Source organism: Magnetospirillum sp. XM-1 (genome assembly GCF_001511835.1).
GTDB lineage: Bacteria > Pseudomonadota > Alphaproteobacteria > Rhodospirillales > Magnetospirillaceae > Phaeospirillum.
The window spans coordinates 503949-559569 of the sequence record NZ_LN997848.1 but is presented as its reverse complement, the minus strand read 5'-3'; the positions used below and the strand labels follow the sequence as shown (position 1 = coordinate 559569).

Annotated in this window: 56 protein-coding genes (2 of these 56 only partly in view); 37 read left to right on the top strand and 19 right to left on the bottom strand. The window is 67.4% G+C overall.

Annotated features, from left to right (window positions below; genetic code table 11):
* Together XM1_RS02705 and XM1_RS02700 are read right to left on the bottom strand one after the other, a co-directional pair.
* Window positions 1–1001, bottom strand: the beginning of a protein-coding gene (locus XM1_RS02705) for an ABC transporter permease (protein ID WP_068429315.1). 1522 nt of this gene lie to the left of the window's left edge; only the first 1001 of its 2523 coding nucleotides appear in the window; the start codon lies at window positions 999–1001; its stop codon lies off the left edge, out of view.
* 124 nt (window positions 1002–1125) lie between these two features.
* The gene (locus tag XM1_RS02700; protein WP_068429312.1) at window positions 1126–1815 is read right to left on the bottom strand and encodes an ABC transporter ATP-binding protein; all 690 of its coding nucleotides are present in this window, start codon (window positions 1813–1815) and stop codon (window positions 1126–1128) included.
* Window positions 1816–1932: 117 nt separating this feature from the next.
* On the opposite strand from XM1_RS02700, the gene XM1_RS02695 reads away from it, so the two are divergent.
* From XM1_RS02695 to XM1_RS02680, 4 genes are all read left to right on the top strand, one after another.
* Window positions 1933–2508: an arylesterase gene (locus XM1_RS02695; protein ID WP_068429309.1), complete on the top strand. Its 576-nt coding sequence runs from the start codon at window positions 1933–1935 to the stop codon at window positions 2506–2508.
* The gene (locus XM1_RS02690; RefSeq protein WP_068429306.1) at window positions 2505–3626 is read left to right on the top strand and encodes an FIST C-terminal domain-containing protein; all 1122 of its coding nucleotides are present in this window, start codon (window positions 2505–2507) and stop codon (window positions 3624–3626) included. Before XM1_RS02695 ends, XM1_RS02690 begins: the two co-directional genes overlap by 4 nt.
* A complete protein-coding gene (gene thpR, locus XM1_RS02685) occupies window positions 3623–4159 on the top strand; it encodes an RNA 2',3'-cyclic phosphodiesterase (protein ID WP_068429303.1) in 537 nt (178 codons plus the stop codon). The genes XM1_RS02690 and thpR overlap by 4 nt, the downstream gene beginning before the upstream one ends.
* 78 nt (window positions 4160–4237) lie before the next feature.
* Window positions 4238–4786 carry a hypothetical protein gene (locus XM1_RS02680; protein ID WP_068429300.1) on the top strand — a complete coding sequence of 183 codons (549 nt, stop codon included), beginning with the start codon at window positions 4238–4240 and terminating at the stop codon, window positions 4784–4786.
* Window positions 4787–4845: 59 nt separating this feature from the next.
* On the opposite strand, the gene XM1_RS02675 is transcribed toward XM1_RS02680, so the two are convergent.
* On the bottom strand, window positions 4846–5085 hold the full coding sequence (locus XM1_RS02675) for a hypothetical protein (RefSeq protein ID WP_068429296.1): 240 nt from the start codon (window positions 5083–5085) through the stop codon (window positions 4846–4848).
* Between the two features lie 259 nt (window positions 5086–5344).
* On the opposite strand from XM1_RS02675, the gene XM1_RS02670 reads away from it, so the two are divergent.
* Complete coding sequence (locus XM1_RS02670) at window positions 5345–6217, top strand: DMT family transporter (RefSeq protein WP_231920672.1); 873 nt, start codon at window positions 5345–5347, stop codon at window positions 6215–6217.
* A gap of 90 nt (window positions 6218–6307) precedes the next feature.
* Here XM1_RS02670 and XM1_RS02665 read toward each other — a convergent pair whose 3' ends face one another.
* Window positions 6308–7972 carry a cation acetate symporter gene (locus XM1_RS02665; RefSeq protein ID WP_068429290.1) on the bottom strand — a complete coding sequence of 555 codons (1665 nt, stop codon included), beginning with the start codon at window positions 7970–7972 and terminating at the stop codon, window positions 6308–6310.
* A 218-nt stretch (window positions 7973–8190) separates the two neighbouring features.
* Here XM1_RS02665 and XM1_RS02660 point away from each other — a divergent pair, with 218 nt between their 5' ends.
* The 5 genes from XM1_RS02660 to XM1_RS02640 all read left to right on the top strand — a co-directional run bounded on the left by XM1_RS02660 (window position 8191) and on the right by XM1_RS02640 (window position 11569).
* Window positions 8191–8961, top strand: a complete 771-nt coding sequence (locus XM1_RS02660; protein WP_068429287.1) for a DUF4198 domain-containing protein — start codon at window positions 8191–8193, stop codon at window positions 8959–8961.
* Between the two features lie 115 nt (window positions 8962–9076).
* Window positions 9077–9676: a cobalt transporter CbiM gene (cbiM, locus tag XM1_RS02655; protein ID WP_068429285.1), complete on the top strand. Its 600-nt coding sequence runs from the start codon at window positions 9077–9079 to the stop codon at window positions 9674–9676.
* Window positions 9673–10197 (top strand): hypothetical protein, encoded by a 525-nt coding sequence (locus XM1_RS02650; RefSeq protein WP_068429282.1) that lies wholly within the window; start codon window positions 9673–9675, stop codon window positions 10195–10197. Before cbiM ends, XM1_RS02650 begins: the two co-directional genes overlap by 4 nt.
* Window positions 10194–10925 carry a cobalt ECF transporter T component CbiQ gene (gene cbiQ, locus XM1_RS02645; RefSeq protein ID WP_068429279.1) on the top strand — a complete coding sequence of 244 codons (732 nt, stop codon included), beginning with the start codon at window positions 10194–10196 and terminating at the stop codon, window positions 10923–10925. Before XM1_RS02650 ends, cbiQ begins: the two co-directional genes overlap by 4 nt.
* Window positions 10922–11569, top strand: a complete 648-nt coding sequence (locus XM1_RS02640; RefSeq protein ID WP_068429276.1) for an energy-coupling factor ABC transporter ATP-binding protein — start codon at window positions 10922–10924, stop codon at window positions 11567–11569. The genes cbiQ and XM1_RS02640 overlap by 4 nt, the downstream gene beginning before the upstream one ends.
* On the opposite strand, the gene XM1_RS02635 is transcribed toward XM1_RS02640, so the two are convergent.
* Complete coding sequence (locus XM1_RS02635) at window positions 11561–12745, bottom strand: hypothetical protein (protein ID WP_068429272.1); 1185 nt, start codon at window positions 12743–12745, stop codon at window positions 11561–11563. The genes XM1_RS02640 and XM1_RS02635 overlap by 9 nt on opposite strands.
* A 260-nt stretch (window positions 12746–13005) precedes the next feature.
* On the opposite strand from XM1_RS02635, the gene XM1_RS23835 reads away from it, so the two are divergent.
* Window positions 13006–13296, top strand: a complete 291-nt coding sequence (locus XM1_RS23835; protein ID WP_156428620.1) for a hypothetical protein — start codon at window positions 13006–13008, stop codon at window positions 13294–13296.
* A 401-nt stretch (window positions 13297–13697) separates the two neighbouring features.
* On the opposite strand, the gene XM1_RS02625 is transcribed toward XM1_RS23835, so the two are convergent.
* Together XM1_RS02625 and XM1_RS02620 are read right to left on the bottom strand one after the other, a co-directional pair.
* Window positions 13698–14555, bottom strand: a complete 858-nt coding sequence (locus XM1_RS02625) for a LysR family transcriptional regulator (protein ID WP_068429269.1) — start codon at window positions 14553–14555, stop codon at window positions 13698–13700.
* 151 nt (window positions 14556–14706) lie between these two features.
* Window positions 14707–15069 carry an HPF/RaiA family ribosome-associated protein gene (locus tag XM1_RS02620; RefSeq protein WP_040477235.1) on the bottom strand — a complete coding sequence of 121 codons (363 nt, stop codon included), beginning with the start codon at window positions 15067–15069 and terminating at the stop codon, window positions 14707–14709.
* Between the two features lie 259 nt (window positions 15070–15328).
* Between XM1_RS02620 and htpG the strand changes: the two genes are divergently transcribed.
* A complete protein-coding gene (htpG, locus tag XM1_RS02615) occupies window positions 15329–17200 on the top strand; it encodes a molecular chaperone HtpG (RefSeq protein WP_068429266.1) in 1872 nt (623 codons plus the stop codon).
* A 61-nt stretch (window positions 17201–17261) separates the two neighbouring features.
* Here the strand turns inward: htpG and XM1_RS02610 are convergent, their stop codons facing one another.
* The 7 genes from XM1_RS02610 to XM1_RS02580 form a co-directional block, all read right to left on the bottom strand.
* On the bottom strand, window positions 17262–17681 hold the full coding sequence (locus XM1_RS02610) for a hemerythrin domain-containing protein (RefSeq protein WP_068429263.1): 420 nt from the start codon (window positions 17679–17681) through the stop codon (window positions 17262–17264).
* A 552-nt stretch (window positions 17682–18233) separates the two neighbouring features.
* Window positions 18234–20042 carry a DNA mismatch repair endonuclease MutL gene (gene mutL, locus XM1_RS02605; RefSeq protein ID WP_068429261.1) on the bottom strand — a complete coding sequence of 603 codons (1809 nt, stop codon included), beginning with the start codon at window positions 20040–20042 and terminating at the stop codon, window positions 18234–18236.
* Window positions 20043–20064: 22 nt separating this feature from the next.
* Window positions 20065–21801 (bottom strand): diguanylate cyclase, encoded by a 1737-nt coding sequence (locus tag XM1_RS02600; protein ID WP_068429258.1) that lies wholly within the window; start codon window positions 21799–21801, stop codon window positions 20065–20067.
* 132 nt (window positions 21802–21933) lie between these two features.
* Window positions 21934–23571, bottom strand: a complete 1638-nt coding sequence (gene pgi / locus XM1_RS02595) for a glucose-6-phosphate isomerase (RefSeq protein WP_068429255.1) — start codon at window positions 23569–23571, stop codon at window positions 21934–21936.
* Between the two features lie 34 nt (window positions 23572–23605).
* The gene (locus XM1_RS02590) at window positions 23606–24973 is read right to left on the bottom strand and encodes a 4Fe-4S binding protein (RefSeq protein ID WP_068437433.1); all 1368 of its coding nucleotides are present in this window, start codon (window positions 24971–24973) and stop codon (window positions 23606–23608) included.
* A gap of 85 nt (window positions 24974–25058) precedes the next feature.
* Window positions 25059–26519 carry a carbohydrate porin gene (locus XM1_RS02585; protein WP_068429252.1) on the bottom strand — a complete coding sequence of 487 codons (1461 nt, stop codon included), beginning with the start codon at window positions 26517–26519 and terminating at the stop codon, window positions 25059–25061.
* Window positions 26519–27043: an iron transporter gene (locus tag XM1_RS02580; RefSeq protein WP_369816045.1), complete on the bottom strand. Its 525-nt coding sequence runs from the start codon at window positions 27041–27043 to the stop codon at window positions 26519–26521. Before XM1_RS02580 ends, XM1_RS02585 begins: the two co-directional genes overlap by 1 nt.
* 300 nt (window positions 27044–27343) lie before the next feature.
* Between XM1_RS02580 and XM1_RS02575 the strand changes: the two genes are divergently transcribed.
* The 9 genes from XM1_RS02575 (at window position 27344) to XM1_RS02540 (ending at window position 34485) form a co-directional block, all read left to right on the top strand.
* Window positions 27344–27682, top strand: coding sequence for a cupredoxin domain-containing protein (locus tag XM1_RS02575; RefSeq protein ID WP_068429247.1), 339 nt, complete (start codon window positions 27344–27346; stop codon window positions 27680–27682).
* A 14-nt stretch (window positions 27683–27696) separates the two neighbouring features.
* On the top strand, window positions 27697–27864 hold the full coding sequence (locus XM1_RS23830; protein WP_156428619.1) for a hypothetical protein: 168 nt from the start codon (window positions 27697–27699) through the stop codon (window positions 27862–27864).
* A gap of 61 nt (window positions 27865–27925) precedes the next feature.
* Entirely contained in the window at window positions 27926–28429 is a 504-nt protein-coding gene (locus XM1_RS02570) for a GNAT family N-acetyltransferase (RefSeq protein WP_068429243.1), read from the top strand.
* A 188-nt stretch (window positions 28430–28617) separates the two neighbouring features.
* A complete protein-coding gene (gene murJ, locus XM1_RS02565) occupies window positions 28618–30165 on the top strand; it encodes a murein biosynthesis integral membrane protein MurJ (protein ID WP_068429240.1) in 1548 nt (515 codons plus the stop codon).
* 64 nt (window positions 30166–30229) lie between these two features.
* Window positions 30230–31228: a tryptophan--tRNA ligase gene (trpS, locus tag XM1_RS02560; protein WP_068429237.1), complete on the top strand. Its 999-nt coding sequence runs from the start codon at window positions 30230–30232 to the stop codon at window positions 31226–31228.
* Window positions 31225–32205, top strand: a complete 981-nt coding sequence (locus tag XM1_RS02555) for a DUF2333 family protein (RefSeq protein ID WP_068429234.1) — start codon at window positions 31225–31227, stop codon at window positions 32203–32205. The genes trpS and XM1_RS02555 overlap by 4 nt, the downstream gene beginning before the upstream one ends.
* A gap of 113 nt (window positions 32206–32318) precedes the next feature.
* Window positions 32319–33245: a sulfite exporter TauE/SafE family protein gene (locus XM1_RS02550; protein WP_068429231.1), complete on the top strand. Its 927-nt coding sequence runs from the start codon at window positions 32319–32321 to the stop codon at window positions 33243–33245.
* A complete protein-coding gene (locus tag XM1_RS02545) occupies window positions 33245–33994 on the top strand; it encodes a TIGR02186 family protein (RefSeq protein ID WP_068429228.1) in 750 nt (249 codons plus the stop codon). Before XM1_RS02550 ends, XM1_RS02545 begins: the two co-directional genes overlap by 1 nt.
* A gap of 23 nt (window positions 33995–34017) precedes the next feature.
* A complete protein-coding gene (locus tag XM1_RS02540; protein ID WP_068429224.1) occupies window positions 34018–34485 on the top strand; it encodes a universal stress protein in 468 nt (155 codons plus the stop codon).
* On the opposite strand, the gene XM1_RS02535 is transcribed toward XM1_RS02540, so the two are convergent.
* Together XM1_RS02535 and XM1_RS02530 are read right to left on the bottom strand one after the other, a co-directional pair.
* A complete protein-coding gene (locus XM1_RS02535) occupies window positions 34478–34906 on the bottom strand; it encodes a DUF1398 domain-containing protein (RefSeq protein ID WP_068429221.1) in 429 nt (142 codons plus the stop codon). The genes XM1_RS02540 and XM1_RS02535 overlap by 8 nt on opposite strands.
* Window positions 34907–34925: 19 nt before the next feature.
* Complete coding sequence (locus XM1_RS02530; protein WP_068429218.1) at window positions 34926–35378, bottom strand: MarR family winged helix-turn-helix transcriptional regulator; 453 nt, start codon at window positions 35376–35378, stop codon at window positions 34926–34928.
* 199 nt (window positions 35379–35577) lie between these two features.
* Between XM1_RS02530 and XM1_RS02525 the strand changes: the two genes are divergently transcribed.
* Window positions 35578–36126: a NifU family protein gene (locus tag XM1_RS02525; protein WP_068429216.1), complete on the top strand. Its 549-nt coding sequence runs from the start codon at window positions 35578–35580 to the stop codon at window positions 36124–36126.
* Window positions 36127–36372: 246 nt separating this feature from the next.
* Complete coding sequence (locus XM1_RS02520) at window positions 36373–37218, top strand: glucosaminidase domain-containing protein (protein ID WP_068429214.1); 846 nt, start codon at window positions 36373–36375, stop codon at window positions 37216–37218.
* 32 nt (window positions 37219–37250) lie between these two features.
* On the opposite strand, the gene XM1_RS02515 is transcribed toward XM1_RS02520, so the two are convergent.
* The 3 genes from XM1_RS02515 to XM1_RS02505 all read right to left on the bottom strand — a co-directional run bounded on the left by XM1_RS02515 (window position 37251) and on the right by XM1_RS02505 (window position 42304).
* Window positions 37251–38021: a bacteriohemerythrin gene (locus tag XM1_RS02515; RefSeq protein WP_068429211.1), complete on the bottom strand. Its 771-nt coding sequence runs from the start codon at window positions 38019–38021 to the stop codon at window positions 37251–37253.
* A 132-nt stretch (window positions 38022–38153) separates the two neighbouring features.
* Window positions 38154–40739 (bottom strand): bifunctional aconitate hydratase 2/2-methylisocitrate dehydratase, encoded by a 2586-nt coding sequence (acnB, locus tag XM1_RS02510; protein WP_068429208.1) that lies wholly within the window; start codon window positions 40737–40739, stop codon window positions 38154–38156.
* Between the two features lie 635 nt (window positions 40740–41374).
* The gene (locus tag XM1_RS02505; RefSeq protein WP_068429202.1) at window positions 41375–42304 is read right to left on the bottom strand and encodes a DUF1848 domain-containing protein; all 930 of its coding nucleotides are present in this window, start codon (window positions 42302–42304) and stop codon (window positions 41375–41377) included.
* Window positions 42305–42556: 252 nt separating this feature from the next.
* On the opposite strand from XM1_RS02505, the gene XM1_RS02500 reads away from it, so the two are divergent.
* From XM1_RS02500 to XM1_RS02435, 14 genes are all read left to right on the top strand, one after another.
* Entirely contained in the window at window positions 42557–44386 is a 1830-nt protein-coding gene (locus tag XM1_RS02500) for a lytic transglycosylase domain-containing protein (protein ID WP_231920671.1), read from the top strand.
* A 175-nt stretch (window positions 44387–44561) separates the two neighbouring features.
* Window positions 44562–44993 (top strand): HPr kinase/phosphorylase, encoded by a 432-nt coding sequence (locus XM1_RS02495; RefSeq protein ID WP_068429196.1) that lies wholly within the window; start codon window positions 44562–44564, stop codon window positions 44991–44993.
* Window positions 44993–45910, top strand: coding sequence for an RNase adapter RapZ (rapZ, locus tag XM1_RS02490; RefSeq protein ID WP_068429193.1), 918 nt, complete (start codon window positions 44993–44995; stop codon window positions 45908–45910). Before XM1_RS02495 ends, rapZ begins: the two co-directional genes overlap by 1 nt.
* Window positions 45911–45980: 70 nt before the next feature.
* Complete coding sequence (locus XM1_RS02485; protein ID WP_068429190.1) at window positions 45981–46388, top strand: PTS sugar transporter subunit IIA; 408 nt, start codon at window positions 45981–45983, stop codon at window positions 46386–46388.
* Window positions 46388–46681, top strand: a complete 294-nt coding sequence (locus XM1_RS02480; RefSeq protein WP_068429187.1) for an HPr family phosphocarrier protein — start codon at window positions 46388–46390, stop codon at window positions 46679–46681. The genes XM1_RS02485 and XM1_RS02480 overlap by 1 nt, the downstream gene beginning before the upstream one ends.
* A gap of 10 nt (window positions 46682–46691) precedes the next feature.
* A complete protein-coding gene (gene ptsP / locus XM1_RS02475; RefSeq protein ID WP_068429184.1) occupies window positions 46692–48500 on the top strand; it encodes a phosphoenolpyruvate--protein phosphotransferase in 1809 nt (602 codons plus the stop codon).
* Between the two features lie 20 nt (window positions 48501–48520).
* A complete protein-coding gene (locus tag XM1_RS02470) occupies window positions 48521–48937 on the top strand; it encodes a cupin domain-containing protein (protein WP_068429182.1) in 417 nt (138 codons plus the stop codon).
* A gap of 3 nt (window positions 48938–48940) precedes the next feature.
* Complete coding sequence (locus XM1_RS02465; protein WP_082700342.1) at window positions 48941–49534, top strand: zeta toxin family protein; 594 nt, start codon at window positions 48941–48943, stop codon at window positions 49532–49534.
* The gene (locus XM1_RS02460) at window positions 49527–49823 is read left to right on the top strand and encodes a hypothetical protein (RefSeq protein ID WP_068429177.1); all 297 of its coding nucleotides are present in this window, start codon (window positions 49527–49529) and stop codon (window positions 49821–49823) included. Before XM1_RS02465 ends, XM1_RS02460 begins: the two co-directional genes overlap by 8 nt.
* An 83-nt stretch (window positions 49824–49906) precedes the next feature.
* Window positions 49907–51307, top strand: a complete 1401-nt coding sequence (gene ahcY / locus XM1_RS02455; protein ID WP_068429170.1) for an adenosylhomocysteinase — start codon at window positions 49907–49909, stop codon at window positions 51305–51307.
* A 75-nt stretch (window positions 51308–51382) separates the two neighbouring features.
* Entirely contained in the window at window positions 51383–52030 is a 648-nt protein-coding gene (locus XM1_RS02450; protein WP_068429167.1) for a FecR domain-containing protein, read from the top strand.
* A 45-nt stretch (window positions 52031–52075) separates the two neighbouring features.
* The gene (locus XM1_RS02445) at window positions 52076–53851 is read left to right on the top strand and encodes an extracellular solute-binding protein (protein ID WP_068429165.1); all 1776 of its coding nucleotides are present in this window, start codon (window positions 52076–52078) and stop codon (window positions 53849–53851) included.
* Entirely contained in the window at window positions 53848–54951 is a 1104-nt protein-coding gene (locus XM1_RS02440; RefSeq protein WP_068429162.1) for a microcin C ABC transporter permease YejB, read from the top strand. Before XM1_RS02445 ends, XM1_RS02440 begins: the two co-directional genes overlap by 4 nt.
* A protein-coding gene (locus XM1_RS02435) for an ABC transporter permease (RefSeq protein WP_068429156.1) crosses the window boundary here: on the top strand, window positions 54948–55621 show its 5' portion. The gene runs 355 nt beyond the window's last position; only the first 674 of its 1029 coding nucleotides appear in the window; its start codon is at window positions 54948–54950; its stop codon lies off the right edge, out of view. Before XM1_RS02440 ends, XM1_RS02435 begins: the two co-directional genes overlap by 4 nt.

The following is a 55621-nucleotide window of genomic DNA, read 5'->3' as shown; positions in this document are numbered from 1 at the left end:
AGCCCGGCCACCAGCGGCACCAAAGCGGCCCCCGCCGCCAGCCCGAGAAGGATGCCGAACCCGGCCAGCAGGCCCACCAGCAGGAAATAGGTGGTGAAGATCAGCCCCGAAGGCGCGCCCAGGCATTTCAGGGTGGCGATGGTGCCGATGCGGCCGTCGAGATAGGCCTTCACCGCGTTGGCCACGCCGATGCCGCCCACCAGCAGGGCGGTCAGTCCCACCAGGGACAGGAACGAGGCCATGGTGTCGAGGAAGCGCCCAACCCCGGGCGAGGCCTCGGCCACGTCACGCACCTGCCAGGGGGACTCGGGGAAGCGCCGGGCCAGATCGGCCTTGGCCGCCGCCGGGTCGTTTCCCGGGGGCAACAGAAGACGCAGGGTATGGCGCACCAGCGAACCGGGGCGGATCAACCCGGTGGCCTCGACCGCGCCGTTGGCCACCATCAGCCGGGGACCGAAGGATAGCGCCGTGGCCACCCGGTCGGGCTCCTTGGCGATCACCGCCCGGATGCGTAAGACGGCGTCGCCGACCTTCACCGCGTCGCCCACCTTGAGCCCCAGGCGGTCCAGCAGATTGCCTTCGGCGGCCGCGCCCCATTCGCCGTCATGGAAGGCGAAGGGTGATGAGACGGAGGGGGCCAATTCCAGCGCCCCCACCAGGGGATAGGCCTCGTCGACGCCCTTCATCTCCACCAGCGAGCGCCGGGCGTTGTCGTCCACCTGGACCATGGCCCGCATCTCGACGCCCCGGGTGATCCGGCCCAGGCCGGACAGCGCCGCCAGCATGTCCGCCTCGAAGGGCTGGTGGGTCTGGCGGATGTCGAGATCGCCGCCCAGCAGGGCGCGGGCATCCTCGGCCAGCGCCGCGTCGAAGGCGGCGCGCAGCGACCCGGCTCCGGCGATGGCCGCCACGCCCAGGGCGAGGCAGGCCACCAGCACCCGGAAGCCCTTCAGCCCGCCGCGCAGCTCGCGCCGGGCGAATGTGGCGGCCAGTTTGATCATTTCATATTGCCCCTCAAACGCCGGGTGCGTGCCTCCGCACGCTTGGCTCCTCCGCTTCCCTCCTCCGCTGCGCTCCGTCGTCGCTCCGGGGCGCTCAACGCGCCCGCGCTCGGCTTTGCCTCGCTCATGACCGGATCTTCCCGTCCTCGACCCGCACCACCCTTCCGCACCGCGCCGCCAGATGGTCGTCGTGGGTGACCAGCACCAAGGCGGTGCCGAAGCGGGCGTTCAGGTCGAACAGCAAATCCATCACGGCGCGCCCCGTGGCCCCGTCCAGGTTGCCGGTGGGCTCGTCGGCCAGCAGCAGGGTGGGGCGCATCACGAAGGCGCGGGCCAGGGCGACACGCTGCTGCTCGCCGCCCGACAGCTGGCCGGGATAATGGGACAGGCGCTTGCCCAGCCCGACCCGGCCCAGCTCCTCCTGGGCCGCCCCGAAGGGATCGGCATGGCCGGCCAGTTCGAGTGGCACCGCCACGTTCTCCAGCGCCGTCATGGTGGGAATCAGGTGAAAGCTCTGAAAGACGATGCCGATGCGGTCGCGGCGAAAGCGCGCCAGCCCGTCCTCGTCCAGGCCCGAGAAATCGGTGCCGCCCACGCTCACCCGGCCCGAGGTGGGGCGTTCCAGCCCGGCCATGATCATCAGCAGGGTGGACTTGCCCGAGCCCGACGGTCCGACCACGCCCACCGTCTCGCCGGCGACCACCTCCAGGTCGATGCCATCGAGAACATTGACCTCGCCCGCCAGGCTCGCCAAGTTGAGGTGGACGGCTTCCAGCGAAACCAAGGGAAGGCCGGCGATGGGACGCTGATGCATGCGAGGGTGACTTTCTTGGATGACCGGAACGCCTTGGACAGGATAGACGGCGAACGGCGCTCGGTCTTGCGATATGGGGCCGCCCTGGTGCTTGTCAATGTACTGGGAGGATCAGGCATGGCCCAGGCAGCCCCCGCCATCCGCATCCTGGCCTTGGGCGATTCGCTCACCGCCGGCTTCGGCCTGGCGCCGGAAGAGGCGTTTCCCGCCCGGCTGGAGCGCGCGCTGAAAGCCGAGGGCCGCGACGTCAGCCTGATCAATGCCGGCGTGTCGGGCGACACCACCGCCGGGGGGAAGGCGCGCCTCGACTGGGCGCTGGCCGCCAAACCCCAGCTCGCCATCCTCGAACTGGGGGCCAATGACGGGCTGCGCGGCCTCGACCCCAAACTGACCCACGCCAATCTGGACTCCATCCTGAAGCGGTTCAAGGCGGCGGGCGTCCCCGTGCTGCTGGCCGGCATGCTGGCGCCGCCCAATTACGGCAAGGATTTCGAGGCCGAGTTCAAGGCGGTGTTCGCCCGCCTGGCCGTCGAGCACGACGTGGTGTTCTATCCCTTCTTCCTGGACGGCGTGGCCGGCGATGCCCGCCTTTGCCTGCCCGACGGCCTGCACCCCAACGCCAAGGGGGTGGACGTGATCGTCGAGCGCATCCTGCCCTCCGTCCGCAAGCTGCTGGAAAGGGGAAAGCCATGAAAGCCGACCCTGCCCCTTCGCTCGCCCCCTTCAGCGTCGCCCATGCCAAGGGCAACCATTGGGGAACCACCGCCAAGGCCTGTCTCGACGGCCTCGGGCCGCTGCCGCCCGGCGCCAATTTCGGCTTTCTCTACGCCACCGAGCCCTTCGCCCCCAATCTGTCCTCGCTCTTGACCTTCCTGCGCGAGACCACCCGCATCGAGCATTGGGTGGGCGGCGTGGCCCCCGGCCTGTGCGTCGGCGGCGAGGAAATCCGCGACGAAGGCGCGGTGGCCGCCATGATCGGCCGCCTGCCCCCCGACCAGTTCCGGGTGTTCATCGGCGACGCCGGCGACTGGAGCAAGCGGCACTTCCCCTGCGTCGGGCTGGTCCACGGCGATCCCCGCGACCCCGATGTGCCCCAGGCCATCGTCGACCTGGCCGCCGAGGCCGGGTACCTGGCCGGCGGCCTGATGAGCGCGGCGGGACCGGCGGCGCAATTGGCCGGCATCGCCACCGATGGCGGGCTGGCCGGAGTGCTGCTCGGCTCCGGCATCGAGGTGCTGACCGGCATGACCCAGGGCTGCTCGCCCTTGGGCGGCATCCACACCGTCACCGAATCCTGGCAGGGCGTGGTGATGGCCCTGGACGGCCGCCCGGCGCTCGACGTGCTGAAGGAGGAAGTGGGCGAATTGCTGGCCCGCGACCTGCGCCGCATCGCCGGCTACATCCATGTGGGCCTGCCGGTGGAAGGCGACGACAGCCACGACTATCAGGTCCGCACCCTGATCGGCATCGACCCCAACCAGGGCTGGATCGCCATCGGCGACCATGTGGAGGAAGGGGGCCGGCTGATGTTCGTGCGCCGTGACGCCAACGCGGCGCGCATGGACATGAAGCGCATGCTGGACGGAATGAAGGAGCGCCTGGACGGCCGCTCCATCCGGGCGGGAATCTACGTCTCGTGCACGGGGCGCGGCGAACACATGTTCGGCCATCAGGGCGCCGAGCCGGAATTGCTGCACGCGGTGCTGGGCGATTTCCCGCTGATCGGCTTCTTCGCCAACGGCGAGATCAGCCGCGACCACCTTTACGGCTTCACCGGCGTGCTGGCCCTGCTGCCGGAGCCCAAGCCGTGATCCGCCTGTTCGTCGGCATCGGCTTCGACGCGGATCTGACGGCGCGCATCTGCCGGCTGCAGCGGGGCCTGCCCGGCGCCCGCTGGACCGAGCCCGCCAACCTGCACCTGACGCTGCGCTTCATCGGCGAGGTGGAAGAAGATTTGGCCGAGGAGATCCACCACAATCTCGCCGCCCTGGCCGAGGCGCCCTTCGCCCTGACGCTGACCGGGCTGGGCCTGTTCGGCGACCGTCATCAGGCCCATACGATGTGGCTGGGCGTCGAGCGCTCCGACGCCCTGTCGCGCCTTGCCGCCCGCGTCGATTCCGCCGTCGTGCAGGCGGGCGCCAAGCCCGAGCCGCGCAAGTTCAATCCCCACGTCACCCTGGCCCGGCTCAAGGACACCCCGCCGGGGCGGCTGCAGGATTTCATCGACGCCACCGGCCATTTCCGCGAGGAGCATGTGGCGGTGGAGCGCTTCACCCTGTTTCGCAGCACGCTGGGCCGCCAGGGCGCCCAATACGACGCGCTGGAGCATTACCCGCTGGGGTGATTTCCACATCTTGGGCCGGCATGGCACGGCGCAAACATTCCCTTGTTAGCCCCCCGCCTTCACAGTATTTTCAAGGCCATGAACGCTTCGCCGCTCCGCCTTGCCCTGTGTCTCGCCGCCGCCCTCGGCCTGGCGGCGTGTTCGCGCGGGACCGACCTGCCGCCCGCCTCCAGCGCGGCGAGCGGCGACCAGCCGGCCAATTTCCAGCTGGTCACCGACATCCCCATCCCATCGGGCGCCACCATGGACAACGACCGCTCGCTGATCCTGTCGGACCGCGACCGTTGGACCGGCCGGGTGGTGATGCGGCTGTTCAACTCGGCCAACGAGGTGACCTCGTTCTACCAGCAGCTGATGCCCAATTTCGGCTGGCAGCCCATGATGAGCGTCATCGCCGAGACCAGCGTGCTGACCTATGTGCGCGGCGACCGTGCCGCCACCGTGCAGGTGGAGCGGCGCACCGTCATGGGCTCGGTGGTCTCGGTCACCGTGGCGCCCAAGCAGTCGGACGGCGGAAGCGCTTCGTCCTATGGCGGCGGGGGCTATGATTCCACGCCCATGCCGCGCTCGGCGCCGTCAGGCGGCGTCCGCTCCGAGCAACTGCCGCCTCCGTCGTCGCGACGCTAGAGCCCCCAACGCAAAAAGCCCCCTTTCGGGGGCCTGCCGCGTCATCGGAAAGCCTTCTCCTAGAGCAGGCGGTCCCGCACCTCGGCAATCAGGGAATTGAGCGAATCCACGGCGACGCCGTCGCGGGCCATCAGACGATGTACGATGGGGTCGGCCATCACCTCGTCCAGGGTCGGCTCGATGCCGCCGCCGCAATAGGCGAAGGCTCGGGCGGAGCGGCCACCGATCGCGGCGCCAAGGCGGCGCACGACGCGGATTTCGGCCGGTTGCGGGGTGGATCTGTATGCGCTTGACAGCATGGGCAGCCCCCTTTTCCGGTTGTAGCTCTAAGACGGACTATACAGGAGCAACCAAGGAATTGACAGAGTCGCTTTAGTATCAATTATTCTAGTTTTTTACATTTTCTTGCGCTGCAGCAAGTATTGTGCGATGCGGTAACTGTCTGCGATAGGCCGTCTTTTTCGTGGTTGCATATGGGTTTCAAGCGCCCGAGAGTCAAGGGGCACCATACCGTTGTCATCCGATCTTCATCCTCGTCCCTCCCACTTGGGCAGTCCCATGAGGGGGATCGTCGCCATGCTGGCCGCCACTTCGGTGTTCGCCGGCATGGACGCGCTGGTCAAGCTGCTGATGGCCGATTACTCGGTGATTCAGGTGCTGTTCTTCCGGGCCGGATTCGGGCTGGTGCCGCTGGCCCCTCTGCTGTGGCGGAGCGGAATGCGCGCCGTGGCCACCAGGCGGCCCTGGGCGCATGCGCTGCGGTCGGCCGTCGGCCTGCTGGCGGTGGGCTGCTTCTTCATGGCCTTCCACCGCCTGCCCCTGGTCCAGGTCACCGCCATCGGCTTCGCCGCGCCGCTGCTGATCACCGCGCTGTCGGTGCCGCTATTGAAGGAGACGGTGTCGCCCGGCCGCTGGGCGGCGGTGGCGGCCGGATTCGGCGGCATCCTGATCGTGGCCGGACCCGACGCCTGGGCGGGCGACCTGCTGGGGGCGGGCGCGGCCTTCGCGGTGGCCGGCACCGTCCTCTATGCCCTGGTGATGGTGATGATGCGCGACATGGGGCGCACCGAGGCGGCGGTGACCACCGTGTTCTGGTTCTCGGTGCTGACCCTGGTCCTGACCGGGGCGGCGCTGCCCCTGGTCTGGCAGAGTCCCGACCCGCGAGCCTGGGGATTGTTCGCATGCGCCGGCATCCTGGGCGGCACCGGCCAGTTGCTGATCAGTCAGGCGGTGCGCCTCGCCCCGGCCTCGACGGTGGCGCCCTTCGACTATTTCCACATCGTGGTGTCGTCCAGCCTGGGCTGGCTGGTCTTCGCCGAGATTCCCACCCTCAACACCCTGGCCGGCGCCATGGTGGTGATGGCGTCCGGCCTTTACGTGATGCGGAGCGAGCGAAAATCAGCGGCTCCGCGACACCCGGCCCCGCCATGACGGGGCCGGGTTAGGCCCAAGGGGCCGCGCCGCTTATGCGGCGACGCCCAAGCGCGCTTTCGAGCGCGCGTCCGGCGACTGAGGGACGGATCAGTGAGCGGAGGCCCCTTCCGCACCCAAGCCGGTCTGCGAGCGGACGAACTGGGCGTCGAAATCGGCCCGCTCCCGCGCCGCCCGCTCGCTGCCGTCGGTCACCGAGAAGAACCAGGTGGCGGCGAAGCCGGCGGCCACCGAGAACAGGGCGGGATTGCCCCAGGGGAAGATGGGCTGGGGATGGCCCAGCACCGACTTCCACACCGCCGGGCCCAGCACGGTCAGCACCACCGCCGAGACCAGGCCGACCGAGCCGCCCAGGATGGCGCCCCTGGACGTCAGCCCCGGCCACAGCATGGACAGAAGCAGCAGCGGGAAATTGGCCGAGGCGGCGATGGCCAACGTCAAACCGGCCAGATAGGCGATGTTCTGCTTTTCGAACAGCACGCCCAGGATGATGGCGACCACGCCGAGCCCCAGGCTGGACAGGCGCGAGATGCGAAGCTCGGTCTCCTCCTTGGCGCGGCCGCGGGCGAAGACGTTGGCGTAGAGATCGTGGGAGATGGCCGAGGCCCCGGCCAGGGTCAGCCCGGCCACCACGGCTAAGATGGTGGCGAAGGCCACCGCCGAGATGAAGCCCAGGAACAGATCGCCGCCCACCGCGTGGGCCAGCCACACGGCGGCCATGTTGCCGCCGCCCTTTAAGGCCTTGCCGTCGGCCAGATAGGCCGGATCGGTGGCCACCAGGGCGATGGCGCCGATGCCGATCACCACCGCCAGGACGTAGAAGAAGCCGATGAAGGCGGTGGCGTAGAACACCGACTTCCTGGCCTCCTTGGCGTCGGGAACGGTGAAGAAGCGCATCAGGATGTGGGGCAGGCCGGCGGTGCCGAAGGCCAGCGCCACCGCCAGCGAGATGGTGTCGATGGGATCCTTGAACAGCAGGCCGGGCGACATGATGGCGGCCGAGCCCTTGACCTGGACCGCCTTGGCGAACATGGCCTCGGGCGAGAAGCCGAAGCGGGCCAGCACCGCGCCGGCCATGAAGGTGGCGCCCGACAGCAGCAGCACCGCCTTGATGATCTGCACCCAGGTGGTGGCGGCCATCCCGCCGAACACCACGTAGACCATCATCAGCCCGCCCACCAGGAACAGGGCGTAAAGGTAGTCCATGCCGAACAGCAGCTTGATCAGCTGGCCCGCCCCGACCATCTGGGCGATCAGGTAGAACACCACCACGGTGAGCGAGCTGAAGGCGGCGTAGGTGCGCACCGGCACCTTGGCCAGACGGTAGGCGACCACGTCGGCGAAGGTGTACTTGCCCAGGTTGCGCAGCGGCTCGGCGATCAGGAACAGCATCAGCGGCCAGCCCACCACCACGCCGACGGCATAGACCATGCCGTCCATGCCGGTGCCGTAAAGCAGCGCCGTCACCCCCAGGAACGAAGCCGCCGACATGAAGTCGCCGGCGATGGCCAAACCGTTCTGGAAGCCCGAGATACCGCCTCCCGCCGTGTAGAAATCGGCCGCCGACTTGGTGCGCTTGGACGCCCACCAGGTGATGCCCAACGTCAGCGCCACGAAGGCCACGAACATCAGGATGGCGTGCCAGTTGGTGGCCTGCTTGGCGGCCTGGCCGAGATCGGCGCCGGCGGCCAAAGCGGGCAGCGACGGCGCCAGCAGCAGCAGGGCGGCAAGGCCGAGGCGAGGGAGATGGGGCATGGGAACGGCCTCTCTAGGGCTTATTGTGGTAATTAGGTACCTGTTTACCTATTTGATACGCCCGGCGCAAGCCTTCCCGTGATTTTGTATCCCTTTCGCCCGGCCCCGGGGACAGCCGCCAGGGGCCATACGCCCATTTAGCGCTTGGCCTGCCCCCTCCCCCCGCGTATGCTCGGGCCGAGCGTTAACGAAGTCGCATAATCTTTTAGGGGGAGTGGATGGCAAGGCATGGCGCCGCAAGCCTGATCGCCTGTGTGCTGGGACTGCTTCCCTCGGTGGCGGCGGCCCATTTCCAGGAGCTGATTCCCTCCGCCGACATCGTTTCCGAACAGGGACCCCGCGACATCCGCCTGGACCTCGCCTTCACCCATCCCATGGAGCGCGGCCCGCTGATGGAGATGGCGCCCCCGGTGCGCTTCGGCGTGCTGGCCGGCGGCAAGACCCGTGACCTCAAATCCAGCCTCAAGCCCGGCAAGGCCGGCGACAAGACGGTGTTCGCCGCCGAGTTCCGCCTGGACCAGCCCGGCGACCACGTCTTCTTCGTCGAGCCCGCCCCCTATTGGGAAAAGGCCGAGGGCAAGTGGATCGTCCACTACACCAAGGTGGTGGTGGATTTCGCCGGCGGCGGCGGCTGGGACAAGGCGGTGGGCTTGCCTGTCGAGATCGAGCCGCTGGCCCGGCCCTACGGCTTGTGGACCGGCAATCTGTTCCGGGGCATCGTGCGCAAGAACGGCAAGCCGGTTCCCTTCGCCGAGATCGAGGTGGAATGGCGCAACGACGGCTCGGTCAAGCCGCCATCCGACCCCTTCGTCACGCAGGTGATCAAGGCCGATTCCTCGGGCCAGTTCGCCTACGCCATGCCGCGCGCCGGCTGGTGGGGCTTCGCTGCCCTGGTGGAAAGCGACAAACCGGCCAAAAGCCCCGAGGGCAAGCCGGCCAAGACCGAACTGGGCGGCCTGATCTGGGTGCGCGCCCAGGACATGAAATAGTCGACGGGCCAAAGGCCCGGAGGTGCGGGCAAGGCCCGGCGCGGCTTATGCCGCGGGAGCCAAGGGTCGCCACAGGCGACCCGCCCGGCGATTGAGGGACGAACAGGAGAGACACTTGGCTCACATTCCCGACGGCGTGCTGTCCAATCCGGTGCTGGTGGCGGGGGGAATCCTCGCCGCGGCCGGGGTGGCGCGTGGCCTGAAGGAGTTGGAGCCGGTGCGCGTGCCCAAGGTGGCCATGCTGTCGGCGGTGATGTTCGTCGCCTCGGCCATTCATCTGCCCGCCGGCCCGGCTTCCGTGCATCTGCTGCTCAACGGCATGGCCGGCATCGTGCTGGGCTGGGCCGCCTTTCCCGCCCTGCTGGCCGCCCTGCTGCTGCAGGCGCTGCTGTTCGGCTTCGGCGGCCTGCTGGTGCTGGGCGTCAACACCGTCAACATGGCCGCGCCCGCCGTGCTGGCCGGACTGGTCTTCCGCCGCCTGTGGCGCCCCGACGACACTCGCCGCACCGCCTGGGCCGCCGCGCTGTGCTCCGGCGGCGCCGTGTTGCTGACCGGATTGATGGTGGCCGGATCGCTGGCGGCGTCGGGCCGCGAGTTCGAGACCGCCGCCAGGCTGGTGGTGCTGACCCATCTGCCGGTGATGGGAATCGAGGCGGTGTTCGCCTCGGCCGCCATCGGCCTGCTGGCCCGGGTCAAGCCGGAGGCGCTGGCATGAAGACAACCGCCGCCACCCTCGCCCTGCTGCTGCTGGCCGCCCCCGCCCAGGCCCACAAGCTGAAGGTGTTCGCCACGGTGGAAGAGGCCGAGATCGCCGGTTCGGCCTATTTCGTCGGCGGCGAGAAGGCGGCCGGCGTGCCGGGCCGCATCCTGGGGGCGGACGGATCGCTGGTGGCCAGCTTCGCCACCGGTCCCGACGGTACCTTCCGCCAGCGGGTGACGGCCCGCATGGACCATCTGGTGACGGTGGAATCCGAGGACGGCCACGCCGCCCAGTTCACCGTTCCCGCCAACCAATTCCCGCCCACCCTGCCCGAGGGCAAGGCGGCGCCGTCCGCTGCCACCGCCGACGCGGCCGCCCTGGAAGCCGCCATCGCCCGGCAGATCCGCCCCTTGCGCGAGCAGTTGGACGCCTATGAATCCCGCATCCGCCTGCATGACCTGATGGGCGGCATCGGCACCATCTTCGGCCTGTTCGGCTGCTGGGCCTGGCTGCAATCGCGGCGGAGGGGACCATGAGCCTGATCGAGCGCCTCGACCCGCGCACCCGGCTGCTGGCCGCCCTGCTGTTCGCCCTGGCCGAGGTGCTGGCGCCGTCGCTGGCGGCGCAGGGACTGGGGCTGGGCCTTGCCCTGGCCGCCGCCCTGGCCGCCCGTCTGCCGCTGGCCGCCACCGCCCGCCGCCTGCTCGGCCTGGAAGGCTTCATGCTGCTGGCCCTGGTCATGCTGCCCTTCACGGTGCCCGGCCACCCGGTCTTCAGCCTGTGGGGGCTGGAAGGGTCGGAGGAAGGCCTGCGCCAGGCGGCCTCCATCGCCTTGAAAGCCAACGCCGTGGCGGTCGCCCTGTTCGCCCTGGTGAGCTCCATGGAAGCCCCGGTGCTGGGCCGCGCCCTGGCCCGCCTCGGGGTGAGCGAACGCTTCGTCCACCTGTTCCTGTTCACCACCCGCTATCTGTCGGTGCTGGAAGACGAGTATCGCCGCCTGCGCCTCGCCATGCGGGCCCGCGCCTTCCGCCCCGTCACCGGCCCCCATTGCTGGCGTTCCATCGGCCATCTGTTCGGCATGCTGATGGTGCGTTCCCTGGAGCGGGCCGAGCGCATCGACGCCGCCATGCGCTGCCGCGGCTTCACCGGCCGCTTCCCCTCGCTCGACGACGAGGCCAACGCCGGGCCGGGCCGCCTGGATCTCGGCTTCGGCGCGGCCTCGGCCGCCGGGCTGGTCCTGGTCGTCGCCGTGGGGATGGTGTGAGCTCCCTCATCCACCTCGAAGGCGTCAGCCACGCCTTCGACGCCGCCCATCCGGTGCTGGACGGCGTGGACTTCGCCCTCGGGCCGGGCGAGCGTGTCGCGCTGCTGGGCGCCAACGGCAGCGGCAAGACCACCCTTCTGCACGTCATGGTCGGACTGATCCGGCCCAGGACGGGCCGCGTTCACGCCTTCGGGCGCGAGCGCCGGGCCGAGGCCGATTTCGTCGAGGTGCGCGCCAAGGCCGGCTTGCTGTTCCAGGACGCCGACGACCAGTTGTTCTGTCCCACCGTGGCCGAGGACGTGGCCTTCGGCCCCCTCAATCTGGGGAAGAGCAAGGCCGAGGCGCGCGACATCGTGCATGCCACCCTCGACCGGCTGGGTCTCGCTCCTCTCGAGAACCGCGTCACCCACAAGCTGTCGGGCGGCCAGAAGCGGCTGGTGTCGCTGGCCGCCGTACTGGCCATGGAGCCCGAGGCGCTGCTGCTGGACGAGCCGACCAACGCCCTGGACGAGCCGACGCGCGAAAGGCTGATGGAGATCCTGGCCGGGCTGCCCCAGGCCATGGTGATCGTCTCCCACGACCGCGAGGTGATCGACCGCCTGGTCACCCGGCGGGTCACGCTGGCGAACGGCGCCCTAACCTGAAATGGACACCGGCTTGGAGGTGGGGCCCAGGGCGTCCAGGGCCTGCTTCAGCCTGGGCTGCTTGTCGATGCGCGACGGCCCGGCCTCGACCCCGCCCACATAGGCGGTGGACAACAGCGCGCCGTAGACCCGCTTCATGTCGTCGAGGCAAGGGGGCGGCGGCTCGACCCGGCTCAGACGCTCGGCCAGCTTGCGCGCCGCATGCACCTGGCCCGACTGGCAGAAATCCTGCTTGAAGCGCTGCTCGCCCAGGGTGTCGAAGGCGATCATCAGGAAGGCGGTGAAGCGGCGGATATCGCCGCCCAGAACGGGAAGCAGCGCGCGGATGACATCCACATGGGTGGCCGACACCTGCGCCACCGCCCGGCGGGGCTGGGTGGTCTCGGTCTTGGGAAACAGCCGGCCCAGGTCCATCTGGCTCACCACCCGCCACAGGATGTCGGCGTCGATGGTGTCCTTGCCGGCCACCAGCAGCCGCTTGGCGTCGTCCAGCAGCAGCGGCGAGCGTCCATCGCGCGGCATGTTGCCGGGCGAGGCCAGCGCCTGCAGCTCGGCGGCTTCGCGGATGTCCAAGAGGCGCGGGCCGAGATCGCTGACCAGCGACGGGCTCATAGGGGTGTAGTGGGGGATCAGCATCACCTGCCAGTCGAAGCGCAGGTTCTCGCGGATGGCCTGATACAGCGCCTCGGACCGCGAATGCTGCTTGGCGGCGTGCTTGGGCTGGGGCGGCGGATGGGCGAGGCCCAGGGCGAGCCCCACGCGCTTCATCAGCGACACCTTGGGCGGCGGCGCCTGGAACTTGCTGCGGAAATCCAGCTTGGCGCGGAAATAGCGCCGCGCCGCCGCGCGCACCACCAGGGCCACCGCCTCGGCCAGGGTGCGGCCGCAGGCCAGGACATCGTGGTCGGCGGTGATCGGCCGCTTGCCGGAATCGGTCACCACATTGGCGAACAGCTCGGGGCGGGTGCGGAACAGCCGCAGGCATTCGTCGAGCATCTTGGGATCGTTCATGGCCTTGTCGTAGGCGGCATTGCGCGGCAGCCCCTTGAGCGCCAGCACCTCGTGCCGCAGGACCTCGATCACCGGCCCTTCCAGGGCGGCGCGGATCGCCTCGATCCCCGGATCCGCGTTGGACCATCGGGTATTTGTCGCCTTCGTCGATCCGCGTCCAGACATGGCGTTCACATCTCAAGTTTACCCATTCACATTAGGTTTACGTTGCGCCTTATCGTTGATTTTTTCAACATGAATAAAGGAGTTATCACTTGTATTGCATAGGTAATAACTTCCTTCACCTTTATCAAATCACGCCATTGCCTTTGAATAAAATTTTATCTAATTTTATTATTTATTATGCCTGCAGTCCAAGCGAGACCATTCCGATTTTCCGCCGTCCGGCGTAGAATGGGGGCGTCGCACCGGACCGGGAGAAGCGAATGCACGGCGGCCACCATCACGACGAATCCAGCGGGCACGAGCACAAGCATCACCACGCCCACGAGCACAGCCACGTCCACGCCCATCCCCATTCCCACGGCGACGTGACCCACGCCCATGCGCACGCCCATACCCACGCGCACGAGCACCTGCACCAGCACAGCCATCCCCACGGCCACACCCCCGAGGGCGGGCACGACCACGGGCACGAACAGGCCAAGCACAGCTGGAAGCCGCACGAGCACAAGCACGCCGAGGAAGACCTCGGCGGCCACGAGCACGAGCATTGAAATCACACCAATATGGGGCATCCCATATTGGTTAGGCCCAAGGGGCCGCGCGGCTTATGCCGCAAGAGGCAAGGGCGCAAGGCGCCCGCCCGCCGCTTGAGGGCGGCGCACGGTAAATCAGAACCGCCTTTCTGCGTCATGGCCGGGCTCGACCCGGCCATCCACGTGGAGCCGTTCGGCACTATCCCGGATGAAACCACGTGGATGCCCGGAACAAGTCCGCGCATGACGAGTGAGAAATGTGGTGCGAATTCCGGGTCTGCTGGTCAGTCAGACAGAAAATTCAGCCACAGATAAACACAGATGAAGAGGGATATTCCTTATCTGTGTCCCGCGTAGCGGGAATCTGTGTTCATCTGTGGCCTTAATTCTCACCCAATCGGCTTGAATGTCGATTGGCCCTAGTCCTCGCTTTCCAGCGAGGCGACGTAGCGCAAGCCGTCCAGCGCGGTGTCGAACCAGTCCTCGCGGGTTTCGTCCTCGGCGTGGACCAGATAGGCCGGGCGGCGGAATTCCGGCGCCCCCGTCACCTCGAACAGCCTTCCGGCCGAGAGATACGAGCGCGCCACCCGCATGGGGAAATAGCCGGTGCCGCCATAGGCCAGGATGTGCTGCAGGCCCAGCGCGCCCAGGCCCACCGACACCGCCGGGGTCTTGAGGTCGGGAAAGGCCTGGCTGTGGGCGGCGCGGAATTCCGGCCCCCAATCCACCAGAACGTAATCCTCGTCCCATTCCGCCACGGCGCGCCGCCGGGTGGAGACCAGGATCAGACGCTCCTCCAGCAGCTTCTCGATATGCAGGCCGGGACGCGACAGCGGCGAATACATCACCACCAGGTCGAGCATGCCTTCGATCAGCTGGCGCATCAGCCCGTCGGAACCGCCGACCTCGGCCTTCAGGGCCACGTCGGGCATGGCGGTGCGCATCCAGGGAATCCACTGGACCAGCAGGCGGTCCCACAGCGAGAACTGGCCGCCCACGTTGAGCACGGTGCGAAACCCCGCCGGCAGGGCCAGTTCCTGGCGCGCCTGTTCCCAGATGCGGACCATGGTGGTGGCGTAGCGGCGGAACTGCATGCCGGCGGCGGTCAGCTGGGTGCCCGACTTGGAGCGCACGAACAGCGGCCGCCCCAACTCCTCTTCCAGCGCCCGGATGCGCATGCTGACCGTGGACTGGGTCACGGAGAGGCGCTCGGCAGCCTTGTTGAAGTTGCCGGTGTCGACGATTTCCAGGAAGGTACGGGCGAGATCGATATTCATGACGCGGCCAGGACGAGGGCAGCACCATGCTGCACCGCAATAGATGGCAGCGTTTTATCCGAACCGCGTGGAAAGTTCAACTACCATGCGGGCTGTAATCGGAAAGCTTGATGCATGGGTGGGGCCAGCCCACCCATGCCGGTAGGAATGGCTAGGCCTGGGCCCGCGCCTTGACGTTGCCGCGGCTACGGTCGACGTATTCCTTCAACTGGCGCTCCATGCCTGCGAAAGCCTCGCGCAGCGCCACGTAGATATCCTCGTTGACATGGCTGTCCTTGGGGTCGCGCTTCACCACCAGCTCGTCGCCGGGGACCGTCAGGGCGAGACGGATGTGGAAGGGCTCGCCCTTGTGGTGCAGGTTCGAGGTGTTCTTGTGGTGCTGCTCGATCACCACGCGGCAGCTGGTGATGCGATCGAAGAGATGCTCCAGTTTGGCCACCTTTTCGCGGATGCGGGTTTCGACGGCGTCAGAGTGATCGACACCGTGAAAGGTGATCTGGAGGGGAATCTGCATCAACATCTCCATTCTCTCGGTTCGCCTTCGGCCGGCTCTTGGCACCGCGCCGGGCGACTCGGTTCTTTTAATCAGTCCCGCCGTCCGGGCGGGACCTTGAAGCTCGGGGCGCCATACATAGCCATTTACAATGGCCTTGGCAATGCCGGGAGCGAACTTCCATTGTCTCGGAGAATCGCCGCACTTGCAAGCTGGCGCCGCTCCCCTCATATCAGAGCGCCTTTTCATGCAACCCAGGCTCAAGGGAGACGGATAAGCCATGGCCGAAGAAAAGCGTCAATTCCAGGCGGAAGTCGGCAAGTTGCTCGACATCGTTGTTCACTCGCTCTACTCCAACAAGGAGATCTTCCTGCGCGAGCTGATCTCCAACGCCTCGGATTCATGCGACCGGCTGCGCTACGCCGCCATCACCGACCCCGACCTGCTGGCCGGGGATTCCGAGTTCCGCATCCGCCTCGTTCCCGACAAGGACGCCGGCACGCTGACCATCGCCGACAACGGCTTAGGGATGAGCCATGACGAGCTGATCGCCAATCTGGGCACCATCGCCAAGTCGGGCACCTCGGAATTCCTGTCGCGCCTGACCGGCGACGCCAAGAAGGACGTCACCCTGATCGGCCAGTTCGGCGTCGGCTTCTACTCCGCCTTCATGGTGGCCGGGGAAGTCAGCGTGGTCACCCGCAAGGCCGGCGAGGCCAAGGGCTGGAAATGGGTGTCGGACGGCAAGGGCGAGTTCACCGTCACCCCCGCCGAGGACGCGGCGCGCGGCGCCGCCATCACCTTGAAGCTGCGCGAGGGCGAAACCGAGTTCCTCGACGCCTGGCGCCTCAAGTCCATCGTCAAGCGCTACTCCGACCACATCGCCATTCCGGTGACGCTGAAGGACGGCGAGGCGGACGAGGAGACCATCAACTCGGCCAACGCGCTGTGGACCCGGTCCAAATCCGAGATCACGCCCGAGCAGTACAAGGAATTCTACCACCACGTCGCCCACGCCTTCGACGAGCCGTGGTCGACGCTGCACTACAAGGCCGAGGGCGCCATCGAGTACACCGGCCTGCTGTTCATTCCGTCGTCCAAGCCGCTCGACATCTTCCACCCCGACCGCAAGCAGCACGTGAAGCTCTACGTCAAGCGGGTGTTCATCACCGACGATTGCGAGGAGTTGCTGCCCCCTTACTTGCGCTTCGTGCGGGGCGTGGTGGACAGCCAGGACCTGCCGCTCAACGTCAGCCGCGAGATGCTGCAGCACAATCCCGTGCTGTCCAAGATCCGCACCGGCCTGGTCAAGCGTATCCTGGGCGAACTGAAGAAGAAGTCCGAGGATTCCGACGGCAAGTACGACGAGTTCTGGGCCGCCTTCGGCCCGGTGCTGAAGGAAGGCATCTACGAGGATTTCGAGCGCAAGACCGACATCCTGGAGCTGTGCCGCTTCCGCTCCACCCATGGTGACGGGCTGACCACGCTGGCCGATTACGTGGCGCGCATGAAGGACGGCCAGGACGCCATCTACACCATCACCGGCGACGATATCGAGCAGTTGAAGAAGAGCCCGCAGCTGGAAGGCTTCAAGGCCAAGGGCGTCGAGGTTCTGCTGCTCACCGATCCCATCGACGAGTTCTGGGTCTCGGCGGTGCCGGCCTATGCGGAAAAGCCGTTCCGCTCGGTGGCCGCCGCCGGCGCCGACCTCTCCAAGGTCAAGGCCCCCGAGGGCGCCGAGGAGGCCAAGGCGGACGAAGCCCCGGCCGGCGAGCTGACCACCCTGATCGAGGCGGTCAAGCTGGCGCTGGGCGAGCGGGTCAAGGACGTGCGGTCTTCCGAGCGCCTGACCGAATCCGCCGTCTGCCTGGTGGCCGCCGAGGGCGAGATGAGCATGCATCTGGAAAAGATGCTGCGCGCCCACAACCAGGCTCCGGGCGAACGCGCCCGCATCCTGGAGATCAACCCCCGCCACGCCCTGATCAAGGGCCTTGCCGCGCGTGTGGCGGCCGGCGGCACCAACGGGGGCGTGGAAGACGCCGCCTTCCTGCTGCTGGACCAGGCCCGCATCATCGAGGGCGAGCCCCCCGCCGACCCGGCCGCCTTCGCGCGGCGCATGGTGGCGGTGATGGAAAAGGGCCTGCTGGGATAAATCCTATCGCTCCCCCCTCCCCCGGTTTGCCGGGGGAGGGTCGGGGTGGGGGCCTGCCCCCTCACGCCGCCTTGTCGAACAAATCGTAGAGGCGGCTTTCTTCCCGTTCCACCCGCGCCTTGAACAGGCCCAGGATCTCGCGCGTCGCCGTGACGAAGGCGGCGGGGTCGCGGCCGATGGCCAGCGGACCGGCCCAGGCCTTCTTGTAGGCGTCGAAACGCTGCGACAGGCTGCCCATCTCCGCCTGGAACTCGGCGGCGGTGCGGCGCAGCGCCGCATCGGCATGGGCGGCGCATTTCGGGTACAGCGTGTTGTCCTCGATGGCCAGGTGGATGGAGAACTTGCCGAACAGGTCGAGCACCACCTTGGACACCGCCGCCGGGTCCTCGGCGATGCGGGCCGGCACCAGCATGGGCTCCAGACGGCCGACGATCTCGCGCAGCCCATCATGATGTTTACGGAATCCGTCGGTCTTTCTCATGGCTGTATTCCTTCGCTTCAAGCAACTGAGGCGATAATACCCAACTAGATGACTATGGTACTTGACGGCGGTCAAGCGGGTGGAGAAGGCGGCCTATCGTAGTTTGCACCAAGCTCAGACACCCCCCTGCGTCATGGCCGGGCTCGACCCGGCCATCCATGTAGTGCCGTTTGGCACTCCGCTGGATCGGGCCGCGTGGACGCCCGGAACAAGCCCGCTTCCATCCGGTCTAAATTCAGGTGAGAGACCAGAATGGTCGGATCAACGCGGCTTTCAGCCGTTCATCAACACGGATGGACACGGATGCCGCTTCGCGGCCACGGATAGATACGGAGACCGAAAGTTCCTCATTGTCGTCCCGGCTGAAGAGCCGGGACCCAGGAGCGGCTCCCCATGGGTCAAAACAGGGATCACAGCCAAAGGAAAGACATATCCGCGCCCATCCGCGAGCGGCGCAAAGCGCCGCATCCGTGTCCTGCGACTCCATTCTGGCCGCCAGGAATTAAACCGGAAACCAGCGGATGAAGCGCTGCAGCCTAAACTGGCCGGACTCTACCGCCGCCCGAACAGCTTCTCGATGTCGGCGAGACTTAGGGAAACGTGGGTGGGCCGCCCATGGTTGCACTGGCCTGAAAGCGGCGTGGCCTCCATGCGGCGCAACAGCGCGTTCATCTCGGGAATGGACAGGCGGCGGCCCGCCCGCACCGAGCCGTGGCAGGCCATGGTGGCGCAGATATGGAGCAATCGCTCCTCCAGCGCGGTGGCCGCCCCCCATTCGGCCAGTTCGTCGGACAGGTCGCGCACCAGCCCCTGGACGTCGCCGTCACCCAGCAAAGCGGGAATTTCGCGCACCACCACGGCGCCGGGGCCGAAGGGTTCGACCACCAGGCCCAGGCGGGCCAGTTCCTCGGCGCGCTCGGCGATGCGGGCGGCGCCGGCATCGCCCAGATCCACCACCTCGGGCAGCAGCAGGCCCTGGCGGGCCACCTTGCCGTCCTCGAGGCCCAGCTTCAGGCGCTCGAACACCAGACGCTCGTGGGCGGCGTGCTGGTCGACGATCACCAGCCCCTGGGCGGTCTCGGCGACGATATAGGTGTCGTGCAACTGGGCCTTGGCCGCCCCCAGGGGATAATCGGCGGCGATCTCCTCTGCCTCGTCCGCCCGGGCGGCGGGAGCGGAAGGCGGCAGGTCGAGGCCCAGGCTCTGCTCGGACAGCCCGAAGGGCGCCTGGGCGGCGACGCCGGCCCGCACCAGGACCGGGGACGGCCGGGCCGGCGGATAATGGCCGAAGGAGGGGGGCGCGGCGCTGCTGCCCCCCAGCGCCCCCAGCGCCACGCCGGTCAGCGTCGAGCTGGCCCGGTGGCCGGCTCCGGCCAGGGCGTGACGGATGGCGCCGACGATCAGGCCGCGCACCAGCCCGGAATCGCGGAAGCGCACCTCGGCCTTGGCGGGATGGACGTTGACGTCCACCTGATCGGGGTCCAGTTCCAGGAACAGGGCCACCACCGGATGGCGGTCGCGGGCCAGCACGTCCTGATAGGCGCCCCGGACCGCGCCGATCACCAGCCGGTCCTTCACGGGCCGTCCGTTGACGAACAGGTACTGGGCGGCCGAGGTGGCGCGGTTATAGGTGGGCAGCCCGGCCCAGCCGGTCAGCCGCACCCCGTCACGCTCGGAATCCAGCGCCAGGGCGTTGGGCTCGAACTCGCGGCCCACCACCTGAGCGATGCGGGCCAGACGGGCGGCGGCCGGCTCGCCCCGCTTGGCCGCCAGGTCCAGCACCTTGCGCCCGCCGTCGGACAGCGAGAAGGCGATTGCCGGATGCGCCATGCCCAAACGCTCGATCACGTCGGCGGCATGGGTCAGTTCGGTGCGCGCCGCCTTGAGGAATTTGAGCCGCGCCGGGGTGGCGTAGAACAGGTCCCTGACCTCGATGCGGGTGCCAAAGGGGTGGGCGGCGGGGACCGGCTGGCCCTTGGCGCCCCCTTCCACCGACAGGCTCCAGGCGGATTCCGCGCCCCGAGGCCGGCTGGTCAGCGTCAGGCGCGCCACCGAGCCGATGGAGGGCAGCGCCTCGCCGCGAAACCCTAAGAACTGGACGCGCACCAGATCGTCGTCGGGAAGTTTCGAGGTGGCGTGGCGCTCCACGGCCAGCGTCATCTCGTCCGGGCCCATGCCGCAACCGTCGTCGGTGACCGCGATCAGCGCCTGCCCGCCTTCGCCCAGCACCACGTCGATACGGGTGGCTCCGGCGTCGATGGAGTTCTCCACCAGTTCCTTGACGGCCGAAGCGGGACGCTCGACCACCTCGCCGGCGGCGATCTGGTTGACCAGGGTGGGAGGAAGGAGACGGATGGGCATGGGCGGGAGTTTAGCGCTCCGGCTACCCCACCGCCACCCTGTTGCGGCCCGAGCGCTTGGCGGCGTAGAGCGCCATGTCGGCGCGCGACAGCATGGCGTCGATGGAGCTGTCGCCGTCCAGCCGTTCGGCCAGCCCGATGCTGGCGGTGAAGGCGACGATTCCCTGGTCGGTGGGAAGGCGGATGGCGGCGATGGCCAGGCGCAGGCGTTCGGCCACCAGCAGGGCGCCGTCCTGGTCGGTCTCGGTCAGCACGATGGCGAATTCCTCGCCGCCCATGCGGCCCAGCACGTCCTCGTGGCGGATTTCATGGGCGCAGGTGGCGGCCAGCGCCTTGATGGCCACGTCGCCCACCGGATGGCCGAAGGTGTCGTTAATGCGCTTGAAGTGGTCGATGTCGAGCATCAGGGCCACCATGGGGCGCTGATGGCGGCGCGCCCGGTCCAGCTCCGCCCCGGCCAGCTCCATGAAATGGCGGCGGTTGAAGGCCCCGGTCAGCACGTCGGTGGTGGCCAGGCAGCGCAGCTCGGCCTCCATGCGCTTCCTGTCGGTGATGTCGAGCATCACGCCGATCACGCCCTCGGCATTGTGGTCGCGGCCCAGCCAGGCGGTCTTGCTGACCACCACGTCCAGATGCTCGGCCAGACGGACATGGAGCCGGGCCTCGAACTGGACGCGGCGCCGTTCCTTCAAGGCCTCGGCGTCGGCCAGCCCCGAAGCGGCGGCGAAATCCGGGTTGACCGTCACATCCATGGTCCGCCCGATCCATTCGGTGGCGTCGATGCCGTGCAGCTCGCGGAAAGCGCCGTTATAGCCGAGATAACGGCCGTGGACGTCCTTCCACCACAGGGGGTTGGGCACCGCTTCCAGCAGGCTTTCGACGAAGGCGCGGGCCTCGACGGCGCGCGAGCGCTCCTCGGCCAGTTCGCGGGTGCGGGCCGCCACCTGCTGCTCCAGGGTGTCGTTCATGTGCCGCAGCGCCGCCACCGCCCGGATCTGTCCGGTGATGTCGCGGGCCTCGACCATGTATTCCGGGGCGGCGCCCCTGGACGGCAGCCGGGTGGCCTTGATCTGGGCGTCGAACACCGAGCCGTCCAGGCGGGCGAGACGCATGGGCATGATGCCGCCCTCGTCCAGCAGGGCGGACAGGTCGGCGGCGACGATCTCGCGGTATTCGCCGGCGAAGATCTCCGACAGGGGGCTGCCGACGAACTGGCTGGAATCGCTGCCGCCCAGCACGCCGATTCCGGTGGCGTTGATATAGCCGATGCGCCCGCCGTGGCAGAGCAGCACCAGATGCATGGAGCGCTCCACCAGCGCCTGGAAGCGGTCCTCGCTATGCCGCGCCGTGCGCGCCAGATGCCCCTGGTGGGAAATGTCGCGGGCGGTCACCACCGCGTGGGCTGGCCCCAATTCGCGGGCGGGATGGATCTGCAGCTCGGCCTCGGAGGCGGTGCCGTCCAGGCGGATGATCTTGATGGGAAAGGCGGAATCCTCGATCTCCTTCAGGTGCAGAAGGTCGTCGATCACCCCGGCGTAGTCGCCACCCACCAGATCGCGGAAGACGCGGCCCACCACCGCCTCGCCTTCCCCGGCCCCCAGCATGGAGATTCCGGCGCTGTTGACGTCGATCACCACGCCCTCGGCGCACAGGCAGACGAGGTCGCGCGACACTTCCAGCACCGTCATGAAATTGGCGCCGAAGCGCGGCCCCTTGCGCCGCCGTTCGGCCGGCGTCTCCACCCGTCCCATGCTGCCCATTCCCGGTCCGCCCCTTCCCAGGGTACCAAACTCAAGTATGGATCATGCATATACCGGTTCGAATGCGGCGATACCAGCCCAAATACCGCCCTACGTCAAAGCGGATAAGTTCTGGTGAATCATTGATCAATATTACCGCATTGAACGGACAGCTTTGATGAGATTCTCCGTCGAACAGTCATGACCACCGGGTGTACTGCCCGACGACAATTCCGGCAGGATGGCCTTGGCCAGCACCTTGCCCAGCTCCACCCCCCACTGGTCGAAGCTGAGCACGTCCCAGACCACGCCCTGGACGAACACCTTGTGCTCGTAGAGCGCGACCAGCATGCCGAGCGTGAAGGGGTCCAGCCGGGGGTAAAGCAGCATGTTGCTGGGCCGGTTGCCGGGAAACACCCGGTGGGGCAGCTGGAAGGCGATCTCGGCTTCGTCCATGCCGGCCTTTTCCAGTTCGGCGCGGGCCTCGGCCTCGGTCTTGCCCTTCATCAGCGCCTCGGCCTGGGCCAGGACGTTGGACAGCAGCAGCAGGTGATGCTCGCCCAGCGGATTATGGCTGTTGGCGGCGGCCAGGAAATCGCAGGGGATCAGGCGGGTGCCCTGGTGGATCAGCTGGTAGAAGGCGTGCTGGCCGTTGGTGCCGGGCTCGCCGAACACGATGGGGCCGGTGCCCCAGGCGACGCGGGCCCCGTCCCGCGCCGTGCCCTTGCCGTTGCTTTCCATGTCCAGCTGCTGGAGATAGGCCGGCAGGCGGTGCAGGTACTGGTCGTAGGGCAGCACGGCATAGGAATCGGCGCCCAGGAAGTTGGCGTTCCAGATGCCGATCAGGGCCAGGATCACCGGCAGGTTGGACTCCAGCGGCGCGCTCTGGAAATGCCGGTCCATGGCATGGCCGCCGTCCAGCAGGCGCTCGAAATGGTCGAAGCCCACCGCCACGGCGATGGACAGGCCGATGGCCGACCACAGGGAATAGCGCCCGCCCACCCAGTCCCAGAACTCGAACATGTTGGCGGTGTCGATGCCGAACTCGGCCACCGCCCTGGCATTGGTGGACAGCGCCACGAAATGGTTGGGGATGGCGGCCTCGCCCAGCTTTGCCGCCAGCCACGTCCGGCAGGTGCGGGCGTTGGCGATGGTCTCCTGGGTGGTGAAGGTCTTGGACGCGACGATGAACAGGGTGGTCTCGGGGTCGCACAGCTTCAGCACCTCGGCGGCGTGGCTGCCGTCGACGTTGGAGATGAAGCGGACGGCCAGCCCCTCCCTCTGGTAGGGCTTCAGGGCCTCGGTGACCATCACGGGGCCCAGGTCGGACCCGCCGATACCGATATTGACCACGCTATGGATGGGCTTGCCGGTGGCCCCCTTCCACTCGCCCGAGCGCACCCGGCCGCTGAAATCCCTCATGCGGGCCAGCACGGCCCCCACCTCGGGCATCACGTCGGCTCCGTCCACCATGACCGGGTGGCCGGAACGGTTGCGCAGCGCGGTGTGAAGCACGGCGCGGCGCTCGGTGGCGTTGATCTTCGCGCCCTCGAACATGGCCTCGCGGGCCTGGGGCAGCCCGGCCTGTTCCGCCAGACGGAGCAGGGCATCCATCACGCGCGTATCGATGCGGTTCTTGGAGTAATCCAGCAGCAGGTCGCCCAACTGGGCCGAAAAGCGGTCGAAGCGGCCGGGATCCTCGGCGAACATGTCGCGCATGGGGCGCCGGCCGGTGGTGGCGGCCAGCGCCTCCAATTCCTTCCAGGCGGGAAGCGTCGTCGGATGTGCCATCAGGTTCCCCCGTATTGCCTGGGGGAATCCTACCCTACCAGACGAAGAAGAACACCCCCCACATGCCGATCTGGGCGAAGGCTCCGGCCAGCCCCAACGGCCAGGCGGCCAGGCGGCGGGCCAGGGAAACCGCCGGCATCGAACGCCACAGCAGCAAGGCGCTCCAGGCCAGCCCCACCGCCAGCACTCCGGCGCGGGCGTCGGGAACCCAGGCGAGGAAGACGCCCTCGGCGGTGAGCTGGGTCAGCGTCATGGCCGACAGCCCGACGATCAGCCCCGCCGCCCCGGCCGGCACCAGGGCGTAACCCAGGCGCCAAAGGAGCTCGGGCCGGCCCAGCGCCCGGGCGCTCAGCCCCAGCCCGGCCAGTCCGATCAAACCGAACAGCAGCGCCGCGCCGCCCATGTAGGCCAGGATGCAAAAGCCGTCCAGCAGGGTGAAGACCTCGCCGGTCTCGTCGGAATTGGTCAAGAGCCACCAGGGCAGGGTCTCGGTCATGGGGAACAGGATGTCGTGTTCCACCAGGATCTTGGCCAGCCCCTGCTTCAGCGCGATGAACACCGGCGAGGCCGACCACTGGAACGCTCCGCTGGCCACGCCCATCACCCCGAACAGCAGCAGGACGATGTCCCAGGGCGACACCTCGCGGGCGGGAAGGTCGGCGATCTCCGATCCCGGCAGGCGGGGCGCCAGTTCCACCGCGCCCCGGTGGCCCGAGCAGCGGCCGCAATTGTGGCACGAGCCGCCGCCGGTCATGGCGCGCACGTCCACCAGGGTGGCGCAATCCACCGCATGGGTGCGCGGCGCCGCCTTCCACGCTTGCGCATCGACGCGGAAATGAACGGGCGCCAGGCGCGACAGCAGCGAGAACACGCCGCTGGCCGGGCAGAGATAGCGGCACCACACCCTTTTGCCCCGGCCGTAGACCAGACCGATGCCCAACGCCATCACCGTCGAGGCCCCCAGGATCAGCAGCGCCGCCTTGGGATATTCATAGACCGTGATCATCTGGCCGTAGATTGTGGTGCAGACGAAGGCGACGAAGGGCCAGCCCTTCCAGCGCAGCCAGGCGGGGATGGCGCGGCCCAGACCGTGGCGGCTGACCCATTCGGTCATGGTGCCCTCGGGGCAGAACAGGCCGCACCAGGCGCGGCCCATGACCACCATGCTGACCATGACGAAGGGCCACCACACGCCCCAGAAGGCGAACTGGGCGAACAGCACCAGATCGTCCCAGATATGCTTGGAATCGTCGGGCACCGGCAGGAAGGCCGGCAGGGTGACCAGGACCAGATAGACGACCACCATCAGCCATTGCACCGCCTGGATCAGCCGGGAGTGGCGGGCCAGGAAATGGCCGATAACGGCCAAGGCGGGTGGGCGGACGGGTGTCAGGCTGTTCATGCGGTCCTCAAAGGTGAAGCCATGCCCGGCATTGGGACCGGGCATGGCTGATATTGATAATACCAATGAGATGCATTCGCATCATTTAATACGTCAACTGCCCTCTCAACCCCAAAGCGTAGACCACGGCGCTGGACGGGTCGCCGCCGGGATGGCGGATGACCTGGAAGTCCGGAGTCATTTCGAAATTGGGGGTCAGGCGGTAGCGGTAGTAGATTTCCGCCAGCTGCTCGAAGGACAGGGCCTTGTAGCCGAAATCCGGAGTGCCGTCGTTGTCGTTGTCCAGCGTCGCCGACTGCTCGCGGAACTTCTTGTTGACGTGGGACGCCACCAGGGCCATGCCCAACCCGTCGGTGCCGCGGCCCCAATAGGACCCGCCGATCTCGCCGCCGATGCTCAGGCTCTGGTCGAAGCGGGGGTTGCCCTTCACCTCGTAGCCGTAGCGGCTGAACAAGGTGATGTAGTCGTCCACCTTCTGGTCGAGGCTGATGCCGATGCCGGCATGCTTGGCCCGCTTGTTGTTGAAGTCGGTGGCGCGGTCGTTCATCCAGCCATAGATGCGGTAGTTGCCCTCCAGGCCGCCGAAGAAGCGCTGGGTGGTTTCCGCCTGGACGATGCGGAAGGGGAAGTCGGTGGAATTCTGGAAGGCGGCGCCGTCGCCGGTTTCCAGGATCGCCGCCTGCAGGCGCCAGACCTGGGACTTGTCGGTCTCGTTGACATAGGCGACGCGCAGGCCGGGCGTGAAGCCCAGGCCGTCGACGCCCACGTCGCCGCCGGCGTCCAGCAGCGGATTGTGGACCAGCGCCTGGTTCATGAAGTAGCGGGTCTCGTCGGCGGCCACCGTGTTCTGATCGAAGAACACGAAGGGGTCCATCTTGCCGATGGTGAACTCCATGCGGCTGGTCTTGGTGGTCGGGACGTCCAGCTGGTACCACGCCTGCACCAAGTCGATGGCGGCGTCGGAGGTGTTGGCGTCGGGACGCTGGAAGGCGGTGGCGTTGGGCGACGAGAACGAATTGTTCACCGCCTGGACGCCACGGCCCTGGCCCATGCGCACATGGGTGAAGATGGTGCCCTTGGACGCGCCGACCTTGCCGCCGGGCAGGGTGACCGTCACGTCGCCGCGCCAGTTGAGCTGGCTTTCCTTGTCCAGCTGCTGGCCCACCAGATTTTGGCCGACCATGGTCATGCCGGCGCCCACCTTGACGTCGCCCAGCGCGTCGAGAATCTTCTTGCCCTTCTTGTAGGACAGCACGTCGGTCTCGGCGGCCTTGACGCGGGCGGCGATCTGGGGCTCGGTCTCGCTGATGGTGTCCTGGTCCAGGGCCTTTTCCACCGCGGCGTTATGGCTCTCCAGCTTCTCGATGCGCTGCTCGGTGTCGGTGGCGACGGTCTTCTTGCGCTCCAGCTCCTCGACGCGGTTGGCCAGACGCTTGATCTCGGCCAACAGCTCGGCGGTGGACGGGTCCTTGGCCGGAGCGGCCCAGGCCGGGGCGGCGGCGATCATCCCGATCGCGGCCGCCGTGGTGAGGAAACGGCTCTTCATCAGTAGCCGCCCTTCTTGCCGACACCGGCGAAGACGAATTCGTAGTCCAGCGAGAAGGCGGGGAACCACGGACGCACGCCGGTGGCGCGGTCGGTGTGGCGGCCGTAATGCTTGCCGGACGCGTTCTCCGGGGCGTTGGGCGGCAGGATGGTGTACTTCACCTTGTACTTGCCCGGGCCCTTCATCTTGATGTTGTCACCGTAATGGGGGCCGTCATTGGCCACCATGGGCATCATGTCGCCCTTGATCACCTCACCGGTGTCCACCTTGGTAACCTCGTACTTGACCAGCAGGTAGGGGATCCAAGAGCCTTCCGGGTAGCCGTTGGGGTTGCCCTGCAGCGCCTTGATGTCGGCTTCGATGTGGATGTCCGACTGCTCGGGCTGCAGCATCATGCCATCGGGCTCCATGCGCACGGCCTGAAGGTAGACGGCGCCGATCTCCATGCCGTAGCGGTTCTCGGGAGCCCCGATGGGGTACTCCACCGCCAGGGCCGGGGCGGAAGCGGCGGACAGTCCCGCCATGACGGCGAGGGCGGGAAGAAGGGTCTGGCGTTTGATCATGGGGGCCTCTGCGCGGATGGGAATGCGACTGCAAGTGACTCGCAATTGCTTTTGGTTAAGTCCTGGGGCCTTGTCTGTCAACACCCATAATTTCCTTCCGGCTTACGGCGAGGGGCGCGCGGGGCGCCACACGGCAAAATTTATCTCGATAAATCATTGTGTTGGCTGAGAATGAACAATTCCCGCAATCCAAATCTGGACAAAGCCCTAGGACTTGAGTATGAGAATGCGAGTCGCTCGCAAATTCTCAGGGAGCCATCCATGCCCGCCATCCTGCGATTCATCCTCCCCGCCCTGCTCCTCGCCCTGTGGAGCCCCGGCGCAATGGCCGCCGACGAGGTTCTGGTCAAGCTGACCATCAAGGACCATCGCTTCATTCCCGAGCGGCTGGAAATCCCCGCCAAGACCAAGGTGGTCCTGCTGATCAAGAACGAGGATTCCGAGCCCGAGGAATTCGAGTGCCTGCCGCTCCGGCGCGAAAAGATCGTCTTTCCCGGCGCCGAGATCCGCGTGGTGCTGGGCAAGGTCGATCCCGGCGAATACCCCTTCTTCGGCGAGTACCACGAAGCCACTGCCAAAGGGATGATCATCGCCCGGTGAAGACCCTAATACGGATGAGCCGTCGCAATCACCGCCTCCGGAATGCGAATATCCATCCATCACGTATGGTTATTCTCCGGCATCGTGTTGAGGAGGCGGCCATGGAAGACTTTTCCAAGAACCTGCTGATCGCAGCCTTACCCGGCGGCAGCTACTGGCTTCTCGGCCTTCTGCTGCTTTAGTCGCGGTGGCCTTCTCTCTCCCACCGTGTCAGGATTTGCCGGCACGGTCGGGAGAGATGGCATGAGGGACGACGTCGAGATCGTGGCGGGATGGCAGCCGGGCGCCATCGGCGACATCGTCGCCATGCATTCGCGCTATTACGCGCTCCACTGGAATTTCGGCCCCTATTTCGAGGCCAAGGTGGCCACCGAGCTGGCCGCCTTCGTGCGCGACCGCCATCGCTCCGCCAGCCAGCTGTGGTGCGCCGTGGACTCGCGCGAGCACATGATCGGTTCGGTGGCCATCGACGGGGCCAAGGGGCCGGAAGCCGGCGCCCATCTGCGCTGGTTCATGGTCGACCCCAACCGCCAGGGCATGGGGGCGGGCTCGCGCCTGCTGGATTGCGCCCTGGAATTCTGCCGCGAGAAGGCCTTCGCCTCGGTCTACTTATGGACCTTCGCCGGCCTACACGCGGCCCGGCGCCTCTACGAGGCCCGGGGCTTCGTCCTCACCCAGGAATTGACCGGCGAAACCTGGGGCAAGCCGGTGACCGAGCAATGCTTCCAGCTGAATCTGGCGGGATAATACCAACCTGCGCTGAGTAAAACTCATCGCAGGTTGGATAGGCCCAAGGGGCCGCGCGCCTTATGGCGCGGGAGGCAAGGGCGCACCGCGCCCGCCCGCCGCGTGAGGGCGCTGCGGTGATCGGTTCCGATCATCGCGGCTTAGTATCACCCCTTGCGTCGGCCAAGGGTTGCGCCAATAGTGCCGCCATGAGTCTGTTCCGCTCCATCGCCACGGTCGGCGGTTTCACCATGCTGTCGCGCGTCACCGGCTTGGCGCGCGAGATGATGATCGCCCATTTCCTCGGCGCCGGCGCGGTGGCCGACGCCTTCTTCGTCGCCTTCCGCTTTCCCAACCTGTTCCGCTCGCTGTTCGCCGAAGGGGCGTTCAACGCCGCCTTCGTGCCGCTGTTCACCGGAAAGATGGCCGCCGAGGGAACCGAGGAGGCGCGCCGCTTCGCCGAGCAGGCGTTCTCGGTCATGGCCCTGGTGCTGACCCTGTTCGTGGCGGTGATGGAACTGGCCATGCCCTGGGCCGTCTACGGCCTGGCGCCGGGCTTCGACACGGTGCCGGGCAAGATGGCGCTGGCCGTGGAATTCTCGCGCATCTGCTTTCCCTATCTGCTGTTCATCTCGCTGGTGTCCCTGCAGGCCGGAGTCCTGAACTCCATGGGCCGCTTCGCGGCGGCCGCCGCCACGCCGGTGCTGTTGAACCTCACCTCCATGGCCGGGCTGTGGTTCCTGGTCCCCTATTCCGAGACCGCCGGCCACGCCATGGCCTGGGGCACCTTCGCCGCCGGCGTGGTGCAGTTCGTCTGGCTGTCGCGCGCCGCGCGGCGCGTCGGCATGGGGCTGGGCTTGACCCGCCCCCGCCTGACGCCCGAGGTCGGGCTGTTGTTCAAGCGCATCGTGCCCGGCGCGGTGGGCGCCGGGGTCTATCAGGTCAACCTGGTGATCAACACCATGATCGCGTCCACCGTGGCCGACGGCGCGGTGAGCTACCTCAACTACGCCGACCGGGTGAACCAGCTGCCGCTGGGCGTGGTGGGCATCGCCATCGGCACCGCCCTGCTCCCCACCCTGTCGCGCCAGCTGAAGGCGGGCGAGGCGGACGCGGCGCGCACCAGCCAGAACCGCGCCATGGAGCTGGGTCTGGCGCTGACCCTGCCGGCGGCTGTGGCGCTGATGGTCATCGCCGCGCCGGTGATCCGGGTGCTGTTCGAGCGCGGCTCCTTCGGGCCCAACGAGACGGCGGCCACCGCGTCCGCCCTGGTGGCCTTCGCCATCGGCCTTCCCGCCTATGTGCTGGTCAAGGTGCTGGTGCCCGGCTTCTTCGCCCGCGAGGACACCTCCACGCCGGTCCGCGTGGCCGGCGTGGCCATGGTGCTCAACGTCGCCCTCAACCTCGCCATGGCCAAGCCGCTGGGCCATGTGGGCATGGCGCTGGCCACCGCCATCGCCGCCTGGGCCAACGTGGCCATCCTGGGCGTGCTGCTGGCCCGGCGCGGCTATTTCACGCTTGATCAGCGCCTGAAGTCCAAAGCGCCCCGCATCGTCGCCGCCTGCGCCGTGATGGGGGCCGTGCTGTGGGGGGGCAAATGGGCGCTGTGGCCCCTGGCCCAGGGCCAGCTGATGGCGGTAGGCATCCTGGCCGGGCTGGTGGTGCTGGGCGCCCTGGCCTTCCTGGCCGCCGCCCAAGTGCTGGGCGCGCTGAGTCTCGGCGAAATCAAGGGTATGGTTCGCCGCAAGCGGGGTTGATTTGGCCCCGGCAGGGAGTATACCTCTCCCCCTGATCATCGCTCGAACGGAGTCCAAACCCGTCATGAACCGCATCTTTTCCGGCGTCCAGCCCACCGGCAACCTCCATCTCGGCAATTACCTGGGCGCCATCCGCAACTGGGTGCGGCTTCAAGACCAGTTCGAGTGCGTCTTCTGCATCGTCGACATGCACGCCATCACGCTGTGGCAGGACCCCAAGGAACTGACGCGCAACATCCGGGAAGTGACCGCCGGCATGATCGCCGCCGGCGTCGACCCGGCCAAGCACATCGTCTTCAACCAGTCGACGGTTCCGGCCCACGCCCAGCTGGCCTGGATCTTCAACTGCGTGGCGCGCATGGGCTGGCTGAACCGCATGACCCAGTTCAAGGACAAGGCGGGCAAGCACAAGGAGAACGCCTCGGTCGGGCTGTTCGCCTATCCCAACCTGATGAGCGCCGACATCCTGGCCTACAAGGCCACCCACGTGCCGGTGGGCGAGGACCAGAAGCAGCATCTGGAGCTGGCCCGCGACACCGCCCAGAAGTTCAACAACGATTTCGGCGTCGAGTTCTTTCCGCTGCCCGAGCCCATCATCCCGCCCGAGGCGGCGCGCATCATGTCCTTGCGCGACGGCGCCAAGAAGATGAGCAAGTCGGATGAAAGCGATTACTCGCGCATCAACATGACCGACGATTCCGACACCATCGCCTTGAAGATCAGGAAGGCCAAGACCGACCTCGAGCCGCTGCCCGGCACCCTGGAAGGCCTGGAAGGCCGTCCCGAGGCGTCCAACCTGCTGGGCATCTACGCCGCCCTGGCCGACAAGGAGAAGGCCCAGGTGGTGAGCCAGTTCGAGGGCCGTCAGTTCTCCGACTTCAAGAAGGAACTGGTGGAGCTGGCCGTCTCGGTGCTGGGCCCCATCAACGCCGAGATGAAGCGCCTGATGACCGATACCGCCCACATCGACGCCATCCTGCGTTCGGGCGCCGAGCGGGCCGATGCCATCGCCCGGCCGATCATCAAGGACGTCTACGACATCGTCGGATTCCTGCGGCCATGACCCAGCGCTTCGCCGAAGGCCTGCTGAACGCCACCGCCGCCGCCCTGGCCGGCATCGCCGCGGTGCTGCGTCATCCGTCGCGCCGTTTCGTGCTGTGGGCCTTCGCCCTGGTGGTGGTGCTGGTCTTCCCGGTGGCCATGCTGGTCATCAGCAAGGTGGACGACAATCCCGACTTCGCCGCCGGCACGGTGACGGCCCCCCGCTCGCGCGGGGTGGCGGTGACCGCCGCCCTGATCACCCGCGAGCTGGACGGCAGCAAGTGGCACGCCAACGACCCGTTCTTCATGCCCGGCGCCTGGCTGCGCGACATGCCGGCCTTCCAGCTGGGTCTGGTGGGCGGACTGGCCCGCATGGTCGGCGCGCTGAATTCCGAGAAGGGCGTGGCCTTCGGCCCCAACGGCGCCGACGTCAACCTCAACCACGCCGCCGGCCTGCTGAAATATCCCGGCACGGTGTGGAAGTTCGACACCCATAAATCCTGGCTGCCCACCGCCTCGGCCGAGAAGCAGTACCGCAACGCCCAGCGCTCGCTGGACCTCTACAACGATATGGTGGCGGCGGGCGGCACGCAATTCGAGCGCAAGCCCGAGGCCCTGGTCGCCATCGTCGAGGCGCTGATCCGCGACCTGGACGAGGTCACCGAGGCCATCGACCATCATCTGGCCGCCGGGCATCTGGTTCTGCTGGATTTCGGCGTGGACGGCGTGTTCTACGGCAACAAGGGCCGGCTTTACGCCTATTCCATCGTGCTGCGCGAGTTGGGCCGCGATTTCGAGAAGACGCTGGCCGACCGCCGCCAGCTGGAAGCCTGGACCCGCATGGTCGACCACTTGGCCGCGAGCGCCCGCCTCAAGCCCTGGCTGGTGTGGAGCGCCGCCCCCGATTCCAGCGTCCTGCCCAATCATCTGGCGGCGCAGGGATACGGCGCGCTGCGGGTGCGCATGCAGGCCGCCGAGCTGCTGGCGGCGCTGAAATAGGGCGAACATTAGAAAACCATAAAATTCCTGTTGCCATCATACCCCGGTTGGAGCGACAACCAATGGACCCCGTAAGCGCCGTATGAGAGCGCAAGGGGCAGGGGGCGGAAGGAATGCAGATCTACCTTCCCATCGCCGAGATGTCGGTGAACGTCTTCGTCATCCTAGGGCTGGGTGGCGGAGTGGGATTCATGTCCGGCCTGTTCGGGGTCGGCGGCGGCTTCCTGATGACGCCGCTGCTGATCTTCCTGGGCGTGCCGCCCACCGTGGCGGTAGGCACCGAGGCCAACCAGATCGTCGCCTCGTCGGTGTCTGGCGTGCTGGCCCATTGGCGGCGCGGCAACGTCGACGTCAAGATGGGGCTGATCCTGACCCTGGGCGGCTTCGTCGGCTCGACGCTGGGCGTCTATCTCTTCAAATGGCTGCGCGGCCTGGGCCAGATCGATCTGGTCATCTCGCTGTGCTACATCATCTTCCTGGGCATCGTCGGCTCGCTGATGCTGGTGGAAAGCATCCAGGCGCTGATGGCCAGCAGGCGCAACGGCGGCAACATCCCGGTGCGCAAGAAGCACCAGCACAGCTGGATGCACGGCCTGCCCTTCAAGATGCGGTTCCGCCGCTCGCAGCTCTACATCAGCGCCGTCGTCCCGGCCACCATCGGCCTGTTCGTCGGCATCCTGGCCGCCCTGATGGGCGTCGGCGGCGGCTTCATCATGGTGCCCGCCATGATCTACCTGCTGGGCATGCCAACCTCGGTGGTGGTGGGAACCTCGCTGTTCCAGATCATCTTCGTCACCGCCAACGCCACCTTCCTGCAATCGACCATGAACCACACGGTGGACGTGGTCCTCGCCCTGCTGCTGCTGCTGGGCGGCGTGATCGGCGCCCAGATCGGCGCCCGCTTCGGCGTCAAGCTGAAGGGCGAGCAGCTGCGCTCGCTACTGGCCCTGATGGTGCTGGGCGTCTGCATCAAGCTGCTGTTCGACATGGTGACGGTGCCCGGCGAATTGTTCGCCGCCGGAGCGGGAGGCAAGCACTGATGCGACGCCTGCTCCTCGCCCTCCTTTTGCTGCTGCCCGCCGCCCGCGCCCAGGCGGTCGAGCCGCTGGTCGCCGACCTGTCCAAGCATCTGGTGGCCATCACCACCGGTTTCGCCGGCACCGACGTCCTGCTGTTCGGCGCCATCGAGGAGGTCGGCGACGGCAAGAACGGCGACGTGGTGGTGGTGGTGCGCGGCCCCAACAAGACCGAGACCCTGCGGCGCAAGGACCGCGCCGCCGGCATCTGGATCAATTCCGGCATCGCCAAGGTGGACAACGCGCCGTCGTTCTATCACGTGGCCTCGACCCGCCCCCTGGACCAGCTGGCCCCGCCCGGCATCCTGGGACGCCACCAGATCGGGCTGGATCATCTGGATCTGGACATCCGGGTCAAGGATGCCGGCGCCGACCTGGAACAGTACCGCCGGGCGCTGATCCGCCTGAACCAGAAGAAGGGCCTTTACGGCGACAAGGTCACCGACATCGGCATGCTGAGCCAGCGCCTGTTCCGCACCGACGTGCATTTTCCCGCCAACGTGCCGGTGGGCGTCTACATGGTCGAGGTCTACCTGATGGTGGGCGGCCAGGTGGTCAGCGCCCAGACCACGCCGCTGGTGGTCAGCAAGATCGGCATCGGCGCCGACGTCTACGACTTCGCCCATCAGCAGGCGGCGGCCTACGGCCTCATCGCCATCGCGCTCGCCGCCTTCGCCGGCTGGCTGGCCGCCGTGGTCTTCAAGAAAGCCTGAGTCAATCCGGGGAGGGCATCATCATGCCGACCAATCGCGTTTTCCTGGTGGTGGTGGACGATTCGCCCGAGATGCAGGCGGCGCTGCGCTTCGCCTGCCGCCGGGCCTATTCCTCCGGCGGTCAGGTGGCGCTGCTGCGCGTGATCGAGCCCACCGAGTACGAGCACTTCGCCTCCATCGGCAATCTGATGCGGGCCGAAGCGCGCGAGGCGGCCGAGGAGCTTCTCAACCGCCTGGCCGGCGACGTCAACCAGCTGTCCGGCCACATGCCAGTGCTCTACGTGCGCGAGGGCAGCCCCAGGGACGAGCTGATCGCCCTGATCGCCGAGGAGCCCTCCATCTCGGTGCTGGTGCTGGCCGCCGATACCGGGCCCAGCGGGCCGGGGCCCCTGGTCACCGCGCTGAGCGGCAAGTATATCGGCAAACTGCGCGTGCCGCTCACCCTGGTGCCGGGCAGCCTGACGCCCGAGCAGATCGACGCCATCAGCTAGGCTTGGGCGGCACCCCGGACTCATCGGGGAAATGCTCCACATGCGTTTCGGCCGTCCGGCCGAAATAGACCACCCGGCGGCCGGGGAACGAGACCAGATAGCCCGCGCAGCCGGCGGCCTTCGCCTTCTCGCAGAATCGTTGATAGCTGTAATCGGACCCGCCCGCCTGCGCCCAGCGCACCAGCGTCCCGATCCGGGCGGCGTCGAAGGCGGCCGGAATGGCCCCGGCCGATGACGGCATATCGAGGACCACGCTGTCGCCGCCGTCCAGGTAATAGGTCTGGCTCTCGTCGCGGTAATCCACCAGATAGCCCTCGAACCCGGCCGCGGCCAGCCGGCCGACGATTTCGGGAAAGCCGAGACTGCCGTCGTGGGCGGCATGCAGGCAGGCTGTTGCGACGGCGATCCGGTCCGGGTCCATGGCGTGTTTCCTTCTCAGCTCAGTCCACGGGGACGGAGGTCAAACCCCGCTTCTCGGCCAGGGTCTTCAGAATCCGGTCCAGATCCCCGCGCTCCTTAAGGGTCAGGACGCCGAAATACTCGGCATCGTTGGCATCGGCCAGCGCCGCCAGGACCGGCACCTTGCTCCGCCCCAAGGCCGTCAGGGCAAGGCTGTGCGCCCGCCTGTCGCCGGGGTTGTCCTGGCGGGCGAGAAGGCCCTTTTCCAGCAGCCGGTCGGCAAGCTTGCTGATGGCGCCCTTGGTCATTCCCATCTTCCTGGCCAGGACCGTGGGCGCCATGGCCTGGTGGTCGTAAAGGGCGCGCATGAGGGTCCATTCCGCGACCGTGACCCCCTCCGCCGCAACCTTGCGGGCGAAGTCATGCGACACGGCGTTGGAAACCATCCGCAGCCAGTAACCCGCATGGGCGGCCAAGTTCGAGACGGCGGTCATCGGGGCGTCCTTGAAGTTTACAAGGAAACTATATCGATCTTGTTTCCTAGTCAACTTAATCCTGTCGGCCCCGCCCGTCTCCCCGCCGTCCGGCCCGCGTCGGCGCCATGCGGTCCCTTACTTCCTACTCCTTGACTCGGAGATAGGTGACGCCATCTACTATGGGGCAGTTTTCGTGCCCCGAATCGTAAGGACCCCCATGTTCATCCAGACCGAACCCACCCCCAATCCCGCCACCCTGAAGTTCCTCCCCGGCACCGTGGTGATGGGCCAGGGCACCGCCGATTTCGCCGATGCGTCGCGCGCCTCGGGCTCGCCGCTCGCCACCCGCCTGTTCGCCATCGACGGCGTGGGCAGCGTGTTCCTCGGCACCGACTTCATCACCGTTGCCAAGGCCGATGCCGCCGACTGGCAGGTGGTCAAGCCCCAGGTGCTGGCGGCCATCATGGACCACTACAATTCCGGCGACCCGGTGATCAATCCCGGCTCCGAGGCGGCCGCCGCCACCGGCGACGACGACGGCATCGTCATGCAGATCAAGGAGCTGCTCGATACCCGCGTGCGTCCGGCCGTGGCCCAGGACGGCGGCGACATCATCTTCCGCGCCTTCGAGGATGGCATCGTCTACCTGCACCTGCAGGGCGCCTGCTCGGGCTGTCCCAGCTCCAGCGCCACCCTGAAGCACGGTATCGAGAACATGCTGAAGTATTATGTTCCCGAGGTGATGGCCGTTCAGGCGGTGGACTAACCACCTCTGATCGCACGCTTTGTTGGACGCGTCCCGAGCCCTCGGCCCGGGGCGCGTTCTTTTTTTGTTCATATGCCGGGCGGTTTTTGGTTGATCTAGCTCAATGGCCTCGGGTAAGGTCGTTGCCGATATTGCACTGCAACAAAACGGAGGCCGCCCGATATGCGACCCGGGTCGATCGGATCCCGAATCTTCACAGCCGCCAGTTTCGCCGCCCTTTTGGGCGCAGTTGGCGGGCTCTACTGGATGGTTCTTCAAGACAAAGCCGCGCCCGTCGCGGTCCCCCGTCCCCTGGTGAGCGAGGCCGTACAGCCGCAAGGCGCGATCCTCACCGGCGACGACGTCAGCAACGCTGCCCGGCTCAACGCCGCCCTCGACCGCATGGGCTATCGCCTCGAAGCGGTGGCGGCCGGTCAGGCCGATGTGCCGCCGCTGTTCCTGCCCAATGTTCCCGGCGACATCGACGACCTGCCCGACATCGAGGGCAAGAAGGCGGTGTTCCTGCGCGTCATGCTGCCCCTGGTGCTGGCGGTGGACGAAGAGATCGCCGCCGAGCGCTCGCGCCTGCTCGACATCATGAACCGCAAGGCCAACCGCCTGCACATCGCCGCCTCGGATCAGGCCTGGCTGGCCGATCTGGCCAACCGCTACGAGGTCGACGACGGCAATCTGCGCAAGCTGCTGTCGCGCGTCGACGTGGTGCCGCCGTCCCTGGCGCTGGCCCAATCGGCCGAGGAATCCGGCTGGGGCACATCGAAGCTGGTGCGCCGCTCGCGCAACCTGTTCGGCCATACGGTCGAGGCCTCGGCCGACGGCTCGGGCATGCGCAACTTCACCACGCTGTACGAGGCGGTGCGCGCCTATGTGCACAACCTCAACACCCACCGGGCCTACGAGGGTCTGCGCCGGGCGCGCGCCCAGACGCGCGGCGAGGGAGGGCAGCCGGACGGCCATGCCATGGCGGCGGCGCTGTCTAGCTATTCCGAGCGCGGCGACGCCTATGTCCAGACGATCCGCACCCTGATCCGCCGCAACGAGCTGAACCGCTACGACCAGGCCCGCCTGGGGCGGCTGCAGGTCCGGCGCGGCTGAACGCCACGGCAAGGCGGGCGCTCGCGCCCGCCTTAAGCCGTCAGATCCTGGCGGTCGATGCCCAGGATATGCTCCATCACCCAGAACCGCAGGTAATGGTCCACCAGGACGCCAAGGTCGTGCCCATCGGCGGCCGCCAGCTCGTCCAACTGGGCCAGCATGCGGGCATGCTCGGCACGGTGATGGGGCAGCGGCCGGCCCCTCGCCTCCAGATACCGCTCCTCGGCGGCGAAGTGAGCGCGGGTCAGCTCGAGAAACCGGCCCAGCAGATCGGCGCAGGCGGCATGCGCCCGGGCCTGGGCGGCGCATGACATCTGGTTGAACAGGTCCACCATCGCGCGATGCTGGTCGTCCACCCAATCGATGCCGATGACCATCAGGTCGCTCCACTTCAGGACCGGATTGCCGGAATGGGCGCGGACGGCGTCCCAATAGGCGGCATCCTCCAGCATCTCGTGGTCCAGCAGGGTCTGCTCCAGCTCGTCGAGGATGAAGTGGCGGGCGGTGGGCGTCCCGAACAAATCCAGCGATTCGAGGATGCCGTCCAGGCGCCGAAGGATCACGGCATGGGCGCCGTCATGGCTGGCCGCCGCGTCGAAGCCCGCGCCGCTGAAAATCACCTTCTCCACCGCGAAATGGCGGGCGAGCGCACGGCGGAATTCGACCAGGGCCGCCCCGAACGCCGCCGACCCGTCATCGTCGCGCGCCGCCAGCACCGCCTGGTGAATCAGCGTGTTCAGCCGGTCGTGCTGCTGGTCGATGAGGGGATTGCCACTGGGCGGAATTCGACGGGTCTGGGACATGGCCTCCACCACGGAGCGTGGGGCTACATCGACAGCATGCCATGGTGGCAATGAGACAGCAACGATCATCAGAAGGAGAAAAACCCCCGCCGGCTGCCCGGCGGGGGTTTCGCTTGATCAATTACGTCCGGGTCAGACGGCGACCTTGGCGGCCACGTCGCTGAACTCGGCGATCTTGTCGAAGTTCATGTAGCGATAGACGTCGGCGGCCTTGGCGTTGACCACGTTCACCTGCTCCAGATACTCGGCGACCGTCGGGATCTTGCCCATCAGGGCGCAGACGGCGGCCAGCTCGGCGGAGCCGAGATAGACATTGGTGTCGATGCCCAGACGGTTGGGGAAGTTCCGCGTCGAGGTGGACATGGCGGTCGAGCCCTTGCGGATCTGCGCCTGGTTGCCCATGCACAGGCTGCAGCCCGGCATTTCCATGCGCGCGCCCGACTTGCCCAACACCGAGTAGTAGCCTTCCTCGTTGAGGATCATGGCGTCCATCTTGGTGGGCGGCGCGATCCACAGGCGGGTGGGGATGTCGGACTTGCCCTCCAGCACCTTCCCGGCGGCGCGGAAGTGACCGATATTGGTCATGCACGAGCCGATGAACACCTCGTCGATATGGGCGCCGGCCACTTCGGACAGCAGCTTGACGTCGTCGGGATCGTTCGGGCAGGCGACGATGGGCTCCTTGACGTCGGCCAGATCGATCTCGATCACGGCGGCGTATTCGGCATCGGCGTCGGGGGCCAGCAGGTCCGGCTTCTTGATCCAGGCCTCCATGGCCTTGATGCGGCGGCCCAGCGTGCGGGCGTCCTCGTAGCCGTTGGCGATCATCCACTTCATCAGGGTGATGTTCGACGTCATGTACTCGATGATCGGAGCCTTATCCAGGCGCACCGAGCAGGCGGCGGCCGAACGCTCGGCGGCGGCGTCGGACAGTTCGAACGCCTGTTCGACCTTGAGGTCGGGCAGGCCCTCGATCTCCAGGATGCGGCCGGAGAAGACGTTCTTCTTGCCCTTCTTCTCCACGGTCAGCAGGCCGGCGCGGATGGCGTAGAGCGGGATGGCGTTGACCAGGTCACGCAGCGTGACGCCGGGCTGCATCTTACCCTTGAAGCGGACCAGCACCGATTCCGGCATGTCCAGCGGCATGACGCCGGTGGCGGCGGCGAAGGCCACCAGACCGGAACCGGCCGGGAAGGAGATGCCGATGGGGAAGCGGGTGTGGGAATCGCCGCCGGTGCCCACGGTGTCGGGCAGCAGCAGACGGTTCAGCCACGAGTGGATGACGCCGTCGCCGGGGCGCAGCGCCACGCCGCCGCGGGTGGAGATGAAGCCCGGCAGCTCGCGGTGGGTCTTGACGTCCACCAGCTTGGGGTAGGCGGCGGTGTGGCAGAAGGACTGCATCACCATGTCGGCGGAGAAGCCGAGACAGGCCAGATCCTTCAGCTCGTCGCGGGTCATGGGGCCGGTGGTGTCCTGCGAACCGACCGTGGTCATCTTGGGCTCGCAATAGGTGCCGGGGCGCATGCCCTTGCCCTCGGGCAGGCCACAGGCGCGGCCGACCATCTTCTGGGCGAGGCTGAAGCCCTTGCCGGTGTCCTTGGGCACTGCCGGCAGGCGGAACAGGGTGGAGACCGGCAGACCCAGGGCCTCGCGGGCCTTGGCGGTCAGGCCGCGGCCGATGATCAGCGGAATGCGGCCGCCGGCGCGCACTTCGTCGAAGATCACCTCGGACTTGACGGTGAACTCGCTGATGACCTTGCCGTCCTTCAGCGCCTTGCCCTCATAGGGACGCAGCTCGACCACGTCGCCCATGTTCATCTGGTTGACGTCCAGCTCGATGGGCAGCGCGCCGGCATCTTCCATGGTGTTGTAGAAGATGGGGGCGATCTTGGTGCCGAGACACACGCCGCCGAAGCGCTTGTTCGGGACGAACGGAATGTCCTCGCCGGTGAACCACAGCACGCTGTTGGTGGCCGACTTGCGCGACGAGCCGGTGCCCACCACGTCGCCCACATAGGCCACCAGGTTGCCCTTGGCCTTCAGGGCCTCGAGCTGCTTGATCGGGCCGCGGTTGCCGGGCTCGTCCGCCTCGATGCCGGGGCGGGGGTTCTTCAGCATGGCCAGCGCATGCAGCGGAATGTCGGGACGGCTCCAGGCGTCGGGCGCCGGCGACAGGTCGTCGGTGTTGGTCTCGCCGGTCACCTTGAAGATGGTGACGGTCAGCGACTTCGGCACTTCGGGACGCGAGGTGAACCACTCGGCGTCGGCCCAGGACTGCAGCACGCCCTTGGCGTTGGCGTTGCCCTTGTCGGCCAGCTCCTTGACATCGTGGAAGAAGTCGAACACCAGCAGGGTCTTCTTCAGGCCTTCGGCGGCCACGGCGCCGACCTTGGAATCGCCCAGCAGCTCGATCAGCGGCTTGACGTTGAAGCCGCCCAGCATGGTGCCCAGCAGTTCGGCGGCCTTCTCGCGGCTGATCAGGGCGCAAGGAACAGTGCCCTTGGCCACCTTGTCCAGGAATTCGGCCTTGATCTTGGCGGCGTCGTCCACGCCGGCGGGAACGCGATAGGTGATCAGATCGACGAGGGCCTGCTCCTCGCCCTTGGGCGGGTTCTGCAGCAGGCCGACCAGGGCCTGGGTCTGCTCCGCCGACAGCGGCAGGGGGGGAATCCCGAGCGCGGCGCGTTCGGCGACATGCTGGCGATAGGCTTCAAGCACGGCGTAATCCTCTCGATCAAGGTTGCGGCCCCACTTCCGGGTGGTTCGGCCGATCCGTTGGACGCACGCAAACGCCGCGACCTTGGCTGCCGCCGAGGCCCCCGGTGTCCGGTGCGCAGGATACCACCCTTAAGTGGGGGTTCAAGCGGAAGAAAACTACCCCCAACGCCCGCCCGGGGAAAAGACAAATTCTTGGGCCCGCTCCGCATGGCGTCCATGAAATCGCCACAATTGGCCCCGATGATCCTCGCCATGGCCCTCCGCAAGGCCGTCGCTCCCCCGTCCCCTCTCGAGCGACAGCCGGCCAGACGCGGCGGCCGGTGCTTCCCCCCCTAGCATCGGCCGCCGCACTTATTTTTTTCAGGTCCCTCAATTGCCGGGCGCCGCCGGTGGCGGCTTGGCTTCCGCCGCATAAGCGGCGCGGCCCTTTGGGCCTATGGATTCAGGTCCCTCAATTGCCGGGCGCCGCCGGTGGCGGCTTGGCTTCCGCCGCATAAGCGGCGCGGCCCTTTGGGCCTATGGATTCAGGTCCCTCAATTGCCGGGCGCCGCCGGTGGCGGCTTGGCTTCCGCCGCATAAGCGGCGCGGCCCTTTGGGCCTATGGATTCAGGTCCCTCAATCGCCGGGCGCCTTCCTCACAGCAGGGTCGGCGGCTTTTCCTTTTGCTCCAGCCAGGGCGGCGGCAGCAGGAATTCGGACTCGGGGTCGTGTTCGGCGTGGCGGCGCTTGGCCAGGGTGCGGCTGCCTACCGCATAACAATAGGTGCAGCCGTGCGGGCAGGTGTCGTATTCGCCCAAATCCCGGCTTTCATGGCACAGGCAGCCGGGACGGTTGCCCTTGACCTTGGCGTTGATCCGCCGGTCCAGCCCCCAGCCCCTGGCCACGTCCTCCAGCCGCCTTGCGTCGATGCACGACGACGGCTCGATGCCGGGCGCCAGCAGGTCGGGCTGCGAGCACAGCGTCAGGCGGATGCCGTGGCCAGCGCCCCGCTCGGCCAGACGGAGCAGCAGGGCGCGCTTGTCCTCGGGCGGCGGATCGCTCCAGCCGAAGCGATGGGCGCGGGCGGCCGCGGCCAGATTGCGTTCGGTCTTGCGGTAGATGGTGGCGAAGGACACCGACACCTCGTCGGCGACGCCGTCGAGCCGGGCCGCCAATTGGGCGAAGTTCTCCTCGTGCCAGTCGAGCGGCGTCAGCGAGGTGGCGAGAATGGGATCATAGCGCCACACCACCACGCGGGGACCATGGGTGCGGGCCAGTTCGGCCATCAGGGAAAGCGAGCGCTCCACCTCGATCACCGAACTTTCCAGGGCGCGGGGATAGCCGGTCAGGGTGCAGTGAAGGGCGAACGGCATGTCCGCCCGGCGAACCTCCGCCAGGGCGTCGCGGAACGGTCCCGGATTGCGGGTCCAGAACACGAAGCCGTCCACGCCGGAGCGCAGCGCGATGGTGGAGACCTGCCGGCCATAGGGATTGACCGCCTTGGCCCATCCCGCCCGGAACCGGTTGAGGAACCAGCGGCTGTAAAAGGCGGGAATGTCGGTGCGATAGCTGGCCGAGACGATCATTCCCCCATTATGAAGCTTGCGGCCGAGTCCTGCCACAGCGACTCTGAGAGGCAATTTATCTCATTGTTTTCACAGGTGAATTTACAATTCATTCATGAATCGCGAGTCATTTTTCGTTGCTCTGGCGGAGGGGGTCATTTATAAAACCGCTGACCACGATTGGTTTTGTCGATAACCCCGTGGTCCGATCCCGGCGCGCGATCCGCGGGCGACGGGCGAATCGGACCACCCGCGTATCAGAGGAGAACAGCCTTGCGCGACAGGCTCCTCCCGGCAGTGATGCTGGCGATCATGGCAGCCACCTCCCCGGCCCTGGCGGGCGAAACCGCCAAGACGGAGAAGGTGCGAATCGCCGCCGCCGATGGCGCCCAGACGGCCGCCATCCTGCCCGGCTCCAATCGTGAAGCCCGCGTCGCCCCCTTGCCCAAGCCGCTGTCCGCCGCCGACGCCGAGCATTATCGCCGGGTGATGGCGCTGCAGGCCTCGGGCCAGCTGGCCGCCGCCGACCGCGAACTGGGCAAGATCGGCGACGAATTGCTGAAGGGCCATGTGCTGGCCGCCCGCCTGCTGGCGCCCGGCGCCAAGCCCAAGTTCCAGGAAATCCGCGCCTGGCTGTCCGAATACGCCGACCTGCCCCAGGCCGAGGCGATCCACAGGCTGGCCAAGGGCGTCAAGGGGGGCAAGGGCGTCGGCGCGCTGCGCAACCCGGCCAAGGGCGGCCTCAAGGGCACCGGCATCGAGTTCGAGGCCGACGGCGCCACCTGGGAAGAGGTGGCCTACGACGTGGAATCGTCGCCGGCCAAGGTCAAGACCTTCAAGGCCAAGCTGCGTCAGGCGTTGCGCGACGAGGAGCCGGCCCGCGTCGAGGCCATGCTGGCCTCGAACGAGGCCCAGGCCATGTCCGCCCTGGATTTCGACCGCATGCGCCTGATGGTCGCCGCCGACCATTTCGCCGGCGGCCGCGACGAACCCGCCGCCACCCTGGCCGGCCTGTCGGCCGAACGCTCGGGCGAAAGCCTGCCCGCCGCCCACTGGATCGCCGGATTGGCGCAGTGGCGCCAGGGCAAGCCCGACCTGGCGCGCCGCCATTTCGAGGAAGTGGCAAAGTTTGCCGATGGCCAGGAATGGCTGTCGGCCGCCGGCGCCTACTGGGCGGCGCGGGCCAATCTGGTGACAAGGCGTCCCGAGGCGGTCAACCACTGGCTGGAGCTGGCCGCCACCTCGCAGCGCTCCTATTACGGCCTGCTGGCCCGCGCCGGGCTGGGCCACGACAACCAGTTCTCGTGGGAGGTCCCGCCCTTCACCGAGGGCGATTCCGACCTCTTGATGCGCATTCCCGGCGCGCGCCGCGCGCTGGGCCTGCTGCAGCTGGGCGACCGCGCTGCGGCCGAGGAAGAGCTGCGCAAGCTTTACCCCAATGCCGGCAAGGGCGTGCGCCAGTCCATGCTGGTCCTGGCCTATGCCGGCCAGATGCCCGCCTTGGCGGTACGCCTGGGCGGCTCGCTGCCGCGCGAGAACGGCCGGGTGCACGACGCCGCCGCCTTCCCGGTCCCCGACTGGACGCCCAAGGGCGGCTGGCAGGTGGACAAGGCCCTGGTCTTCGCCCTGGTCCGCCAGGAATCCTCCTTCAACCCCAACGCCCGCTCGGGCGCCGGCGCCGCCGGACTGATGCAGCTGATGCCCGCCACCGCCGCCGCCGTCGGCGGCCGGGGGGCCAAGGACCGCCTGCACGATCCCGAGCACAATCTGGGCCTGGGCCAGCGCTACGTCGCCAAGCTGCTGGACGAGCAGCCGGTCAACGGCAACCTGCTGCTGATGGCCGCCGCCTACAACGCCGGTCCCGGCAATCTGGGCCGCTGGCTGGCCAATATCCGCCACAACGACGATCCGCTGCTGCTGACCGAAAGCCTGCCGTCCAGGGAAACCCGCTCCTTCGTGCAGCGGGTGATGACCAGCTACTGGATCTATCAGAGCCGGCTGGGCCAGCAATCGGACACCCTGGAGGCGGTGGCGTCGGGAGAATGGCCGCTCTATTCCGGCCAGGACCCGGTGCAGCCCAAGCCCCGCAAGGCAAGCCGCTGATCCAAGGCCCGAACACTCGGGCCTTGGCTAGGCCCAAGGGGCCGCGCGCCTTATGGCGCGGGAGCCTAGCGCGCGGAGGCGCGCGCCCGGCGATTGAGGGCGATGCTTCAAGCGTCGCGCTGATCCCTATTCTCCCCGGCTTGACACCGGAAGGTGGCGTCGCCACCCTTTTCCCATGATTCTCGTTCACGGCACCTGCGTGGCCATATCGGGCCGCGGAATCCTGCTGCGCGGCCCCTCGGGCGGCGGCAAGTCGGATCTGGCCTTGCGGCTGATCGACGGTGGCGCCTTGCTGGTGGCCGACGACCAGACCCGGCTGGAGCGCGATGGCGACGGGCTGGTCGCCAGCCCGCCCGCCACCATCGCCGGCATGATCGAAGTGCGCGGCCTGGGGCTGGTCCGCCTGCCCTATCTGGAGCGGGCGCCGCTGGAACTGGTGATCGACCTCGTCTCGTCATCCGGGGTGGAGCGACTGCCCGAGGCGAACACCTTGGAATTGCTGGGATTGCCTGTCCGCCACCTGCGTCTGGCCCCCTTCGAGGCGTCGGCGGCGGCAAAGGTTCGCCTTGCGATGCGCGCCTCGACGCGAGATATAATGCCGCCGTGATGAGCGACCTGCACTCCAGCCCGACGGATAGGATTCCGGCCAGCCCGAAGACCGGCGACAGCCGCGTGGTGATCGTCACCGGCATGTCCGGGGCGGGCAAGACCATGGCGTTGAAGGCGCTGGAGGACATGGGCTGGGAGGCGGTGGACAACCTGCCGCTTTCGCTGGCCGCCAGTCTGGTGCGCCCGGGCGAGGGCATGGCGCGTCCGCTGGCGCTGGGCGTCGACATCCGCACCCGCGATTTCGGGGTCGAGCCGGTGCTGGCGGCGCTGGACCGCCTGATCGGCGAAAGCGGGCTGGACGTGCGGCTGCTGTTCCTCGACTGCGAGGACGACGTACTGTGCCGCCGCTTCACCGAGACGCGGCGCCGCCATCCCATGGCGGTGGACCGGCCGCTCCTGGACGGCATCCGCCACGAGCGCGCCCTGGTCTCGCCTCTCAGGTCGCGCGCCGACGTGATGATCGACACCACCAACCAGCCGCCCGCCGAGTTCAAGCGGGCGCTGGCCGGGCATTTCGGGCTGGAAAGCGCCGGCGGGCTGGTGGTGTTCGTCACCTCCTTCGCCTACCGCAACGGCCTGCCGCGCGAGGCCGACCTGGTATTCGACGCCCGCTTCCTGGCCAACCCCCATTACGTGCCCGAGCTAAAAGCCCTCACCGGCCGCGATGCGGCGGTGGCCGATTACGTGGCCGCCGACCCGGCCTTCGGCCCGTTCCTGGACTCGCTCACCCGCCTCTTAGAGCCGCTGCTGCCGCGCTTCGCGGCCGAGGGCAAGAGCTACCTCACCATCGCCATCGGCTGCACCGGCGGCCGCCACCGTTCCGTCGCCACCGCCGAGCGCCTCGCCGAATGGATGAAGCGCCGCGGCGAGCAGGTCGAGCTTCGCCATCGCGAACTCGACGAAGGGGGTTCATGATGTCACTGTGCAAGACTCGCGGGATCGGGGCCGGTGGAACCGGCTTGTCACCCGCCCAAGGGGGATTGAGATGATCGGACTGGTACTCGTCACCCACGGCCGGCTCGCCGACGAACTCGTCGCCGCGCTCGAGCACGTGGTCGGGCCGCAGCCCAACGTCGCGGCGGTATGCATCGGCCCCGACGACGACATGGAGCAGCGCCGCAACGACATTCTGTCCAGCGTGGCCCGCTGCGACGACGGCTCCGGCGTGGTCGTGCTGACGGACATGTTCGGCGGCACGCCGTCCAACCTGGCCATCTCCATCATGGACAAGGCCAAGGTCGAGGTGATCGCCGGCGTCAACCTGCCCATGCTGATCAAGCTGGCCAGCGTGCGCCATTCCGAGCCCCTGGCCGACGCCGTCGCCAGCGCCCAGGAGGCCGGACGCAAGTACATCAACGTCGCTTCCAAGCTGCTGACCCAGGATCGCAAGTAATGTCGGACGTGACCCATACCGGCGGCGAACTGGTCCGCACCGCCGCCATCACCAACCAGCGCGGCCTGCACGCGCGCGCCGCCGCCAAGTTCGTCAAGCTGGCCGCCACCTTCGACGCCCAGGTCACCGTCGGCCATCGCGGCACCGAGGTGTCGGGGCTGTCGATCATGGGCCTGATGATGCTGGCCGCCGCGCCTGGCTGCTCCATCGAGCTGAAGGTGAGCGGAGCCCAGGCCTCCGAGGCCATGGAGGCCCTGTTCGACCTGGTCGACCGCAAGTTCGACGAAGACTGACGCCAATTCCATGACGACGCGCAGGGGGGGCACGGCGGACGGACGGAACAGGGCGGGGACCCGCCCGAGTTGCGCGTCCGGCGGCGAGATCGTGCGCGATGGCCTGGGCGTTTCGCGCGGCATCGCTATCGGCACCCTTTACCTGCACGATTCCGGCACCATCGCCGTGCCCGAGCGGCGCATCACCGCCAACCGGCTGGACGCCGAATGCCTCCGCTTCACCGAGGCCGCCGCCAATGCCGGCCATCAGGTGGAGCAGCTGCAGGACAAGGCCGGGCGCTTAGGGGGTGCTGCGGGCGAGGAACTGGGCTACCTGCTGGACGCCTACCGCCAGATGCTGCACGGCTCGCGCCTGCTCAGGGGCGTGGAAAGCCGCATCCGCTCCGAGCGCATCAACGCCGAGGCCGCCGTCCAGCAGGAGATCAACGAGATCGTCCGCGGCTTCGAGGCCATGGAGGATCCCTACCTCGCCGCCCGCGTCGCCGACATCAAGGATATCGGGCGGCGCCTGCTGCGCGCGCTCACCAACACCGTCTATCGCCCCTTCACCGCCCTGCCCCGAAACGCGGTGATCGTCGCCGAGGAGATGACCCCGGCCGACACCGCCCTGCTCGACCCCGCTTTGGTGGCCGGCCTGGCCGCCGCGGTCGGCGGCAGCGAAAGCCACACCGCCATCATGGCCCGCTCGCTGGGCCTGCCCGCAGTGCTGGGCATCGCCGACCTGCTGACCGGCGCCAAGGGGGGCGAGACGGTCATCGTCGACGGCGCCAACGGCCTGGTGGTGATCAATCCCCTGCCCGAAACCCTGGCCCATTACCGCCGCGAGCGCGCCGCCTTCCTCAAAGCGCGCCGGGTGCTGGCCCGGCTCAAGGACGTGCCGGCGGTCACCCGCGACGGCGGGCGCATCGGCCTGCAGGCCAACATGGAGCTGCCCAACGAAGTGGCGTCCGTGCTGGATTCGGGGGCCGAGGGCATCGGCCTGCTGCGCAGCGAGTTCCTGTTCATGAACCGCGACGACGTGCCCAGCGAGGACGAACAGTACCGCATCCTGAAAGACGTCATCGAGCGCATGGGCGGGCGCAGCGTCACGGTGCGCACCTTCGACGCCGGCGGCGACAAGCTGGCCCCCGCCCTGGGCTGCACCATCGGCCCCAATCCCTCGCTGGGTCTGCGGGCCATCCGCTTGGGGCTTGCCCGCCAGGACCTGCTGGAGGCCCAGCTGGCCGCCATCCTGCGCGCCTCGGTCCACGGGCCCGTGCGCATCCTGATCCCCATGATCGCCACGGTGGGCGAACTGCGCGCCACCCGCGAGGTGATGAACCGGGTGGTGCGCCGCCTGCGCAAGGCCAAGGTCGCGCTGCCCGACCCGCTGCCGCCGCTGGGCGCCATGATCGAGATCCCCGGCGCGGCGCTGTCGGCCGACGCCATCGCCTGGCACGCCGATTTCTTCGCCATCGGCACCAACGATCTGGTGCAGTACACCCTGGCCATCGACCGCGCCGACGAGGCGGTGGCCCATCTCTACAACCCGCTGCACCCGGCGGTGCTGCGCCTGATCCAGTTCACCGCCCAGGCCGCCCAGCGGGCCAGCATCCCGGTCAGCGTCTGCGGCGAGATGGCCGGCGACCCCCGCTACGCGCCGCTGCTGCTGGGGCTTGGCCTGCGCGAGCTGTCCATGACCACGTCGAACCTGCCGGTGGTCAAGAACCGCATCCGCTCCATGTCGCTGGCCGCCGCCGAGGGACTGGCCCGCACCATCATGGAGCAGACCGATTCCGGCAAGATCGGCCAGTTGCTCGACGAATTCGAGAGCCGCTGAAGCATAAAGGGGAAACCGCCATGCGCGTCCTGTTCGTCACATTCCTGGCCCTGCTGCTGGGGGCCGGTCACGCGGCGATCGCCCAGAACGCCTACCCGTCCGTGGAATTGCTGTCCACCGCCACCACGGTGATGGGCGAGCCCATCCGCTATCCCGACAGCGGCCCGGCCAAGGTGACCTCGACCATCGTCACCCTGGGGCCGCATTCCGAGGCGGCGCTGCACCTCCATCCCGCCCCCATGTACGCCTATATCCTGGAGGGCGAGGTGGTGGTGGATTACGGCCCCCACGGCAAGCGCACCTTCACCCAGGGCCAAGCCCTGGTGGAGACCATGGCCGTGCCCCACAAGGGGATCAACCTCACCGACCGGCCGGTACGCATCCTCTGCGTCTTCATGGGTGCCGAGGGGACGGCCAATGTCAGCCTGGTGAAGTAGCTCATGCCGGCTGAACGCCCCTGGATGTGGATTATCGGCGGCCCCAATGGAGCCGGCAAGACCACCCTGGCCAAGGCGATTCTGGGCGAAGCGTTGGAAACGGCTGTTTTTCTCAACGCCGATGAGATTGCCAAGGAACTGGGAGGCTTCCCCGCGCCACACGTGATGGCGGCCAGGATGCTGATCGACGCCGTCGATTTCTCCATCGCCGCCAAGCGGTCGTTTGCCGTGGAAACGACCCTTTCAAGCCGCCGCTATCTCCGCATTGCCCAACAGATCCAGGCCGGAGGGGCATTCGGGAACAATTTCTGGCGGGTCGGGCTTCTCTACGTGGGACTGAGGAACGCCGACATGGCGGTTGCCCGAGTTGCTCACCGCGTCGCCTCGGGAGGCCACCATATCCCCGAGAAGGACATTCGACGGCGCTTTGTCCGATCGTGCGGATTGCTCCCGCATTATATGCATGGGGTTGATCGATGCCTGGTCTTCGACAACAGTGGCGCCGTTCCCCATCTATTGCTTGATCATTGGGGAACACCCGGCCCGGTGGAGCCGGCCCGCTTTCCTTGGGATATGGAGGGAGAGTCCGATGACTGAGCGCCAGCGATTCGATGACGTCTGGGCCCGCGAGATCGAACGCCGCTTCCAGGCCGAAGTGCTCCGTGAGACGAAGCAATGGTGGACCCGCAAGGCCATCGAAGGCTTGGCCGATTCCCATGGGCTGAAGCTCCGCTGGCAATCGGAGTCGCTGTGCTTCGTGTCCCATCCCATCGGTCTGGATGGATTGGTCGCCCTTCGGGTCGGCGAACGGATCACGGACGACCAGATTGCCCAACTGGAAGATTTGAAGGGGCTGGCGGCCGCCTCAACCCCCATGCCCACATAAAGATATCTTTATATCATGTTGCGTTTTGGCTTAAGGCCTGCTACACAGACCGCAGCTGAAAAACCATGTCTCAAGGGACCGCCATGACCGCCTTCACCGATTACAAGGTTGCCGACATTTCCCTGGCCGATTGGGGCCGCAAGGAGCTGGACATCGCCGAGAGCGAGATGCCCGGCCTGATGGCCACCCGCGAGGAATTCGGACCCTCGCAGCCGCTGAAGGGCGCGCGCATCGCCGGCAGCTTGCACATGACCATCCAGACCGGCGTGCTGATCGAGACGCTGAAGGCGCTGGGCGCCGACATCCGCTGGGCGTCGTGCAACATCTTCTCGACCCAGGACCACGCCGCCGCCGCCATCGCTAGCGCCGGCATCCCGGTGTTCGCCGTCAAGGGCGAGACCCTGGAAGAGTACTGGGACTACACCCACCGCATCTTCGAGTGGGCCGACGGCGGTTGCCCGAACATGATCCTGGACGACGGCGGCGACGCCACCTTGCTGATCCATCTGGGCATGCGCGCCGAGAAGGACATCTCGGTGCTGAACAACCCGACCTGCGAGGAAGAGGAAGTCCTGTTCGCCTCCATCAAGAAGAAGCTGGCGACCGACAAGACCTTCTACACCCGCAACGGCACCGCCATTAAGGGCGTGACCGAGGAGACCACCACCGGCGTCCACCGTCTCTACGAGATGGAGAAGAAGGGCACCCTGCTGTGGCCGGCCATCAACGTCAACGATTCGGTGACCAAGTCCAAGTTCGACAACAAGTACGGCTGCCGTGAATCGCTGGTCGACGGCATCCGCCGCGCCACCGACGTCATGCTGGCCGGCAAGGTCGCCGTGGTCGCCGGCTTCGGCGACGTGGGCAAGGGCTCGGCCGAGAGCTTGGCGTCCCAGGGCTGCCGCGTCATTGTCACCGAGATCGACCCCATCTGCGCCCTGCAGGCCTGCATGGAGGGCTACGAGGTCGCCACCATGGAAGAGGCGGCTCCGCGCGGCGACATCTTCGTCACCACCACCGGCAACGTGGACGTGATCACCGTCGATCACATGCGGGCCATGAAGGACCGCGCCATCGTCTGCAACATCGGCCACTTCGATTCCGAGATTCAGGTCGCCGGCCTGAAGAACTTCAAGTGGAACAACATCAAGCCGCAGGTGGACGAGATCCAGTTCCCGGGCGGCAACCGCATCCTGCTGCTGGCCGAGGGCCGTCTGGTCAACCTGGGCTGCGCCACCGGCCACCCCTCGTTCGTGATGAGCGCCTCGTTCACCAACCAGGTGATGGCCCAGATCGAGATCTTCACCAATCCCGGCAAGTACGAGAAGAAGGTCTACGTCCTGCCCAAGACCCTGGACGAGAAGGTGGCCAAGCTGCACCTCGCCAAGCTGGGCGCCACGCTGACCAAGCTGAACGCCAAGCAGTCCGATTATATCGGCGTCGCGGTCGAAGGCCCCTTCAAGCCGGAAACCTATCGGTATTAAGCTACGAATTCCGTAGACCGACGAAGCCCCCTTCCGGCGACGGGAGGGGGCTTTTTCTTGGGGAGATGCCGTCCGATGTGTACCTGCGGAAAATCCGGCCCAAGCCGCCGCCGCCTGCTGACCGGCATGGCGGCCCTGGCGGCCTTCGGTTCCTTGCGTCCGGCCTCGGCCATGACGCCCAAGGGCGGCAGCCTGCGCAGAAGCGACGGCGCGGTCCTGATCAACGGCAAGCCCGCCCAGACGGGCGGCGCCATCGCCGCCGGCGACACGGTGGCCGCCGGTCCGGGCAGCCAGGCGGTGTTCACGCTCGGCGACGACGCCTTCCTGCTGCGCGCCGACGGCGCGGTGACCGTCTCCGACGGCCCGGAAGGGCGCCGGATCGATCTGGAAAGCGGCCGGTTGCTGTCGGTGTTCGGCCCCAAGGTCATCACGCTGAAGACCCCCCACGCCAATGTGGGCATCCGCGGCACCGCCGCCTATCTGGAGGCCCGCCCGGCCGCCACCGACATCTGCGTCTGCTACGGCCACGCGATGCTGAGCCCCGACGCCGCCCCGGACAAGGCGGAGGAAGTGCGGACCCGCCACCACGACGCGCCGCGCCGCATCTTCGGCCCCGGCCGCCAGCCGGCCATCGAGCCCTTCATGGTCACCAACCACACCGACGAGGAACTGGTGATGCTGGAAGCCCTGGTGGGCCGGGTGCCGCCCTTCGTGACGAGGTAACCACCCCCTTGCCCTGGGACGCGCTTGGCCCCAAACTCTCGCCCCATGCGCGCCCTGTTGACCGTCCTCGCCCTGCTGTTCGCCGCCCCCGCCGGGGCCGAGACCGTGCATCCGGTGCATGGGCTGGCCATGCACGGCGCCCCCAAGTATGGGCCGGGCTTCCGGCACTTCGACTACGTCAACCCGGAGGCGCCCAAGGGCGGCGAGATCAGGCTGGCCGAGATCGGCGGCTGGGATTCGCTCAACCCCTTCATCGTCAAGGGCGACCCGCCGGCCGGGGCGGATCTTCCGTTCGAGACACTGATGGTCAGCTCGGCCGACGAGGCGTTTTCCGAATACGGCCTGATCGCCGAGACGGTCGAGGTGCCGGCCGACCGCTCGTGGGTGGTGTTCAACCTGCGGCCCAAGGCCCGCTGGCATGACGGCAAGCCCATCACCGCCGAGGACGTGGCGTTCTCGTTCGAGATCCTGAAGGCCAAGGGCCATCCCCGCTACCGCTTCTATTACGCCGCCGTGGACAAGGTCGACGTGCTGGGGCCGCGCCGGGTGCGCTTCTCGTTCAAGCCGGGCGACAATCGCGAGTTGCCCCTGATCGTCGGGCAGCTGCCCATTCTGCCCAAGCATTACTGGCAGGGCCGCGACTTCGCCGCCACCACGCTGGAGCCGCCGTTAGGCAGCGGTCCCTACAAGGTGGCCGGCTTCGAAACCCAGCGCACCATCACCTACGAGCGGGTGAAGGATTACTGGGGCGCCGACCTGCCGGTGAGGAAGGGCGAGCACAATTTCGACCGCATCCGCTATGACAGCTACCGCGACACCACCGTGGCGCTGGAGGCGTTCAAGGGTGGCGAATACGACTGGCGCTCCGAGAACGAGGCCAAGAAATGGGCCACCGCCTACGAGGATTGGGGCGCGCTGAAGGACGGGCGGGGCAAGAAGCAGGCCTTCGCCAACCAGCGCCCGGCCGGTATGCAGGGCTATGCCTTCAACCTGCGCCGCCCGCTGTTCGCCGACGCCAAAGTGCGCCAGGCGCTGGGGCTGGCCTTCGATTTCGAGTGGACCAACAAGACCCTGTTCTATGGGCAGTACAAGCGCACCGGTTCGTTCTTCGCCAACTCGGAGCTGGCCGCCACGGGCCTCCCCTCCGCCGCCGAGTTGAAGGTGCTGGAACCCTTGCGCGGGCAGGTCCCGCCCGAGGTGTTCACCGCCGAGTTCAAGCCCCCCGCCACCGACGGCGACGGCAACATCCGCCCCAACCTGCGCCTCGCCATGAAGCTGTTGGAAGAGGCCGGCTGGGACGTGGTGGACGGCAAGCTGATGAAGGACGGCAAGCCCTTCGCCTTCGAGATCCTGCTGGTCCAGCCGGCCTGGGAACGCATCACCCTGCCGTTTGCCCGCAATCTGGCCCGCCTCGGCATCGAGGCATCGGTGCGCACCGTCGACACCGCCCAGTACAAGAACCGCCTCGACCACTTCGATTTCGACATGGTGGTGCATGTCTGGGGCCAGTCCCAGTCGCCGGGCAACGAGCAGTTGGGCTATTGGGGGACCGAATCCGCCGACGAGGCGGGCGGCCAGAATCTGGCCGGCATCAAGAACCCGGCCATCGACGCCCTGGTCGAGCAGGTGATCGCCGCTCCCGACCGGGAATCCCTGGTGGCGCGGACCCGGGCGCTCGACCGGGTGCTGCTGTGGAACCATTACGTCATCCCGCAATGGCATCTGGGCCTCGACCGTGTCGTCTGGTGGGACAAGTTCGGCATGCCCGAGGTGATTCCGGCCAACGGAGTGCAGTTGATGACCTGGTGGGTGAAGAAATGATCGCCTACACGCTGCGCCGTCTGCTGCTGATCCCGCTCACCCTGTTCGGCATCATGCTGATCAACTTCACCGTGGTGCAGTTCGCCCCCGGCGGGCCGGTGGAGCTGATGATCTCCAAACTGCAGGGCAATGCGGTGGACGCCGCCGCCCGCGTCTCAGGCTCCGGTTCGGGCGAGACCGCCCCGGTCAAGGCCGCCCCCGCCCAGGGCAACCAGGGGGCCTATCGCGGAGCCCAGGGCCTGCCGCCCGACTTCATCAAGGAGATCGAGCGCCAGTTCGGCTTCGATAAGCCGGCGCACGAGCGCTTCTGGCTGATGATGGGCCAGTACGCCCGCTTCGATTTCGGCAAGAGCTTCTATCGCGACACCTCGGTGGTTGGTCTGGTGATCGAGAAGATGCCCACCTCCATCTCGCTGGGCCTGTGGAGCACGCTGATCATCTATCTGGTCTCCATTCCCTTAGGCATCGCCAAGGCGACGCGCGACGGCTCGCGCATGGACGTGGCGTCGTCCTGGGCGGTGATCATCGGCTATGCCGTGCCGGGCTTCCTGTTCGCCATCGCCCTGATCGTTCTGTTCGCCGGGGGAAAGTATTTTTCCTGGTTCCCGCTGCGCGGCCTCACCTCGCCCGGCCTCGAGGGCGCACCCTTCCTGGCCCGCGCCCTGGACTACTTCTGGCATCTGGCGCTCCCCGTAACCGCGCTGGTAGTTGGGGGATTCGCCGGCCTCACCATGCTGACCAAGAACTCGTTTCTGGAAGAGATCAACAAGCAGTACGTGGTCACCGCCAGGGCCAAGGGCCTGGGCGAGCGACAGGTGCTTTACGGCCACATCTTCAGGAACGCCATGCTGCTGATCGTCGCCGGCTTTCCCCGCGCTTTGGTCGGCATCCTCTTCACCGGCTCGGTGCTGGTCGAGATCATCTTCTCGCTGGACGGCATCGGCCTGTTGGGCTTCGAGGCGGTGAGCAACCGCGACTATCCCGTGATGTTCGGCACGCTCTACGCCTTCTCGCTGCTGGGCCTGGTGCTCAATCTGGTCAGCGACCTCACCTATCACTGGGTCGATCCCCGCATCGATTTCGAGGGGAGGGGAGGATGAGCCTGCGCCTGACGCCGCTGGACCGCCGCCGCCTCGACGCCTTTTGCCGCAACCGGCGGGGATTCTGGAGCCTGTGGATCTTCCTGGCCCTGTTCCTGGTGACGCTCGGCGCCGAACTGGTGGCCAACGACCGGCCGATCATGGTGCGCTATGACGGCGCGCTGTATTTCCCCATGGTCAAGGACTACCCCGAGGTGACCTTCGGCGGCGACTTCAAGACCTATGCCGATTACCGCGACGCCTACATCGTGGCCAAGATCGCCGAGAAGGGCTGGGCCCTGTGGCCGCCGGTTCCCTATGATTACCGCGCCATCAACTATGATCCGCTGGTCAAGCATCCCTCGCCGCCGTCGCCCAGGAACTGGCTGGGCACCGACGACCAGGGGCGCGACGTGCTGGCCCGGCTGATCTATGGGCTTCGCCTGTCCATCTGCTTCGGGCTGGCGCTGACCCTGGTGTCCACGGTGATCGGCGTGGCGGCGGGCGCGGTGCAGGGCTATTTCGGCGGCAAGGTGGATCTGGCCTTCCAGCGCTTCCTGGAGATCTGGGGCGGGCTGCCGGAACTGCTGATCCTGATCATCATCGCCTCGATCATCAAGCCGGGCTTCTGGACCCTGCTGCTGGTCCTGGTGCTGTTCTCGTGGACCAATCTGGTGGGGGTGGTCCGCGC

Coding starts and splice junctions, on each gene's coding strand:
- XM1_RS02590 (WP_068437433.1), bottom strand. CDS start 24,973: ATGAACAGCCTGACACCCGTCCGCCCACCCGCCTTGGCCGTTATCGGC.
- XM1_RS02465 (WP_082700342.1), top strand. CDS start 48,941: ATGCCGGCTGAACGCCCCTGGATGTGGATTATCGGCGGCCCCAATGGA.
- XM1_RS02690 (WP_068429306.1), top strand. CDS start 2,505: ATGAAAGCCGACCCTGCCCCTTCGCTCGCCCCCTTCAGCGTCGCCCAT.
- XM1_RS02525 (WP_068429216.1), top strand. CDS start 35,578: ATGTTCATCCAGACCGAACCCACCCCCAATCCCGCCACCCTGAAGTTC.
- XM1_RS02665 (WP_068429290.1), bottom strand. CDS start 7,972: ATGCCCCATCTCCCTCGCCTCGGCCTTGCCGCCCTGCTGCTGCTGGCG.
- ahcY (WP_068429170.1), top strand. CDS start 49,907: ATGACCGCCTTCACCGATTACAAGGTTGCCGACATTTCCCTGGCCGAT.
- XM1_RS02545 (WP_068429228.1), top strand. CDS start 33,245: ATGCGACGCCTGCTCCTCGCCCTCCTTTTGCTGCTGCCCGCCGCCCGC.
- XM1_RS02635 (WP_068429272.1), bottom strand. CDS start 12,745: ATGTCTGGACGCGGATCGACGAAGGCGACAAATACCCGATGGTCCAAC.
- XM1_RS02570 (WP_068429243.1), top strand. CDS start 27,926: ATGAGGGACGACGTCGAGATCGTGGCGGGATGGCAGCCGGGCGCCATC.
- pgi (WP_068429255.1), bottom strand. CDS start 23,571: ATGGCACATCCGACGACGCTTCCCGCCTGGAAGGAATTGGAGGCGCTG.
- htpG (WP_068429266.1), top strand. CDS start 15,329: ATGGCCGAAGAAAAGCGTCAATTCCAGGCGGAAGTCGGCAAGTTGCTC.
- XM1_RS02700 (WP_068429312.1), bottom strand. CDS start 1,815: ATGCATCAGCGTCCCATCGCCGGCCTTCCCTTGGTTTCGCTGGAAGCC.
- XM1_RS02680 (WP_068429300.1), top strand. CDS start 4,238: ATGAACGCTTCGCCGCTCCGCCTTGCCCTGTGTCTCGCCGCCGCCCTC.
- XM1_RS02470 (WP_068429182.1), top strand. CDS start 48,521: ATGCGCGTCCTGTTCGTCACATTCCTGGCCCTGCTGCTGGGGGCCGGT.
- XM1_RS02675 (WP_068429296.1), bottom strand. CDS start 5,085: ATGCTGTCAAGCGCATACAGATCCACCCCGCAACCGGCCGAAATCCGC.
- XM1_RS02670 (WP_231920672.1), top strand. CDS start 5,345: ATGAGGGGGATCGTCGCCATGCTGGCCGCCACTTCGGTGTTCGCCGGC.
- XM1_RS02585 (WP_068429252.1), bottom strand. CDS start 26,519: ATGAAGAGCCGTTTCCTCACCACGGCGGCCGCGATCGGGATGATCGCC.
- XM1_RS02460 (WP_068429177.1), top strand. CDS start 49,527: ATGACTGAGCGCCAGCGATTCGATGACGTCTGGGCCCGCGAGATCGAA.
- ptsP (WP_068429184.1), top strand. CDS start 46,692: ATGACGACGCGCAGGGGGGGCACGGCGGACGGACGGAACAGGGCGGGG.
- XM1_RS02495 (WP_068429196.1), top strand. CDS start 44,562: ATGATTCTCGTTCACGGCACCTGCGTGGCCATATCGGGCCGCGGAATC.
- XM1_RS02550 (WP_068429231.1), top strand. CDS start 32,319: ATGCAGATCTACCTTCCCATCGCCGAGATGTCGGTGAACGTCTTCGTC.
- trpS (WP_068429237.1), top strand. CDS start 30,230: ATGAACCGCATCTTTTCCGGCGTCCAGCCCACCGGCAACCTCCATCTC.
- XM1_RS02520 (WP_068429214.1), top strand. CDS start 36,373: ATGGTTCTTCAAGACAAAGCCGCGCCCGTCGCGGTCCCCCGTCCCCTG.
- XM1_RS02660 (WP_068429287.1), top strand. CDS start 8,191: ATGGCAAGGCATGGCGCCGCAAGCCTGATCGCCTGTGTGCTGGGACTG.
- XM1_RS23835 (WP_156428620.1), top strand. CDS start 13,006: ATGCACGGCGGCCACCATCACGACGAATCCAGCGGGCACGAGCACAAG.
- rapZ (WP_068429193.1), top strand. CDS start 44,993: ATGAGCGACCTGCACTCCAGCCCGACGGATAGGATTCCGGCCAGCCCG.
- mutL (WP_068429261.1), bottom strand. CDS start 20,042: ATGCCCATCCGTCTCCTTCCTCCCACCCTGGTCAACCAGATCGCCGCC.
- XM1_RS23830 (WP_156428619.1), top strand. CDS start 27,697: ATGAGCCGTCGCAATCACCGCCTCCGGAATGCGAATATCCATCCATCA.
- XM1_RS02480 (WP_068429187.1), top strand. CDS start 46,388: ATGTCGGACGTGACCCATACCGGCGGCGAACTGGTCCGCACCGCCGCC.
- XM1_RS02515 (WP_068429211.1), bottom strand. CDS start 38,021: ATGTCCCAGACCCGTCGAATTCCGCCCAGTGGCAATCCCCTCATCGAC.
- XM1_RS02540 (WP_068429224.1), top strand. CDS start 34,018: ATGCCGACCAATCGCGTTTTCCTGGTGGTGGTGGACGATTCGCCCGAG.
- XM1_RS02505 (WP_068429202.1), bottom strand. CDS start 42,304: ATGATCGTCTCGGCCAGCTATCGCACCGACATTCCCGCCTTTTACAGC.
- XM1_RS02530 (WP_068429218.1), bottom strand. CDS start 35,378: ATGACCGCCGTCTCGAACTTGGCCGCCCATGCGGGTTACTGGCTGCGG.
- XM1_RS02575 (WP_068429247.1), top strand. CDS start 27,344: ATGCCCGCCATCCTGCGATTCATCCTCCCCGCCCTGCTCCTCGCCCTG.
- cbiQ (WP_068429279.1), top strand. CDS start 10,194: ATGAGCCTGATCGAGCGCCTCGACCCGCGCACCCGGCTGCTGGCCGCC.
- XM1_RS02620 (WP_040477235.1), bottom strand. CDS start 15,069: ATGCAGATTCCCCTCCAGATCACCTTTCACGGTGTCGATCACTCTGAC.
- XM1_RS02440 (WP_068429162.1), top strand. CDS start 53,848: ATGATCGCCTACACGCTGCGCCGTCTGCTGCTGATCCCGCTCACCCTG.
- murJ (WP_068429240.1), top strand. CDS start 28,618: ATGAGTCTGTTCCGCTCCATCGCCACGGTCGGCGGTTTCACCATGCTG.
- XM1_RS02600 (WP_068429258.1), bottom strand. CDS start 21,801: ATGGGCAGCATGGGACGGGTGGAGACGCCGGCCGAACGGCGGCGCAAG.
- XM1_RS02695 (WP_068429309.1), top strand. CDS start 1,933: ATGGCCCAGGCAGCCCCCGCCATCCGCATCCTGGCCTTGGGCGATTCG.
- XM1_RS02485 (WP_068429190.1), top strand. CDS start 45,981: ATGATCGGACTGGTACTCGTCACCCACGGCCGGCTCGCCGACGAACTC.
- XM1_RS02625 (WP_068429269.1), bottom strand. CDS start 14,555: ATGAATATCGATCTCGCCCGTACCTTCCTGGAAATCGTCGACACCGGC.
- XM1_RS02535 (WP_068429221.1), bottom strand. CDS start 34,906: ATGGACCCGGACCGGATCGCCGTCGCAACAGCCTGCCTGCATGCCGCC.
- XM1_RS02610 (WP_068429263.1), bottom strand. CDS start 17,681: ATGAGAAAGACCGACGGATTCCGTAAACATCATGATGGGCTGCGCGAG.
- XM1_RS02555 (WP_068429234.1), top strand. CDS start 31,225: ATGACCCAGCGCTTCGCCGAAGGCCTGCTGAACGCCACCGCCGCCGCC.
- XM1_RS02450 (WP_068429167.1), top strand. CDS start 51,383: ATGTGTACCTGCGGAAAATCCGGCCCAAGCCGCCGCCGCCTGCTGACC.
- XM1_RS02650 (WP_068429282.1), top strand. CDS start 9,673: ATGAAGACAACCGCCGCCACCCTCGCCCTGCTGCTGCTGGCCGCCCCC.
- XM1_RS02580 (WP_369816045.1), bottom strand. CDS start 27,043: ATGGCGGGACTGTCCGCCGCTTCCGCCCCGGCCCTGGCGGTGGAGTAC.
- XM1_RS02445 (WP_068429165.1), top strand. CDS start 52,076: ATGCGCGCCCTGTTGACCGTCCTCGCCCTGCTGTTCGCCGCCCCCGCC.